The 57,671-nt window shown below is 37.8% G+C and carries 54 protein-coding genes (1 of these 54 running past the window's edge); 32 read left to right on the top strand and 22 right to left on the bottom strand.

Annotated features, from left to right (window positions below):
- On the top strand, positions 1-210 hold a 210-nt coding region (locus Q1K34_RS09405; protein ID WP_300437690.1), incomplete at its 5' end, for a hypothetical protein.
- Between the two features lie 185 nt (positions 211-395).
- Here the strand turns inward: Q1K34_RS09405 and Q1K34_RS09410 are convergent.
- The 4 genes from Q1K34_RS09410 to Q1K34_RS09425 all read right to left on the bottom strand — a co-directional run bounded on the left by Q1K34_RS09410 (position 396) and on the right by Q1K34_RS09425 (position 5,080).
- On the bottom strand, positions 396-1,622 hold the full coding sequence (locus Q1K34_RS09410) for an aminotransferase class I/II-fold pyridoxal phosphate-dependent enzyme (RefSeq protein WP_300437693.1): 1,227 nt from the start codon (positions 1,620-1,622) through the stop codon (positions 396-398).
- A gap of 8 nt (positions 1,623-1,630) precedes the next feature.
- The gene (locus tag Q1K34_RS09415; RefSeq protein WP_300437695.1) at positions 1,631-2,704 is read right to left on the bottom strand and encodes an aspartate kinase; all 1,074 of its coding nucleotides are present in this window, start codon (positions 2,702-2,704) and stop codon (positions 1,631-1,633) included.
- On the bottom strand, positions 2,667-3,680 hold the full coding sequence (locus tag Q1K34_RS09420; RefSeq protein ID WP_300437698.1) for an alpha/beta fold hydrolase: 1,014 nt from the start codon (positions 3,678-3,680) through the stop codon (positions 2,667-2,669). Before Q1K34_RS09420 ends, Q1K34_RS09415 begins: the two co-directional genes overlap by 38 nt.
- A 107-nt stretch (positions 3,681-3,787) precedes the next feature.
- The gene (locus Q1K34_RS09425) at positions 3,788-5,080 is read right to left on the bottom strand and encodes an O-acetylhomoserine aminocarboxypropyltransferase/cysteine synthase (protein ID WP_300437701.1); all 1,293 of its coding nucleotides are present in this window, start codon (positions 5,078-5,080) and stop codon (positions 3,788-3,790) included.
- Positions 5,081-6,311: 1,231 nt separating this feature from the next.
- Between Q1K34_RS09425 and metK the strand changes: the two genes are divergently transcribed.
- The 9 genes from metK (at position 6,312) to Q1K34_RS09470 (ending at position 17,472) form a co-directional block, all read left to right on the top strand.
- The gene (gene metK, locus Q1K34_RS09430; protein WP_300437704.1) at positions 6,312-7,571 is read left to right on the top strand and encodes a methionine adenosyltransferase; all 1,260 of its coding nucleotides are present in this window, start codon (positions 6,312-6,314) and stop codon (positions 7,569-7,571) included.
- 128 nt (positions 7,572-7,699) lie between these two features.
- A complete protein-coding gene (locus Q1K34_RS09435; RefSeq protein ID WP_300437707.1) occupies positions 7,700-9,064 on the top strand; it encodes an acyl-CoA dehydrogenase family protein in 1,365 nt (454 codons plus the stop codon).
- An 18-nt stretch (positions 9,065-9,082) separates the two neighbouring features.
- Entirely contained in the window at positions 9,083-10,012 is a 930-nt protein-coding gene (locus tag Q1K34_RS09440) for a glyoxylate/hydroxypyruvate reductase A (protein ID WP_300437709.1), read from the top strand.
- Between the two features lie 19 nt (positions 10,013-10,031).
- Positions 10,032-10,478 carry a universal stress protein gene (locus Q1K34_RS09445; RefSeq protein WP_300437711.1) on the top strand — a complete coding sequence of 149 codons (447 nt, stop codon included), beginning with the start codon at positions 10,032-10,034 and terminating at the stop codon, positions 10,476-10,478.
- A gap of 139 nt (positions 10,479-10,617) precedes the next feature.
- Positions 10,618-11,553, top strand: coding sequence for a threonine/serine dehydratase (locus tag Q1K34_RS09450; protein ID WP_300437861.1), 936 nt, complete (start codon positions 10,618-10,620; stop codon positions 11,551-11,553).
- 90 nt (positions 11,554-11,643) lie between these two features.
- A complete protein-coding gene (locus Q1K34_RS09455; RefSeq protein WP_300437713.1) occupies positions 11,644-14,943 on the top strand; it encodes an amidohydrolase family protein in 3,300 nt (1,099 codons plus the stop codon).
- A gap of 28 nt (positions 14,944-14,971) precedes the next feature.
- Positions 14,972-16,777: an SLC13 family permease gene (locus tag Q1K34_RS09460; RefSeq protein WP_300437715.1), complete on the top strand. Its 1,806-nt coding sequence runs from the start codon at positions 14,972-14,974 to the stop codon at positions 16,775-16,777.
- Between the two features lie 2 nt (positions 16,778-16,779).
- Positions 16,780-17,112 carry a DUF202 domain-containing protein gene (locus tag Q1K34_RS09465; RefSeq protein ID WP_300437717.1) on the top strand — a complete coding sequence of 111 codons (333 nt, stop codon included), beginning with the start codon at positions 16,780-16,782 and terminating at the stop codon, positions 17,110-17,112.
- A gap of 6 nt (positions 17,113-17,118) precedes the next feature.
- The gene (locus tag Q1K34_RS09470; RefSeq protein WP_300437720.1) at positions 17,119-17,472 is read left to right on the top strand and encodes a DUF6122 family protein; all 354 of its coding nucleotides are present in this window, start codon (positions 17,119-17,121) and stop codon (positions 17,470-17,472) included.
- Here the strand turns inward: Q1K34_RS09470 and Q1K34_RS09475 are convergent.
- Positions 17,469-18,416, bottom strand: coding sequence for a DUF302 domain-containing protein (locus Q1K34_RS09475; RefSeq protein ID WP_300437723.1), 948 nt, complete (start codon positions 18,414-18,416; stop codon positions 17,469-17,471). The genes Q1K34_RS09470 and Q1K34_RS09475 overlap by 4 nt on opposite strands.
- Positions 18,417-18,594: 178 nt before the next feature.
- Between Q1K34_RS09475 and Q1K34_RS09480 the strand changes: the two genes are divergently transcribed.
- Both Q1K34_RS09480 and Q1K34_RS09485 read left to right on the top strand, forming a co-directional pair.
- The gene (locus Q1K34_RS09480; protein WP_300437726.1) at positions 18,595-19,209 is read left to right on the top strand and encodes a deoxynucleoside kinase; all 615 of its coding nucleotides are present in this window, start codon (positions 18,595-18,597) and stop codon (positions 19,207-19,209) included.
- Positions 19,210-19,222: 13 nt separating this feature from the next.
- Positions 19,223-19,891 carry a sterol desaturase family protein gene (locus Q1K34_RS09485; protein WP_300437727.1) on the top strand — a complete coding sequence of 223 codons (669 nt, stop codon included), beginning with the start codon at positions 19,223-19,225 and terminating at the stop codon, positions 19,889-19,891.
- 63 nt (positions 19,892-19,954) lie between these two features.
- Here the strand turns inward: Q1K34_RS09485 and Q1K34_RS09490 are convergent, their stop codons facing one another.
- The 4 genes from Q1K34_RS09490 to Q1K34_RS09505 form a co-directional block, all read right to left on the bottom strand.
- The gene (locus Q1K34_RS09490; protein ID WP_300437730.1) at positions 19,955-20,992 is read right to left on the bottom strand and encodes an App1 family protein; all 1,038 of its coding nucleotides are present in this window, start codon (positions 20,990-20,992) and stop codon (positions 19,955-19,957) included.
- Positions 20,993-21,075: 83 nt separating this feature from the next.
- A complete protein-coding gene (gene ligD / locus Q1K34_RS09495) occupies positions 21,076-23,484 on the bottom strand; it encodes a DNA ligase D (protein WP_300437732.1) in 2,409 nt (802 codons plus the stop codon).
- Positions 23,485-23,487: 3 nt separating this feature from the next.
- Positions 23,488-24,264 carry a Ku protein gene (locus Q1K34_RS09500; RefSeq protein ID WP_300437735.1) on the bottom strand — a complete coding sequence of 259 codons (777 nt, stop codon included), beginning with the start codon at positions 24,262-24,264 and terminating at the stop codon, positions 23,488-23,490.
- A complete protein-coding gene (locus tag Q1K34_RS09505; RefSeq protein ID WP_300437737.1) occupies positions 24,265-24,513 on the bottom strand; it encodes a Rho termination factor N-terminal domain-containing protein in 249 nt (82 codons plus the stop codon).
- A gap of 313 nt (positions 24,514-24,826) precedes the next feature.
- On the opposite strand from Q1K34_RS09505, the gene Q1K34_RS09510 reads away from it, so the two are divergent.
- On the top strand, positions 24,827-25,294 hold the full coding sequence (locus Q1K34_RS09510) for a hypothetical protein (protein WP_300437739.1): 468 nt from the start codon (positions 24,827-24,829) through the stop codon (positions 25,292-25,294).
- A 146-nt stretch (positions 25,295-25,440) separates the two neighbouring features.
- Here Q1K34_RS09510 and Q1K34_RS09515 read toward each other — a convergent pair whose 3' ends face one another.
- The 4 genes from Q1K34_RS09515 to Q1K34_RS09530 all read right to left on the bottom strand — a co-directional run bounded on the left by Q1K34_RS09515 (position 25,441) and on the right by Q1K34_RS09530 (position 32,103).
- Positions 25,441-27,858, bottom strand: coding sequence for a sodium-translocating pyrophosphatase (locus tag Q1K34_RS09515; RefSeq protein WP_300437742.1), 2,418 nt, complete (start codon positions 27,856-27,858; stop codon positions 25,441-25,443).
- 134 nt (positions 27,859-27,992) lie between these two features.
- Positions 27,993-28,505, bottom strand: a complete 513-nt coding sequence (locus Q1K34_RS09520; RefSeq protein ID WP_300437745.1) for an inorganic diphosphatase — start codon at positions 28,503-28,505, stop codon at positions 27,993-27,995.
- Between the two features lie 68 nt (positions 28,506-28,573).
- The gene (locus Q1K34_RS09525; protein ID WP_300437863.1) at positions 28,574-31,066 is read right to left on the bottom strand and encodes a DUF5686 and carboxypeptidase-like regulatory domain-containing protein; all 2,493 of its coding nucleotides are present in this window, start codon (positions 31,064-31,066) and stop codon (positions 28,574-28,576) included.
- Between the two features lie 59 nt (positions 31,067-31,125).
- Positions 31,126-32,103, bottom strand: coding sequence for a pyruvate dehydrogenase complex E1 component subunit beta (locus Q1K34_RS09530; protein WP_300437748.1), 978 nt, complete (start codon positions 32,101-32,103; stop codon positions 31,126-31,128).
- 308 nt (positions 32,104-32,411) lie between these two features.
- On the opposite strand from Q1K34_RS09530, the gene Q1K34_RS09535 reads away from it, so the two are divergent.
- The 5 genes from Q1K34_RS09535 to Q1K34_RS09555 all read left to right on the top strand — a co-directional run bounded on the left by Q1K34_RS09535 (position 32,412) and on the right by Q1K34_RS09555 (position 37,678).
- Positions 32,412-33,158 (top strand): electron transfer flavoprotein subunit beta/FixA family protein, encoded by a 747-nt coding sequence (locus Q1K34_RS09535; RefSeq protein WP_300437750.1) that lies wholly within the window; start codon positions 32,412-32,414, stop codon positions 33,156-33,158.
- Between the two features lie 51 nt (positions 33,159-33,209).
- Positions 33,210-34,178, top strand: a complete 969-nt coding sequence (locus Q1K34_RS09540; RefSeq protein ID WP_300437752.1) for an electron transfer flavoprotein subunit alpha/FixB family protein — start codon at positions 33,210-33,212, stop codon at positions 34,176-34,178.
- Positions 34,179-34,263: 85 nt separating this feature from the next.
- Positions 34,264-34,887 carry a bifunctional nuclease family protein gene (locus tag Q1K34_RS09545; protein WP_300437755.1) on the top strand — a complete coding sequence of 208 codons (624 nt, stop codon included), beginning with the start codon at positions 34,264-34,266 and terminating at the stop codon, positions 34,885-34,887.
- 6 nt (positions 34,888-34,893) lie between these two features.
- Positions 34,894-36,600 (top strand): nucleoside transporter C-terminal domain-containing protein, encoded by a 1,707-nt coding sequence (locus Q1K34_RS09550; protein WP_300437758.1) that lies wholly within the window; start codon positions 34,894-34,896, stop codon positions 36,598-36,600.
- A gap of 100 nt (positions 36,601-36,700) precedes the next feature.
- Positions 36,701-37,678: a YihY/virulence factor BrkB family protein gene (locus tag Q1K34_RS09555; protein WP_300437761.1), complete on the top strand. Its 978-nt coding sequence runs from the start codon at positions 36,701-36,703 to the stop codon at positions 37,676-37,678.
- A gap of 69 nt (positions 37,679-37,747) precedes the next feature.
- Here Q1K34_RS09555 and Q1K34_RS09560 read toward each other — a convergent pair whose 3' ends face one another.
- Positions 37,748-39,493: a hypothetical protein gene (locus Q1K34_RS09560; RefSeq protein WP_300437764.1), complete on the bottom strand. Its 1,746-nt coding sequence runs from the start codon at positions 39,491-39,493 to the stop codon at positions 37,748-37,750.
- Between the two features lie 210 nt (positions 39,494-39,703).
- On the opposite strand from Q1K34_RS09560, the gene Q1K34_RS09565 reads away from it, so the two are divergent.
- From Q1K34_RS09565 to Q1K34_RS09590, 6 genes are all read left to right on the top strand, one after another.
- On the top strand, positions 39,704-40,528 hold the full coding sequence (locus Q1K34_RS09565; RefSeq protein WP_300437766.1) for a thymidylate synthase: 825 nt from the start codon (positions 39,704-39,706) through the stop codon (positions 40,526-40,528).
- A gap of 27 nt (positions 40,529-40,555) precedes the next feature.
- Positions 40,556-40,933, top strand: a complete 378-nt coding sequence (locus tag Q1K34_RS09570) for an energy transducer TonB (RefSeq protein WP_300437769.1) — start codon at positions 40,556-40,558, stop codon at positions 40,931-40,933.
- Positions 40,934-40,957: 24 nt separating this feature from the next.
- Positions 40,958-41,368: an energy transducer TonB gene (locus Q1K34_RS09575; RefSeq protein WP_300437771.1), complete on the top strand. Its 411-nt coding sequence runs from the start codon at positions 40,958-40,960 to the stop codon at positions 41,366-41,368.
- A gap of 90 nt (positions 41,369-41,458) precedes the next feature.
- Positions 41,459-42,622: an ergothioneine biosynthesis protein EgtB gene (gene egtB / locus Q1K34_RS09580; RefSeq protein WP_300437866.1), complete on the top strand. Its 1,164-nt coding sequence runs from the start codon at positions 41,459-41,461 to the stop codon at positions 42,620-42,622.
- A 13-nt stretch (positions 42,623-42,635) separates the two neighbouring features.
- Positions 42,636-43,604: an L-histidine N(alpha)-methyltransferase gene (locus tag Q1K34_RS09585; RefSeq protein WP_300437774.1), complete on the top strand. Its 969-nt coding sequence runs from the start codon at positions 42,636-42,638 to the stop codon at positions 43,602-43,604.
- 18 nt (positions 43,605-43,622) lie between these two features.
- Positions 43,623-43,904, top strand: a complete 282-nt coding sequence (locus Q1K34_RS09590; RefSeq protein ID WP_300437776.1) for a DUF427 domain-containing protein — start codon at positions 43,623-43,625, stop codon at positions 43,902-43,904.
- Between the two features lie 12 nt (positions 43,905-43,916).
- On the opposite strand, the gene Q1K34_RS09595 is transcribed toward Q1K34_RS09590, so the two are convergent.
- Both Q1K34_RS09595 and Q1K34_RS09600 read right to left on the bottom strand, forming a co-directional pair.
- Positions 43,917-44,207: an isoamylase early set domain-containing protein gene (locus Q1K34_RS09595; protein ID WP_300437778.1), complete on the bottom strand. Its 291-nt coding sequence runs from the start codon at positions 44,205-44,207 to the stop codon at positions 43,917-43,919.
- A gap of 199 nt (positions 44,208-44,406) precedes the next feature.
- Positions 44,407-45,483 (bottom strand): aminotransferase class V-fold PLP-dependent enzyme, encoded by a 1,077-nt coding sequence (locus Q1K34_RS09600; RefSeq protein WP_300437780.1) that lies wholly within the window; start codon positions 45,481-45,483, stop codon positions 44,407-44,409.
- Between the two features lie 62 nt (positions 45,484-45,545).
- Between Q1K34_RS09600 and Q1K34_RS09605 the strand changes: the two genes are divergently transcribed.
- From Q1K34_RS09605 to fabD, 5 genes are all read left to right on the top strand, one after another.
- The gene (locus Q1K34_RS09605) at positions 45,546-46,004 is read left to right on the top strand and encodes a 2TM domain-containing protein (RefSeq protein WP_300437782.1); all 459 of its coding nucleotides are present in this window, start codon (positions 45,546-45,548) and stop codon (positions 46,002-46,004) included.
- Between the two features lie 6 nt (positions 46,005-46,010).
- Positions 46,011-46,493 carry a dihydrofolate reductase gene (locus tag Q1K34_RS09610; RefSeq protein WP_300437785.1) on the top strand — a complete coding sequence of 161 codons (483 nt, stop codon included), beginning with the start codon at positions 46,011-46,013 and terminating at the stop codon, positions 46,491-46,493.
- Positions 46,480-47,340: a fructosamine kinase family protein gene (locus Q1K34_RS09615; RefSeq protein ID WP_300437788.1), complete on the top strand. Its 861-nt coding sequence runs from the start codon at positions 46,480-46,482 to the stop codon at positions 47,338-47,340. Before Q1K34_RS09610 ends, Q1K34_RS09615 begins: the two co-directional genes overlap by 14 nt.
- A gap of 96 nt (positions 47,341-47,436) precedes the next feature.
- Positions 47,437-47,937, top strand: a complete 501-nt coding sequence (locus Q1K34_RS09620) for a pyridoxamine 5'-phosphate oxidase family protein (RefSeq protein WP_300437790.1) — start codon at positions 47,437-47,439, stop codon at positions 47,935-47,937.
- 92 nt (positions 47,938-48,029) lie between these two features.
- Positions 48,030-48,914 carry an ACP S-malonyltransferase gene (fabD, locus tag Q1K34_RS09625; RefSeq protein ID WP_300437792.1) on the top strand — a complete coding sequence of 295 codons (885 nt, stop codon included), beginning with the start codon at positions 48,030-48,032 and terminating at the stop codon, positions 48,912-48,914.
- A gap of 177 nt (positions 48,915-49,091) precedes the next feature.
- Here the strand turns inward: fabD and Q1K34_RS09630 are convergent, their stop codons facing one another.
- Together Q1K34_RS09630 and Q1K34_RS09635 are read right to left on the bottom strand one after the other, a co-directional pair.
- Positions 49,092-50,375: an amidohydrolase family protein gene (locus Q1K34_RS09630; RefSeq protein ID WP_300437795.1), complete on the bottom strand. Its 1,284-nt coding sequence runs from the start codon at positions 50,373-50,375 to the stop codon at positions 49,092-49,094.
- 130 nt (positions 50,376-50,505) lie between these two features.
- Positions 50,506-51,636, bottom strand: coding sequence for a DegT/DnrJ/EryC1/StrS family aminotransferase (locus Q1K34_RS09635; protein WP_300437798.1), 1,131 nt, complete (start codon positions 51,634-51,636; stop codon positions 50,506-50,508).
- Between the two features lie 99 nt (positions 51,637-51,735).
- Here Q1K34_RS09635 and Q1K34_RS09640 point away from each other — a divergent pair, with 99 nt between their 5' ends.
- From Q1K34_RS09640 to Q1K34_RS09650, 3 genes are all read left to right on the top strand, one after another.
- Positions 51,736-52,965, top strand: coding sequence for a glycosyltransferase N-terminal domain-containing protein (locus Q1K34_RS09640; RefSeq protein ID WP_300437800.1), 1,230 nt, complete (start codon positions 51,736-51,738; stop codon positions 52,963-52,965).
- Positions 52,966-53,068: 103 nt separating this feature from the next.
- Positions 53,069-53,290, top strand: coding sequence for a hypothetical protein (locus tag Q1K34_RS09645; RefSeq protein ID WP_300437803.1), 222 nt, complete (start codon positions 53,069-53,071; stop codon positions 53,288-53,290).
- 71 nt (positions 53,291-53,361) lie between these two features.
- The gene (locus tag Q1K34_RS09650) at positions 53,362-53,619 is read left to right on the top strand and encodes a hypothetical protein (protein WP_300437806.1); all 258 of its coding nucleotides are present in this window, start codon (positions 53,362-53,364) and stop codon (positions 53,617-53,619) included.
- Between the two features lie 51 nt (positions 53,620-53,670).
- On the opposite strand, the gene Q1K34_RS09655 is transcribed toward Q1K34_RS09650, so the two are convergent.
- The 4 genes from Q1K34_RS09655 to Q1K34_RS09670 all read right to left on the bottom strand — a co-directional run.
- Entirely contained in the window at positions 53,671-54,438 is a 768-nt protein-coding gene (locus Q1K34_RS09655) for a LexA family transcriptional regulator (protein ID WP_300437809.1), read from the bottom strand.
- Positions 54,439-54,529: 91 nt separating this feature from the next.
- The gene (locus tag Q1K34_RS09660) at positions 54,530-56,506 is read right to left on the bottom strand and encodes a heavy metal translocating P-type ATPase (RefSeq protein ID WP_300437811.1); all 1,977 of its coding nucleotides are present in this window, start codon (positions 56,504-56,506) and stop codon (positions 54,530-54,532) included.
- A gap of 82 nt (positions 56,507-56,588) precedes the next feature.
- Positions 56,589-57,005, bottom strand: coding sequence for a Fur family transcriptional regulator (locus tag Q1K34_RS09665; RefSeq protein ID WP_300437814.1), 417 nt, complete (start codon positions 57,003-57,005; stop codon positions 56,589-56,591).
- 159 nt (positions 57,006-57,164) lie between these two features.
- Positions 57,165-57,671: the 3' portion of a zinc-dependent metalloprotease gene (locus tag Q1K34_RS09670; RefSeq protein WP_300437817.1), read on the bottom strand. 1,932 nt of this gene lie beyond the right edge of the window; the window shows 507 of its 2,439 coding nt (coding positions 1,933-2,439); its start codon lies beyond the right edge, outside the window — the gene reads right to left on this strand; the stop codon is at positions 57,165-57,167.

Here is a 57,671-nt window from a genome sequence, read left to right on the forward strand (position 1 = left end):
ATCAGTTATCAGTTATCAGTTATCAGTTATCAGTTATCAGTTATCAGTTATCAGTTATCAGAAATTAAAATTTATAGTGTTCTCAAAAAAGCAATGTCGAAAACTTCTCACATCTCCCTGTCATTGCGAGCGGAGTGTAACGAAGCAACGCAATCTTTTGTTAGCATTCCAATTAGACTGCCGCGCTGCTCTGGTTTACGCCCGCATTAGCCTGACTTAATTTTTCCTTTTCACATTTCACTCTTGACTTTTCACTTCTCACTTCTCCCTGTCATTGCGAGCGGAGTGAAACGAAGCGACGCAATCTTTTGTTAGCATTCGAATTAGACTGTCGCGCTGCTCTGGGTTACGCCCGCATTAGCCTGACTTAATTTCCCCTTTCCACTTTTCACTCTTCACTCTTCACTTCCCCGCATCGCCTGTTTCAAATCCTCAATGATATCATCTACATGTTCCAGACCAACAGAAATCCTAACCAAACCTTCAGAAATCCCTGCCGCTTCCAGTTCCTCCTTAGACAATTTGCTATGGGTCGTGGAAGCAGGATGCGTCACTATAGTCCTGGTATCTCCAAGATTTGCAGATCTCGAACAAAAATTAAGCTTATCTATAAACCTTCTCCCTGCTTCAATCCCTCCTTTTATTTCAAAAGCCACCACATTTCCGCCCAGTCTCATTTGCTTTTTCGCGATTTCATATTGTGGATGCGACTTTAAAAAGGGATATTTTACATTTTGAGTATCCTTTTTTTCTTCTAGAAATTCAGCTACTTTTAAAGCATTCTCACAATGCTTTTCCAGCCGGACCGATAAGGTTTCCAAACTCTTTGACAGTACCCAGGCATTGAATGGTGATAGGGCCGGCCCGGTATTTCTGCTAAAAAGATAAATTTCCCTTACCAGATCTTCCCGGCCTACCGTTACACCTCCAAGTACTCTTCCCTGCCCGTCTATCAATTTTGTAGCAGAATGTATCACCAGATCAGCTCCAAATTTTATGGGATTCTGAAGATAGGGTGTGGCAAAACAATTATCGATGATCAAAATCAGATTATGTATTTTAGCAATTTTACCAAGATGCTCCAAATCCAAAATATCTACTCCCGGATTGGTGGGAGACTCCGCGAAAAGAATCTTCGTTTCGGGCTTAATGAGACTTTCAATCGTTTCCGGCTTATTTACATCAAAATAGGAATGTGAAATATTCCATTTCGGGAAATATTTAGTAAGCAACCCATGGGTTGATCCAAATACTGACCTTGCAGAAACTATATGATCGCCACTATTTAATAAAGAAGCAAGCGTGGAAAAAACCGCAGCCATCCCCGTGGCAAAAGCATAACCTGCTTCTGCACCCTCCATTTTTACCATTTTCTCTACAAACTCTGAAGTATTGGGATTTGTAAAGCGACTATAGATATTTCGCTCTTTCTCCTCCGCAAAGCTCGCCCTCATATCTTCAGAATCTTCAAAGACATAACTTGAAGTTAGATATAAAGGAACCGAATGCTCCTGAAACTGAGTCCGCTCACTTTGAGTTCGCACCGCGATAGTCTCAAAATTTTCGTGAAAATGACCATTAGAATCACTTTTCTCTTTTCCTGTAGCTTCTGGATTTTTCATTTCAAATTTTAGTTTAAACGTTCAGATACTTTCAAAATATCTCCAAATACACCTCTGGCTGTCACCTCAGCTCCTGCTCCTGCTCCCCGAATTACCAGGGGCTGATCTTTATAAGATTCCGTATAAATCTCGAAAATATTATCAGCGCCTTCTATCTGCCCAAGGACAGATGTTCTGGGTTCATGGATTAGTTTTGCTTCCAGGTCTCCACTTACCGCATTTAATTCCCCAACATATCTTAAAACCTCATCTTTAGACTTCTCTTTTTTATAATTTCCAAAGTGCAGATCCAGTTCCTCTATCCTTTTATTGAATTCTTCAAGACTGGTCTCTCCGTTTAATTGCGTTGGTATTAAAGACTGAATATTTACTTCTTCAAATTCCTTTTTCAACTGAAGCTCCCTGGCAAGGATCAATAATTTTCTACCTACATCCTTTCCGCTTAGGTCAATTCGCGCATCGGGCTCGGTATAACCCAATATTCCCGCTTCTTTTAAGACTTCTGAAAATTCTTTCTCGCTATCTGAATATTTGTTGAAAATATAGCTCAGGGATCCTGAAAAAACACCTCTGATTTTTGTTACTTTTTCTCCTGAAAGATGCAGATTTTTTAGTGTTTCAATAATGGGCAAACCTGCCCCCACATTTGTTTCGTAAATGAAATTTTTGTTGTTATTCTTTAATTCTTTTCTCAGCTCATCATAAAATTCAGAAGACAGGGTATTGGCGACTTTATTTGCCGCGATAATATGACTTCCGGAATTTACCAGGGCAAAATATTTCTGCGGAAATTCATTACTGGCCGTAGTGTCTATAGAAATAAGGTTCTCAAATTCATTCTTTTTAAAATATTCTTCAATATCATCAAATGAATACCGCTGCGAACTTTCTTTAAATAAATTATCCCAGTCAGATTTTATTCCTTTCCGATTTAAAAGAGCATGTGAAGAATCTGCAATAAGGATCAGTTTAATTCTGATTCTCGAAGAATTCTTTAAATGCTCTTCAGAATGGGCCAGCTGTTCCAGCAACTTGCTTCCTACTTTACCCGGCCCAAACAGAGCGAGATGAATTGTTTTCATAATTTTGTTTCGTTGGTTGAAAAATTGGTTTTAAAAATCTGTTCAATTGATCTGTTTCTATCAGGAATGCATCGTGGCCATGGATAGATCTAATTTCATGAATGTTAATATTATTTTTGAGCAGGGAAATTTCTACATAGGAATTCCAGTTTTCTTCCGCCAGAAAAAACAAATCTGAATTCACCGTAACGATATGAATATCTCCCTTGATCTTTCTTGCCGCTTCCAGGTAATTTCCATCGCCATTACTAATATCGATGGTGGTAAGTAAATGGTTCATCAGTTTATAAGATTTCAGGGTGAACCTGCTCTTCAACTTTTCCCCATGATACAACAGCCAGTTTTCGACTTCAAATAACTGATCTTGCGAATTTCTTTTCCCTGCAAATTTCTGAGCCAGCGACTGCGGAGTTCTGTAAAAAGTCATTGCATGCATCCTCGCATCATGTACCGGGTTTGACGAATTATTCAAAATATGATCCTGTATCCTGCAGTTTGCAATAAGCCAGTCTGTAGACTTATAATCGGAGGCAATAGGAATAATATTCTCGGCCAGATTTGGCTTTAAAACTGCCAGTTCCCAGGCTAAAGCACCACCAATACTTCCCCCTATGATGGCAAAAAGTTTAGTGATATTCAGTTTTTCCAGTGCCTGTGCCTGTATTTTAGCTATATCCTTTAACCTAAATTCCTTATAATTTTCAAAAAATTGATCTTCATGTCCTTTAAATCCATTGCCGGGAATATTAAAAGCAAGGACACAGAATTTATCGATATCGATACACTTATTTTTTCCAATAAGGTCTTTCCACCAGCCTTCACTACCCGTAACCAGGGAGTTACCCGTGAGAGCATGATTTACCAATATAATGGGAGCCTCTGCCGGTTTTCTTCCGAAGAACTGATAACACAGGTGAATATCCTGAACACTTCCTGCGGAATTTTTAAAGTTCTCTATTTTAATCTCTTCAAGCATCTTTCTATAAAACTCAATTTATCCATTGTTTTGTCCGGCTGAGCCTGTCGAAGCCTTCTTAAATCTTAGTATTAGGTACGTCGCCAAGCTCAGCGAAACAAGTTGCATTAAACCAATGATTTCTTTTTTATTTTTAAAAAAGCCTCTTTTAGATCTGCTTTAAGGTCTTCCACATCTTCCAGGCCTACGGAAAGCCGTATTAAGTCTTGTGTTACTCCTGTGGTAGCCTGCTCATCTTCTGTTAATTGCTGGTGAGTGGTACTTGCAGGATGTATGATCAGGGATTTAGTATCCCCGATATTTGCAAGTAGGGAAAATACTTTCGACTCATCTACCACTGTTTTTGCCGCTTCATATCCGCCCTGCACCCCAAAAGTCACTAATCCGCTTTGACCCTCAGGCAGGTATTCTTTTGCCAGATCATAGTATTTGCTGCTTTCGAGTCCGGGGTAATTCACCCATTTTACTTCTTCCTGTTCCTGTAGCCATTTAGCGAGTTCTAATGCATTTTTACTATGCTCCTTAATACGGATCTTTAAAGTTTCCAATCCCTGAATAATCTGAAATGCATTAAACGGACTCAGTGCCGCACCATGATCCCTTAAACCTTCAATTCTAACTTTGGCAATAAAAGCAGCTTCTTCTAAAGCTTCGTGATAAACAAGCCCATGATAGCCAGGAGATGGCTCGGTGAACTCAGGGAATTTACCATTGGCCCAGTCAAATCTACCAGCATCTATAATGACCCCTCCCAGGGAAGTGCCATTCCCGTTAATATATTTAGTAAGGGAATGAATTACGATATCGGCGCCATGCTCGATTGGGTTTAGCAAATATGGCGTTGCGACGGTATTATCTACAATAAACGGAACTTTAAAAGCTCTGGCTTCTTTAGATATTCCTTTAAGATCCAGCACATCCAGTTTTGGATTCCCCAGCGACTCTACAAAAAATACCCGTGTATTTTCTTTGGCTGCTTTTTTAAAATTTACTGGATCCTGAGGATCCACAAAAGTGGTGGTGATCCCCAACCTCGGCAGGGTGTTTTTGAGCAGATTATAAGTTCCTCCATAAAGGCTGCTGGAAGCTACAATATGATCGCCCGCTTTAAGCAAAGTAAGTAGTGTGGTATTAATAGCTGCCGTTCCAGAAGCTGTTACTACTGCTCCAATCCCCCCTTCTATCGCCGCCAACCGCTGCTCTAAAATGTCATTAGTGGGATTATTTAATCTGGTATAGATAAATCCTGGTTTAGCCAGGGAAAATAGGTCGGCAGCATGTTGGCTATCGTTAAATACGTATGAACTTGTTTGATAAATGGGCACGGCCCTGGTTCCACCATTTTGGGTAGTATCGTGACCTGCGTGCAATGCTTTTGTTGAAAAATTTTGAGTACTCATAATTATAATTTTTAAAGGTTTATTTAATAAATCGCACTAATAAAAAAGTCCCCCTGATTTGCTATTACCAGGGGGACTTTATGAATTGAACATTATAACTAATTAAATTCTCAAGTTTTGGCAATAGCATTCCATGCGACACATACACATCATTTCCATACACATACTCATCATTTGGTTACAAGTAGTTCTCATTAGTTCTCTAAACATTTAAAACTCAATTTTGGAGCTTTGGTTCTTATCTAAACACTTCGACTCCGCTCAGAGTGACAAAAATCAGGATATAAAAAAAGCCGCTGCGGTTGGCAGCGGCTTTTTGCATTTATATATTTTCAATTTATGCAATAATGTGCGCTGCGGAAGTTTCCGGCATCATACACATCATATTGCAAATTGTTCTGATCATTATTTACGATTTGTTCGTGTACAAAGATAACGACAGACTTTTTTAATATCCAAGCAAAAGAAGAAGAATTATGAAAATTTAAATTTTGAAGCCTGTTTTTGTTTATATAAAATTTTATTGTGGTGCCTGTTGGTTTTTTCGGAATATTTTTCCTGAAAACAAATCAATAGTGTCCGATAAAAATTATAAAGAACAAACCTGAATCCATAATTTTCAGTAGTTCAAAGCATTTTACCATTATCTATACCCTGCTTTTACAAATTTTTGAATCCTGGCATTCATTGAAAAACACAATTTCAAACTTTTTTGTTTATCAGTTAGTTAGTTCAAGTCTAACTTCTTATATCTAAAAGCGAAGCGGTCTAGTTTCTTTAACCGGCCATGAATAAAAACAAATCAGGCAGGTTTATAAAATCTCAGAGGTTTTGCCTGCGTTAGGGATTGAGCGGGTTGTTTGAGCTCTCCCCCCACCCTCCCGGAATTCCTAAATAGAAATTCCGACATCCCAAAAAATTGGGAGGTAAGGGGGGAAGCGAGCCGCGAAAGCCCGGCGCAAGCCTTTTTTGGCGAAGCGCAACGCCCTAATTATCGAAATAATTTAGGTGAAATATCCAAGAAGGATAAAATGACGTTAAATACATTTAGTATGATATGAATTTTTATACATTTGTAGCCAACATATTAAAAGGGATAGATTTGACTGATTGCAACCCTATTATGCTTTGAAAAAAGTGTATTAAAATGCTAAAGCAGAATGTTTATCACACTCCACTTAGCCCTTCACGTCAAATTTTTCTATTCTTATAAATTAAAAAACAGAATTGAATGGCTTATTTATTTACTTCAGAAAGTGTTTCTGAAGGCCACCCGGATAAAATTGCAGACCAGATTAGTGATACTTTATTAGATAATTTCCTTGCTTTTGACGGGGAATCCAAAGTTGCCTGCGAAACCCTCGTAACTACAGGACAGGTAGTACTTGCAGGTGAAGTGAGGAGCAATACCTATTTAGATGTACAAAATATCGCCAGGGATGTGATTAATGATATTGGCTATACTAAAGGCGCCTATAAATTTAGCGGTGATTCCTGTGGCGTAATTTCTTTAATACACGAGCAGTCCCAGGATATTTACCAGGGTGTGGATCGTGGGAATAAGGAAGAACAGGGAGCTGGTGACCAGGGGATGATGTTTGGCTATGCAACCAATGAGACCGAAAATTATATGCCCCTCGCCCTTGATATATCTCACAAGATCCTAATTGAACTGGCAAAATTAAGAAGAGAAGGGAAGGATATTGAATATTTGAGACCTGATTCCAAAAGTCAGGTAACGATTGAATACAGCGACGAGAATGTTCCGCAAAGGATTGTGGCTATAGTGGTGTCTACCCAGCATGACGATTTCGACGAGGACGATGAAAAAATGCTTTCTAAGATCAAGAAAGATATTATTGAAATCCTTATTCCAAGAGTAAAGGAGCAATTACCGGATTACGTTCAGGAATTGTTCAATGATGATATCGTTTATCACATCAACCCAACCGGTAAATTTGTGATTGGTGGGCCTCATGGTGATGCCGGACTTACCGGAAGAAAGATCATTGTGGATACCTACGGTGGAAAAGGAGCTCATGGTGGTGGTGCTTTTTCAGGAAAAGATCCTTCAAAAGTAGACCGCTCTGCTGCTTATGCCTCCAGACATATTGCTAAAAATCTTGTTGCTGCCGGGGTAGCTCCGGAAATTCTGGTTCAGGTGTCTTATGCGATTGGTGTGGTGGAACCTACTTCAATCTCTGTCTATACCTATGGAAAGAAAAATACGGAGCTGAGCGACGGACAGATTGCCGAAAAAGTCAAGGAAATTTTTGATATGCGACCCGCAGCTATTGAAGAGCGGTTAAAACTTAGAAATCCTATTTACCGAGAAACGGCCGCTTATGGCCATATGGGAAAAGAACCTCGAGTAGAAACAAAGGTTTTTGAAAGTCCCTATAACGGAAAAATCACCAAAAAGGTGGAATTATTCACCTGGGAGAAACTGGATTATGTAGATAAGGTGAAGGAAGAATTTGGAATGAATTAATTTTTTTCAAAATAATAGAAAGAAACAGGCCGCTGAGAAGCGGCTTTTTTTTATCATTTCTTCGGAAAACCTTAACAGCGGCGAGCTTCTATAATCCCTATTTTTAAAATTCACCAACTGGTTTTCCTATGTCATTATTTAAAAAAGTACGAAACACGATCAACCTTCTAAAGTCGGTCGATATGGATCAATTAGCTAAAATCAATCAAAAGATCGATTTGGCTGAAGCGATGAAAACCTTAGGAAAATTAGACGACCGTCAATTGGCCGGATTGATGAAAATGTTAAAAACAAAACGCAAAAAAGGCCAGCATGACCTTCCTCCCATCGATGGTGATTTTTACAATCTTGACCTGAAATTAACCGATGAACAAAGAGAGATCCAACTCAAAGTGCGAAATTTCATGGAAGATGAAATTAGGCCTTTGGTAAATGAATACTGGAAAAAAGACCAGTTTCCGTTTGAAGTAATTGAAAAATTCAGGGATCTAAATATCGTGGGTGTTCCTTACGAAGGTTATGGCTGCCCTAACCTGCCTTTCCTTATGGAAGGGATCATAGCCCAGGAAATTGCCAGGGTTGATGTTTCCATTTCTACATTTTTCGGAGTTCATAGTGGCCTGGCCATGGGTTCTATTTATTTATGCGGAAGTGAGGAACAAAAACAGGAGTGGCTTCCGAAGATGCAAAGGATGGAAAAGATCGGTGCCTTTGGTCTCACCGAGCCAAATGTAGGATCGGGTGTTGCTGGTGGTTTAGAAACTACCTGTAAATTCGATGGAGAGAACTGGATTTTAAATGGTCAGAAAAAATGGATTGGAAATGCCACTTTTGCTGATGTTACCATTATCTGGGCAAGGGATCTGGATTCTAATCAGGTGAAAGGATTTTTGGTAAAAAAAGAAAATCCTGGTTTTAAAACCGAAAAAATTCAGAATAAAATGGCGCTGAGGATCGTTCAGAATGCCATTATCACCTTAACTAATTGTAAAATTCCAGAAAGCGACCGACTTCAAAATGCGAATTCCTTTAAAGACACGGCCAATGTTTTAAGAATGACCAGAGCTGGTGTAGCTTGGCAGGCAGTTGGTTGTGCCCGAGGAGCCTATGAAAGCGCCTTAAAATACACTAAAAAAAGAGAGCAATTTGGAAGACCTATTGCAAGCTTCCAGTTGATCCAGAACCATCTGGTGGAAATGCTTTCTAATTTAACTTCAATGCAAACTCTATGTTTTCGTTTATCTGAATTACAGGATCAGGATCTTCTAAAAGACGAACATGCGAGTTTGGCCAAAGTGTATTGCAGTATGCGTATGAGGGATGTGGTGAGTCAGGCCCGGGAAGTGCTGGGCGGCAATGGAATTTTATTAGAATATGATGTAGCCCGTTTCGTAGCAGATGCTGAGGCTATTTATAGTTATGAAGGAACCAAAGAAATTAACTCGCTTATCGTAGGCCGGGCCATTACCGGTTACAGTGCTTTCGTGAGCTAAAAAGAAAAAGAAAAATTTATGTCTGTATTGATTGTATGTCCGGGGAGAGATCCGGAAAATTGGGTAAAAGAATTAAAAAATCAACATCCTGGGATGAATATATACGTGTATCCTGAAGATCACGATAACGAGGATGTAGAATTTGCCATTACCTGGAATCATCCCAGAGGTTTATTCAAAAATTATCCAAACCTTAAAGTAATCGCAAGTATGGGAGCAGGAGTAGACCATATTTTTAGCGATAATGCTTTACCCGAGGAGATTGAAGTTACAAAGGTAGTAGATGACACCCTTACCGAAGATATGGGAGATTTTGTACTTAGCCAGGTGATGAACCATATTAGAGGTTTACACCATTATGTAAAGTGTCAGAAAGAAAAGGAATGGGATAAATTTCAGTATAAAAGACCTCAGAATACTAAAGTGGGGATAATGGGACTTGGAGTGCTTGGTAATGCGGTTGCCGATAAACTTCATAAAAACTTTTTTAAGGTATACGGGTGGTCCAAAACAGAGAAGAATTGTGATAATGTAAACAGTTTTCATGGTAAAGACCAGCTGGAAGAATTTCTTGAAAATTCCGAAATACTGGTTTGTTTATTACCTTTAACTAAGGATACAGAAAATATCCTGAATGCCGATCTTTTTGATATGCTACCGGAAGGAGCTTATGTGATCAATGTAGCCAGAGGTGAACACCTGGTAGAACACGACCTGATGGAAATGATAGACAAAGGTCATCTTGCTGGAGCTTCCCTGGACGTTTTCAGAGAAGAACCATTACCAGAGGAACATCCATTCTGGGAGCATTCAAAAATTAATATCACCCCTCATATTGCCAGTGTAACAAAAGCAGAATCTGTAGTTCCGCAAATAGTAGAAAATTACGAAAGGATGAAAGAAGGAGAACCGCTTAAAAATAAGGTTGAAAGGGAAAAAGGATATTAATAATTTAAATTTTTAACAGATGGATGCTTTTAAAAATATCATGGTTGCAGTAGATTTTAATGACAGTATAGGGGAGTTAATGGTTTATGCCGACAGTCTTGCACAGAAATTCCAATCGAAAGTTTGGGTACTACATGTAGCAGAACCTGAACCGGATTTTGTGGGTTATGAACCGGGACCACAATATATTCGTGATGTTAAGGCTGAGGAATACAGGGAAGAGCATCGAAACCTTCAGGAAATTTGCAAGAATTTCTTAAGTGAAGACATCAAAGCCGAAGCATTGTTAATTCAGGGATCAACCGTAGAGACGGTAATGAATGAGGCCAAAAAACTCCATATTGAACTTCTAATTGTTGGTACCCACAAACATAGTTTTTTACATAATCTTTTACAGGAAAGTGTCTCTATGGAACTTATTAAAAAAGCTGAAATCCCCATGCTCACGATTCCTATAGATGAATAAAGAATAAATAAGAAGTATTTGAATAACCAACTGAACCTAAAGAAACGCACGATTAAGACCGAAAATAAATTCAGCATAAGCTTTCTTCTACTTCTGAAATAGATTCTTTATTTTTCCTTCAAATTATTTCATTTTGAAAATATCAAAGTCGCAATTACATAAAGTTTTAGAAAGAATTCAACCCCACATTCACCGTACCCCGGTTTTAGGTTCTACGCTTATCAATGAAATTACTGGATCAAACTTGTGGTTCAAATGCGAAAACTTTCAAAAAATGGGTGCTTTTAAAATGCGCGGTGCTACCAATGCGATTTTAAATCTTTCCGAAGAGAAGAAAGCAAGAGGAGTGGTTACCCATTCTTCCGGAAATTTTGCCCAGGCACTTTCACTTGCCGCAAAAAGCCTGGATGTCCCGGCTTATATCGTTATGCCAGATACTGCTCCGGAAGTTAAAAAAGCAGCCGTTAGAACTTATGAAGGTAAGATCACAGAATGTCCTTCCACTTTAAAAGATCGGGAAGAAACAGCGAATAAAATCCTGAAAGATACAGGCGCAACTTTTGTACATCCCTCCAACGACCTGGATGTTATTTTAGGACAGGGTACTGCGGCGATGGAGCTACTTGAAGATTATCCCGATCTGGACTATATCTTTTGCCCCGTTGGTGGCGGCGGACTCATAGCTGGTACGGCTCTCGCAGTTAAACACTTCGGAACGAATTGTAAATGTATCGGCGGGGAACCCCTGGAAGCAGATGACGCCTGGCGCTCACTTAAAAGTGGCAAAATTGAAACCAACGAAACAGTCAACACCATAGCCGATGGATTAAAAACTCAACTTGGAGATCAAAATTTCCCCATTATCCTTGAAAATGTAGAAGAAATCATAAGAGTTTCTGAGGAAGAGATAAAATCTACACTAAGGCTTATTTGGGAACGGATGAAGATCATCGTGGAGCCTTCCAGCGCAGTCCCCCTGGCAGCTGTGATAAAAGAAAAGGAAAGGTTTAAAAATAAGAAAATTGGTGTTATTATTTCCGGAGGCAACGTAGATCTCAATCAATTACCATTTTAAATAGTTAGAGTAGTTAAATAAATTAAAAACAGTGCAACTTTCAACAAATAGAAAGATGCTGTATATTTAAATATTAAAAACTACTCAATCATGCAAAGACTTCTAAGGGTTTGTACCCTTTTATTCATTATTACCAATTTTAATTCAGTTTTAGCTCAAAATGAGGAAAAAAAGGAAGATACCTGGGATGTATCCAATCCATATCCCGAAGCCTGGAAATTCCAAACTTTAGATTTGAATACTTCCGAAGGCACCTGGATGAACCTGGATGTGAGTCCAGATGGTAAAACCATTGTTTTTGACCTTTTAGGAGATATTTATAAAATGCCGATAAGCGGTGGTAAAGCAACTATCCTCAGGTCTGGAATTCCCTATGAAATCCAGCCCAGGTTTAGTCCTGATGGAACCAAAATATCATTTACCAGTGACGCTGGAGGTGGCGATAATATTTGGGTGATGGATATTAGCGGGGAAAATCCCAAACAAATTACCGAAGAAAAATTCCGCCTACTGAATAATGCTGTGTGGACTCCAGATGGAAATTCATTTATTGCCAGAAAGCATTTTACTTCGGGCCGTTCCCTTGGCGCCGGTGAAATGTGGCAGTATCATATTGCTGGAAAAGAAGGTTTGCAATTAACCGAGCGTAAAAACGACCAGCAGGATGTGAATGAGCCAAGCATTACTTCAGACGGGAAATATCTTTTTTACAGCGAAGACATGTATCCCGGGGGAAGTTTTCAGTACAACAAAGATCCCAACAAGCAGATCTATGTAATAAAGCGATATAATTTTGAAACCGGCGAAACTATTACCGTTACAGGTGGTCCCGGTGGGGCTGCAAGACCTGAAGTATCTCCCGACGGAACAAAACTCGCTTTTGTTAAACGAATCAGAACAAATTCTGTACTTTATATTCATGATCTGGAAACAGGGGAAGAGTGGCCTGTTTTTGACAAGTTAAGTAAAGATCAGCAGGAAGCCTGGGCCATTTTTGGGGTATATCCCAATTTTAGTTGGATGCCCAATAACAAAGAATTGGTTTTCTGGGCGAATGGAAAGATAAATAAAGTGAATATTGAGAGTTATGAAGTTTCTGAAATCCCCTTCCAGGTTTCTACAAAAATCAAGATTGCAGAAACCCTGCAAACAGATCACGAGGTATTCTCAGAAAAATTCAATCCAAAAGTAATAAGGCATGCGGTTACTTCTCCAGATGGAAAAACACTGGTTTTTAATGCTGTTGGTTATTTATGGAAAAAATCACTTCCCAATGGAAAACCTCAGCGGATTACAGATTCTGAAGATTTTGAGTTTGAACCTTCCTTTTCTCCTGATGGAAAACATATTATTTACGTTAGCTGGGACGATTCAGAATTGGGAAGTATAAAAAGGATTTCTTTATCTGGTGGCTCTCCCGAGGATTTAACTTCAGAAAAAGGAATTTATAGAAACCCAGCCTATTCCGGCGATGGAAAAATGATCGTTTTTACGAAAGAATCCGGTAACAGCGACCTGGGACAAACCTTTACTAAAGAGCCAGGAATTTATACCATGACCGCATCCGGGAACAACGAAAAAAGACTGGTGAATGAAGGTATTTTCCCTTCTTTCAGTGCTGATGATTCCAGAATTTTATTTCAGACAGGTGGCTATTTTTTTGGAAATATTACAAAAAGCCTAAAAAGTGTAGACCTCAACGGGGAAGATGAAAGAACGCATATCAATTCAAAATATGCCAACAGGATTCTTCCTAGCCCCGATAACAAATGGATACTTTTTAGCAATTTACATAAAGCCTATGTAGCTCCATTTGTAAAGACCGGGCAGGCCATTGACCTTACGCCAGATTCCAAAACCCTTCCTGTTACTCAGGTTACCAAGGATGCGGGGATCAATTTGCACTGGTCTAATAACAGTAAAAAAATTCACTGGACTTTAGGCGATGAATATTTCACCAATGATATTGCGAAAAAATTCACTTATTTAAAGAATTCGCCAGATTCCATTGCTCCTATTACTGAAAAAGGAACAAAAATAGGACTTGAAATTAAAACAGATGTTCCTGAGGGAATCATCGCCTTTACCAATGCCCGCATCATTACCATGAAAGGTGACGAAGTGATTGAAAATGGGAGCATTGTTATTAAAAAGAATAAAATTGAGGCTATTGGCAATTCCGGGGAAGTGAATATTCCTTCTTCTGCAAAGGTCTATGATATGGCAGGAAAAACTATTATGCCGGGAATCGTTGATGCCCACGCCCATATTGGAGCTTTTCGATATGGCCTTACCCCTAAAAAACACTGGCCATCTTACGCAAATCTTGCTTTTGGTGTCACTACCGCTCACGACCCTTCTGCTCTAAGTGAAACCGTTTTTGGAATTTCAGAATTGATAAAGAGTGGTGATATGGTAGGTCCCAGATTATATTCCACCGGTATTATTCTGTATGGTGCCGATGGGGATTTTAAAGCTGAAATAAACAGCCTGGAGGATGCAAGATCGGCTCTTCGAAGAACAAAGGCTTTCGGGGCTACTTCAGTTAAAAGTTATAACCAGCCAAGGCGGGAACAACGACAGCAAATTCTCCTGGCGGCCAGGGAATTAAATATGAATGTAGTGCCTGAAGGAGGTTCTACATTCTTTTATAATATGAACATGATCGTTGATGGGCATACGGGGATTGAACATAATATTCCTATTGCCCCTGTTTATAAAGATGTCCTGAGTCTTTGGGGCACTTCCAATACCGGCTACACTCCTACCCTAATTGTGAATTACGGTGGAATTAACGGGGAATATATTTTTTATGACAAAACCAATGTATGGGAAAATGAGCGACTCTTAACTTTTACCCCCCGGGAATTAGTTGATTCCAGATCCAGGCACAGAACAAAATTGCCTGAAGAAGAATATAAAAATGGACCCATCCTGGTTTCTGAAACAGCCAAAGTACTTTCAGACGAAGGTGTAAAAGTTAATTTAGGTGCACATGGCCAACTTCAGGGACTTGGAGCTCACTGGGAATTATGGTTATTGCAAATGGGAGGCATGACTAATATGGAAGCACTCCAGGCAGCAACTATTAACGGTGCTGAATATATCGGGATGGATAAAGAAATTGGCTCTCTCCAGAAGGGAAAACTGGCAGACCTCATTGTTCTGGAGAAAAATCCTCTGGAAGATATTAGAAATTCAGAATCGATCATCTATACCATGGTGAACGGGAGATTATTTGATGCCAAAACCATGAACCAGGTTGGAAATGAACCGGAAGAAAGAACTAACTTTTATTGGGAAAATAATAGATATAATTCGGCTTTTCAGTGGCATGAGAGTACACAAAGCTTTATGAGACCTAATTGTGTTTGCCACGGAACAAACTAAATTTTAGCATGACTCAAAAAGCAGTATAATGGAATTATATCTAACCGTTGCGATAATCATCATAGGGATCATTCTCTTTGTGCGCGATTATTTCTCGATAGATACTACTTCCATTATCATAATGGCTCTTTTTATCGTTTCCGGCGTTTTAAGTCCAGAAGAGGGATTTTCAGGATTCAATCATCCTGCAACTATTACTCTGGGCTGTATGTTTGTGGTGAGTGCCGCCGTTTTCAAATCTGGACTTATAGATGGGCTGAGTGCAAAACTCATTAAAATTGCCCGCATCAATTATTTCTTCGCACTGGTTTCGCTGTGTATTACCTCCGCGGTATTATCAGCATTTATAAATGATTCCGCGGTTGTAGCTATCTTAATACCGGTTGCTTTACTGGTATGTCGTGAAGCAAACATTAGTCCTGCAAGGTTACTTATTCCCATTTCCTTTTCGGCTTTATTCGGCGGCACCTGTACCCTTATAGGCACTTCCACCAATATCCTCGTTAGCAGTTATGCGGAAAAACTTGGTTCGGAAGCTTTTGGAATGTTTGAATTTTCTCTTGCAGCATTGTGCCTACTTGGTATTGGACTAACCTATATTTTCATTGCAGGACCTATTTTGTTACCGAAAAGAGATCTTCCTGAAGACACCGGCTTGAAAAAGGAAGCTGAAAAATACATGGCAGAGATTGAGCTTCTTACCGAAAGTGATGATGTAGATATGCCTATTTCAGAATCTAAACTGGTAACCGATTATAAAGTTCAAATTCTCAGAATAAAAAGAAAACATTACAGGGTTTATGAAATTAATGGAGAAACGGTGTTAAGGGAAAATGACCTCATTAGAATACTGGTAGATCCTGTAAACCTGGCGAAACTTAAACTTAAGAAGGGGTTGAAAGTAATTGGTGACAAAGAAAATATACTCAATGTAAAACCAAATGATAAAATTGCTCCAAAAAGTGCTCCACAAAATGAGGAGAAAAAGATTTATGAAGTGATGATCCCTTATGGTTCTGAACTTGCCGGGAGATCCATAACTCAGCTTAATTTCAGAAGCACTTATTACGCTTCGGTTTTAGCGATTAGACATCGAAAAGAAACTATTACCGAAGATGTTTCAAAAGTTACTATAAGGGAAGGTGATATGATGTTATTATTCGCTTCAGAAAAAGCAATTTCGTTGCTTACTTCTGAAAAGCTTATTGTCACCCTTTCAGAATACCAGGGAAGAAGGGTGGATTATAAAAAGGCAATACCGGCACTGCTTATTGTAATTGGGGTAGTAAGCGCAGCCGCCTTCAATATTACTTCAATCTTAATAAGCGCTATGGTGGGAAGCCTTTTACTCGTTACCCTTACCATTTTAAAACCCCAGGAGGCTTATGAAGCAATTGAATGGAAAGTAATATTCATGATTGCGGGAGTACTTTCCATGGGTAAGGCGCTGGAAAAAACGGGGGGATCTGACATTATCTCCCAATATATCTATGAATCCCTCGGAAATATGGATCCCAGATATACCCTCAGCTTAATTTTCCTTTTTACATTTTTATCCACTAATGTATTATCCAGCAAAGCTGCTGCTGCTTTAATGACGCCTATTGTTATTAGTCTCGCCGCTGCAATGCAGGTTAGTGAAAAACCATTTTTAATTGGCGTTATGTTTGCCTGCTCCTTAACTTTTATGACTCCAGTGAGTTATCCAGTGAATACTATGGTGTATGCTCCGGGAAATTATACCTTCAGGGATTTTCTAAAGTTCGGGACACCGCTTAACTTTATCATCTGGATCGCCGCATCTTTTGTAATACCCATATTTTTTCCTTTTTAATTATGAGAAGAGTAAAACTGCATAATCCTTTTAAAACAAGAATCATTGATGAGAAACTCGTGAGAGAACATCTGGCACTGGAAAGAACAAAACTCGCTAATGAAAGAACTCTTTTGTCTTACATCAGGGCTTCCATCTATCTTTTAATTAGTGGATTAGCTCTACTTCAGATAAAAGAATATCAGGGGATCAGTTTAATGTGGGTAGGTTATCTTGCTTTATTTATTTGTATACTCTTCCTATTAGTTGGAATTTCAAGGTATATTGCCCTGGAAAGAAAACTTAATAACCTGCTTAGAGACGACGATTCGGAAGAATCTGAACACTCCAAATAACCAGAAGTGATTCAGCAAATAGTCCACTATTCCCTGCATTTTTTAGCGATAGGTGCCATCGCTTATTTCTACGATCGCGAGAAGTGGTTAAAATACTGGCTTACTCTTGCAGCTACGATGCTCGTAGACCTGGATCATCTTGTAGCCAATCCCATTTTTGATCCTGAACGCTGTGGTATAGGTTTTCATCCCCTTCATTCTGAACTGGCGATTACCGCCTATGTTCTTGGAATGGTTTTTATAAAACATAAAATAATCCGACTTATCTGCATCGGATTATTCTTTCATATGTTCACAGATTTTATTGACTGTATCTGGACGTATGCCAGCTGCGCTCCCTGTCTTCAGGATATATTTTAATTCCCGGTTGCTGTATTAGACAAATTATCCAGGGCATTAGCAATGGTTTCCAAAACTTCTTCCGGTCCTTCTATATCATGCCTTCCTGCAATGAAATATGGATCGTTATAGGAAACAAATACCTCTTCTTCTTCATTTTCCCAAACCAACATTTTTTGTGGCAGATCTAAACCAATACTTTGACCCTGTTGCATTAATGGAGTACCTAAGTTAGGATTACCAAAAATGATAATTTTTGTCGGATTCAATTCCAGGCCAACGCTTGCCGCATTTTTCTGGTGATCTAATTCTGCAATAATTAAAATATTTGGATTGGAACTTAAAGCGCTTCTCAAACTACTATATGTTTCTTCTAAACTTTTAGAACTATTTTTTGTTATAATCCCTGCCCCCGAAGCGACTTCCTGATCGGCCGAAGCCATTATAGTAGATTTTGTAGCACCAGAAATCAAATTTTCCAGGGATCCCGAAATTTTATCCAAAGTGGAAACACCTTCCAGATCATGACGGGATTCAAGATAATTCACACTATTATAAAGTGCTATATTATTTTTATTTTCGTCTCTATAAAACAAAACTTTCTGTGGCAAATCCAGTCCGGCTAGCTGATTTCGTTGCATAAGTGGAGTACCTAATTGTGGATTTCCAAAAAATATAATTTTAGTATAATTCAATTTTTCGCCAATGGAATTTGCATTTTTTGAGTGATCTACTTCTGCAACAATTCCAATAGCATCATTCTTTTTTAGATCTTGCTTTAATTGATTATAAGCTCCGGGTGCAGCCACTTGACTGTTAGAATATTTTGTGCCTACAGGAAATTGTGTTTCGTCTAAATTAGCTTCAGCAGAAGCATCTGCACTAACTAAAGATTCTCTGGTATCATTCTGAGAACAGGAGGAAAATCCCATTACCAGGCTCAACATTAATAGTATCTTTCTCATATTATTTATTTTCTCATGAAATTAAAACATAACAAATTGTATTTCAATTAATTAGTATTTTTTAACGGCTAATTGTTAAGTATGCTAAAAAAATATACCTAGTCTGACTTCTATTACTGCCTTTTTAAATCAATTATTTTATATTTACACTCCTTAATTCAGCCTAAGAAATCAAATTATGCATGTAGCCATCGCCGGAAACATTGGTGCAGGAAAGACCACTCTAACCAGATTACTCGCAAAACATTATAAATGGGAAGCACAATTTGAAGATGTACTGGAGAACCCTTACCTGGAAGATTTTTACAACAAAATGGAACGCTGGTCGTTTAATCTCCAGATCTATTTTTTAAATAGCAGGTTTCGGCAAATTTTGCAAATTAGAGAAAGTGGAAAGAAGATAATTCAAGATAGAACGATCTATGAAGACGCTTATATCTTTGCGCCCAATCTTCATGCGATGGGTTTGATGACTAATCGGGATTTTGAGAATTATAAATCTTTATTTGATCTTATGGAAAGTGTGGTGCAGGGTCCGGATCTCCTTATTTATTTGAGAAGTAGTATTCCTAATCTGGTAGCCCAAATCCATAGCCGTGGAAGGGATTATGAGAATTCAATCTCAATTGATTATTTAAGCAGGCTAAATGAACGTTATGAGGCCTGGATTCATGACTATGATAAAGGAAACTTATTGATAATTGATGTAGATAATATTAACTTTGTAAATAATCCTGAAGATCTTGGTGATATCATAAACCGTATTGACGGAGAGTTACACGGACTTTTTTAAAATGAAAATGAATATGGAATCGACTAAATTAAAAAGACCAAAGCACAAAGGTTCACCTAAATTATTCAATAATCCCATTCTTGAAAAACTTACCCACACACATATTTCTATCCCATTAATTATTTTTGGGGTGATCGCTGCGGCTCTGGTTTATTATGGTCTTATAGAAAAAGGATTTGAGGCACCAGCTATGATAGGGCTATTTTTGGCGGGATTATTTTTCTTCACCTTTATTGAATATGTGATGCACAGATACCTATATCATATTCCTGCTACCACTCCCAGAAAACAGAAAATTTCCTATACCATGCATGGAGTACACCATGATTATCCAAAAGATAAATCTCGACTTGCCATGCCTCCATTATTAAGTCTTATTATAGCCACTGTACTTTTTATAATATACAGGGCGGTCCTAGGGGATTATGTCTTTGGATTTCTTGCAGGATTCTTAATTGGCTATGCGGGATATTTAGCAGTACATTATTCTGTACACGCGTTTAAAGTACCTAACAACTTTTTAAAGATATTATGGCATCATCATAGTATTCATCATTACAGGGAACCAGATCGCGCCTTTGGAGTTTCATCTCCGCTCTGGGACCAAATTTTTAGAACAATGCCGAGAAAGGCTCCCAATAGTAAGAAAGCCGCTGTAGGAACCAGTATTGATCCAAGTTAGAAATACTTAAACTTTAGAGAAATTATTAAAATCGGTAAGCTAATTTTAGATTACCGATTTTTTTTATTGGATAAATCCGTTTTCGCGGGCATGTTTCTCCGCTTCGTTGGAATTTTCAGCCAGTAATACAGGCACGGTATCAAATTCATCAATTAAACTACGTACCCGCTGCATTTGCTTTTTATGTTTAACGCTACGCAAATAAATAGCCATAATCCTGTCTGAATATTGCGCAGCGATTTCCGTATAAATACTTGCATCATGCTCCCCGCTATCACCAATTAAAATGAATTTCATATCAGGATAGGTCTTAAGAATATTGGTAATCTCCTTCTGTTTATGCGGTTTTTCAGGTTTTAGAGATCTGTCAAATGGTGTTACGAAATCTCTCAGTAAAATAGGCCCTTTAGGAAAACCATTATGATCCAGAAATAATTTTAAATATTCATATAAATTCCACGGACTGTTACTCAGATAGAAAATTGGGTTTTTTGATTCGCCAGATACTCCTTCATGAAGTTTTTGATATAAATCTGGTGCTCCCTTAAAAGAAATTCTCGCATAGGCGTTGGTAAGTAGTGAATTTTTTAAAAGACGTAGCTTTAAAAAGGAGGTGACACCAGTTTGCAAAATAGTGTCATCTATATCACTAATCACTCCATATTCAGCCTCTACGTGAGGTACTAAAAATTCTCCTTGTGCCGGATTGTTGATTAATTCTGTTTTTGAAGCCAGCTCATTTCTATAATAAACTTCATATTCCAGCCAACCTTCTTTATCGGCATGCTCGGCAAGGTTTTCGTTTATGGTTTTATCAAAAATAAAATACCCCTCATCGTTGGTTGTGCCGGTTAAGTTCACTTTATCACGAAGAATCAATCGCATCTCTGCATCCGGGATCTCAAAACTGTCAAATTGTTTCCAGGTATTTTTTATCGTTTTCCATATAGACTGGTCTTTAACAATATGAAGTGGTTCGTTATCCAGGACCCGACCTTTAATATATAAGTGAGAATAAGTACCATAACTTCTATAGGGCAAAATAAAAACCTGATCCAGATTTTTGTATCTGCCCAAAACTTTTTTGAAACGTTTACGCATTAAGGCTGGTAGTTTTTTTTCAATTTAACTTATATTCTCAAAAGCCTCATAAATAGTAGGAATTTTTATAAATTATTTAATATTTATAATTTATTAAGATGAGATAAAGCTTCTTCCATATCTATTTTTTCATGAAGCACTGACTGAAAAATGTCTTGATTTTCCTGAAGTCTGTCCGGCATATTCTGAATATTGAAATCTGTGATTTTTAATCCTTTCTTGAGTTCTTTCCAATCTAAAGGAGCCGAAACCGGAGCTCCCGGTTTTGGTCTTACGCAATATGCTGAAGCAAGGGTTTGTCCGCGGCGATTTTGCAAATAATCCAGATAGATTTTTCCTTTCCTGCTTTTCACCGCCCGCTGCATACTGGTAAGGCCTTTGGTTCTTTCCTGTATAAAATAACAGATCAATTTGGTAAAATCACGGGCTTCTTCATAGGTGTAAGCGGCTTGAAGTGGAAGATAAATATGAAGTCCGCTGGAACCTGAAGTTTTTAAATATGCTTTAATCTTAGCTTTGTCCAGGATTTCTTTTGCCACCTGGGCTACTTCTATGACCTCATCAAAACTATTCTTATCTGAAGGATCCAGATCGATCACCGAATAATCCGGTTTATCCAGATTGGAAATTCTTGAATTCCAGGGATTTATTTCAATACATCCCAAATTGGCCATGTATAATAAAGTCGCTTCATTCTGGCAAAGAAGATATTTTATCTCTTTATCGGCAGATTTTGAGAATATCTGTTCTGTTTCTACCCAGGATTCTAAAAGTCCCTCATTATCTTTCTGATAAAATCCTTTTTTATCGATTCCGTTGGGATGTCTATGTAAATTCTGAGGTCTATCCTTAAGATATGGTAATATATAATCTGAAATTTTTATATAATAATCGATAAGATCATATTTCCGAAGCCCAGAATCTGGCCAATAGATTTTTTCCAGATTGGTGAGTTTTACTTCTTTGCCGTTTATCTCTAGAGCATTTGAAGAAGATGTTCTTTTCTGCTTTTTCGGTTCCTGAGGCAATTCGCTATTGATATCCTCCGAAGATTTATCCTTCCGTAAACCTTTAAATACCGGGTGTCTCATCCTACCGGCTGAAGTCCATTCAGAAAAAATCACTTCGCATACCAGCTCCGGTTTGATCCAATTCGCTTTTCTACCTTTTAAATTAGGTTTCATATTAAAAGGAATAGCAGGAGTTTCAAGCTCCTTCATTTTTTTCAGTAATTCTACCTGAGTTTTATTTGAAAAACCTGTCCCACAGTTTCCTACATACACAAGTTTATCTTCTTTTAAAATTCCAAGAATTAGAGAACCAAAAACAGATCCTTCTGAATCAGTATATCCACAAATAAGTGCTTCCAGGCTCTCATTCGCTTTAACTTTTAACCATTTTTCAGTTCTATAACCCGGTGTGTAGGTAGAATCGGCTTTTTTAGCCATTACACCTTCCATCCCCGCATCGATCGCTTTCTGATAGAAAGCTGTGCCCATTCCCTCTATATGATCACAATAGACAGCTATGTTGGTTTCTTCAAGCGCGTTCGGGATTAGGCTCTTGCGCTCCAGTAATTTTAAATCCAGCATACTATGCCCATTAAGGTAGAGCATATCGAAAACATAAAATTTTAAAGTTCCTTTAGTCTGCGGACTATAATTCTGTAATTTTTGAAAATCGGGAATACCATTTTTATCTACCACCACCACCTCACCATCCAGAATGGCTTCATGGGGAATATTTTCCAGGTCCTCTACCAGATTCGGAAATTTGGTATTATAAGAAATACCATTTCGGGAATGAAGAGTGACTTCTCCATTATCAACATGGGCAATAAGCCGGTAGCCATCCCATTTTAGCTCATAGATCCAATTGGGATCGTTGAAAATCTTTTTCGTGGTAGAAGCTAGCATTGGTTTTACTGTATCCCTAAACTCCAGCTCCACTACTTTGCCTGGTTTTTTAGCGGCTATTTCTATTAGTTCTTCTGCATCATAATCAAATTCTGTAGAACTTTCATCTTTTTTCTTAATTAGCAGCCATTGATTTTTCTTCTCTCCCCGGTTTGTTCTTACCAGAGCAAACTCCCCTTTTAGCTTTTTTCCGAAGAATTTAATTTTAAGATTTCCTGCATGAAACTGCTTGGAAAAATCTTTTGAAGTTGCCGACTGGAAAGTCCCTTCATCCCAAATTTGCATTTCCCCTGCTCCATAATTTCCTTTAGGAATGCTGCCCTGAAAAGTCAAATATTTTATCGGGTGATCCTCTGTTTGAATGGCCAGTCTTTTATCTTTTGGATTCATCGAAGGACCTTTGGGAACTGCCCAACTTTTAAGAACTCCACCTATTTCCAGTCTTAGATCGTAATGCAGCCTACTGGCCTGGTGGCGCTGAATTACAAATCTCTGCTTATCTTCCGTAGAAATTTCGGCTTCGGGCTCCGGTGTGTTTTTAAAATCCCTTTTCTGAATATAATCCTCGAGGCTCATTTTCTATGAGGCTTTACCTTTTTTCTTTTTGTCCAGACTGGCTTTCAATTGCGCCATAAGATCTTTAGCCGGGGTTGGGTCACTTTTAAATTCTTTTACTTCAGTCTTTTTACCGGTAGCTTTAGATTCGATAATTTTTAGTAACTGATCGTTGTAAACATCTTTATACTTTTTGAAATCGAATTTAGTGGTATACTGTTCAATTAAGGAAACCGCCATATCCACTTCTTTCTTTTTTACCGTTGCTTTGGACATTTTAAGTTCAGAGGGATTTCTTATCTCATCCATAAATCGAATCACATGTAAGACGAGAACCTTTTTATAAACTCCAATAAGGCTAAGATGTTCTTTTTGCCTCATCACAAAAGTAGCCACCCCAAGCTTACCGGTCTCCTTGAGTGAATCCCTTAGAAGATTATAAGACTTCCCTCCTTCTTTTTGTGGTTCCAGAAAATAAGGTTTTTTGAAGAGCACATCGGCGACTTCGCTCTCCTCTATAAATTCCTCGATATCTATGGTTTTGCTTTTTTTAAGGTTTGCTTTTTCAAAATCTTCTTTCTCCAAAATAACATAACCCTCGTCTTTCTTAAAACCTTTGACGATATCTTTCCACTCCACTTCCTTGCCGGTGTCTTCGTTCACCCTTTTATAACGGATCTTACCATTATCGCGTCTATCCAGCATATCCAGATCGAGTTTACGATCTTCAGATCCGGAGTACAGTTTTACCGGGATAGAAACCAGTCCAAAGCTTATAGAGCCATTCCAGATTGATCTCATCTAATGATTTCTTAAAGCATTGATCAATTCTTCTTTAGACATATCGCTTCTTCCTACAATTCCTACTTCTTTAGCTTTTTGATATAGCTCGTCTTTTGTTCGCTCCTCATACTTTTCCGCTTTACCACCTTTTTTCCCCGAATTAGGATCATTAGCTATGCGTGCCGCTTTCTCCTTGCTCAATCCCTGATCCCTTAATTTTTCGTACTGCTCGTCGTTTTTAATGTGTGGTCCATGATCTTTAGCCATAATTATATTTTTTTGATTTATTTAAAATTACGATTTCGTCCCTTTAAATCGAATTATAAAAAACTGATTAACCAGAGTTTAACTTCCAGTATTTATATTCTCAAGTTTCATTAAAAGTATGTTAAACGCTCTCTGCTAAGGAAATACCCGATCGCTTCCTTTTCTATTTTCGGAACTTCGAAGAGTAAAAAATTATGATAAAAAGGAGTTAATTTGGTTAAATATCTGGGTAAAAATCAGGCTGAATTTTAATTTTATACCTCGAAATTAAATTAAATTTTTGGGTATAAATCGTATGTAAGGGGGACGAGCTATGCGAATTAAGGAGAAGCAGGAAACAATAGAACTTTTAGAAGAATTAAGAATTTTAAACTACAAAAGCGCCTATATGTATAAGATTATGTGTGAGGCCGAAAACAGGTTAATGCTCAAAAATTTTTACATGCTCCTACACCAGCAAAAAATTGAATTTCGACAAGATATAGAGGAAAAAATTGAACAGTTAAAAACAGAAATTTCCCCTACCAGAGATCCCAGGATGCTTTCTTTTTACAAAAGAAAGAAGTGCAAACTCGCCCAATACTATTTAAAATATAAATTAAGGAGTTCCTATGCTGATATTCATAAACGGGAATGGAAAAGTTATAAAAAATATAATAAATTCCTATCTAGAATAAACCATGCCTGCGTAAGAGAAATTCTTTTGGAACATAAACATCAGATCAAGATCAACCTTACAAATATGAACAATACAGGAATTATCAAGTATCCTGTAAAATAAAAAGACCATCTAAAAAGTAGAGGATTCTTACCGCTGAGCTTGTTTTCAGCTTCTAATTTTCTCCTGATCTTAATTGTTTCAGATAAGAAAAAATAGCGAATAAATCTCCTGACTTTTGAGACAGCCTTTTTATGAATAAAATTCTTTTATTTGATACTTTCTACTTCTTCCCTTACTTCTGCTTCGGTTCCTTCAAATTCAAATGTTTCAGTCACTTCTTCTTTATTTTTCATTTTAGTAACCACCACATAAGCTGTGACAAAATCTTCTTCGGAATTTTTCTCTAGTTTCACTTCTTTCGAAATCAGTTTGTCCATAGCTTCAGCTTTATATATTTCTGAAGTCTCATCCTGGTTTGGTATATCTCCCTCTGTATGTCCTCCTAGTATCGGGGCAATTACCAGCCCAATTAAACAGGTAAGTTTAATCAAAATGTTCATGGATGGCCCAGAAGTATCTTTAAAGGGATCTCCCACTGTATCACCGGTCACCGCCGCTTTATGAGCATCAGACCCTTTATAGGTCATTTCCCCGTTTATCATTACTCCTGCTTCAAAAGATTTCTTGGCATTGTCCCATGCTCCGCCGGCATTATTTTGAAAAATCGCCCATAAAACACCGCTCACCGTTACCCCGGCCATATAACCTCCAAGCATTTCGGCTATAAGTACATTTTCGTAACCAAATAGCATAGGAAGAAAGGCAATCGCTATTGGGAATCCGATAGTTATAACTCCTGGCAATAGCATTTCTTTAAGCGCAGCTTCCGTTGAAATCGCCACACATTTATCGTATTCTGGTTTTCCCGTTCCTTCCATGATCCCGGGAATTTCTTTAAATTGTCTTCTTACTTCCCTTACCATTTGCATGGCCGCTTTACCTACTGAACTCATGGCAAGTGCAGAAAACACTACCGGTACCATACCACCAACAAATAACATTGCCAAAACTGGAGCTTTAAAAATATTAATTCCGTCAATCCCGGTAAAAGTTACATACGCTGCAAAAAGGGCCAGGGAGGTCAATGCTGCGGAAGCGATCGCAAAACCTTTTCCAGTTGCCGCTGTGGTATTTCCTACAGAATCAAGAATATCGGTTCTTTCACGAACTTCAGAAGGTAATTCACTCATTTCAGCAATCCCACCAGCATTATCGGCAATTGGCCCAAAAGCATCAATAGCCAGCTGCATAGCCGTAGTAGCCATCATAGCTGAAGCAGCCAAAGCCACCCCATAGAAACCTGCAAAAGCATAAGATGCCCAGATCGCTACGGCAAATAATAATATTGAAAAGAAAGTAGAGATCATCCCGGTAGAAAGTCCGGCGATTATATTGGTAGCCGCACCGGTACTTGAATTCTGAACGATGCTCATCACCGGTTTTTTACCAAGCCCGGTATAATATTCAGTAACTGCAGATATTACTCCGCCCACTATAATCCCTACCAGGGAAGCGTAAAATACATTTAGTGAACTAATAGATTTCATTTCAAATCCTTCCTGACCACCTACAAAGAATCCCATAGTCATAGAATCTGAAGGTAGCATCCAGGTTACCAGAAAGTAACTTGCGATGGCCACAAGTACTATAGAAACCCAGTTTCCTATATTTAATGCTTTTTGTACTTCAACTTCCTTGGCATCATTAGATTTTATTCTTACCAGTAAAGTTCCTATTATTGAAATGATAATCCCTGCACCGGCAATAGCCATTGGCAGTAAAATAGGTCCTATTCCTCCAAAGCCTTCAGAAGTAATATCACCGCCCATATCTTCAATGATATAATTCCCAAGCACCATTGCAGCGAGTACTGTAGCTACATAAGATCCAAAAAGGTCGGCTCCCATTCCAGCAACATCTCCAACATTATCTCCTACATTATCTGCGATGGTAGCAGGGTTACGGGGATCATCTTCCGGGATCCCGGCTTCTACTTTCCCAACAAGATCGGCTCCAACATCTGCAGCTTTAGTATAGATTCCGCCTCCAACACGCGCAAAGAGTGCAATAGATTCAGCACCTAAAGAGAATCCTGCAAGTGTTTCCAGTACGATGGTCATTTGCTGGGTATTGGTCCATTCTCCTCCCATAAAATAATGAAAAAACAAAATAAAGAATCCTGTAAGTCCCAGTACTGCCAGGCCGGCAACACCAAGCCCCATAACAGTTCCACCACCAAAAGAAATATTCAGGGCTTTTGGCAGACTGGTTCTTGCCGCTTGTGTGGTTCGAACATTTGTCTGGGTAGCGATCTTCATTCCCATATTTCCCGCAAGGGCAGAAAAGAAGGCTCCGAAAATAAATGCTATAATAATTAAATAATGGGTAGTGGGAACAAAGTAAGCGATGGCGGCCAGGGCTATACTGGCACCAATTACAAAAAGAGTCAATAATTTATATTCTGCTTTTAAAAAGGCGAGTGCGCCTTCATAGATATGAGCTGAAATTTCTTTCATTTTCCCGTCTCCGGAGTCCTGTTTCATTACCCAGGATCTTTTGACCCACATATAAATGAGTCCGATTATTGCCAGCACGGCAGGCATATAAATCATTATTGCTTCCATATTGATAGCGAGGTTAATTTGTTAATTATTTATTAATGCCCGCTAATGTAGTAAATTCAGCAATAATTAAAAAAGCAATAACTTTTTAAGGCTATTGCTTTTAATATTTTAATATAAAGGAGAATTATTTGAGATTATATGCCAAAGCGGGATTTATCACCTTCATAATTCTCAAATCGCTCCACACATTGCCTGATGATCTCTCTTGCTTCTGAAGCATCTCCAAAATCACCGGTATCGACTTTTTTCTTTTCAAGATCTTTATATACTTTAAAGAAATGTTCGATCTCCTTGATCATATGTCCATTTAATTCTTTAAGATCGTTCAATCTGTTCCAGATAGGATCTGAAACCGGTACACAGATGATTTTCTCATCCGGGCCTTTTTCATCAGCCATATGAAAAACCCCAATAGGTTTCACTTCCATTACAATTCCTGGAAAAGTAGGTTCAGACACTAATACAAGCACGTCTAAAGGATCTTCATCCAGGGCTAAAGTATTAGGAATAAATCCGTAATCTGCAGGGTACATCATCGAAGAGAAGATCATCCTGTCGTAACGAACCTTTTTTAGTTTAAAATCATATTCGTATTTGTTCCTACTCCCTTTTGGGATCTCGATCAGTACATCAAAAGTATCAGACATTTTTCTTTGTTTTCTTCATTAAAATTAAGGGCTGCAAATATAGTTATTTCTGATGTTTAAATTCTTAACTAAAAGTGAAATCCAAAATCTATTGTAAAGGCCATAGATCTGGCATCGGGATTATCAAAATAATTCCCTCTAAAATGTACATCGAAGCGCATTACTTTGAAGATATTCCCTATTCCAAGACTATATTCATAAAAGGGATCCGAATCTGGCGCCACCAGCGGCAGCCCTGAAGCATCTATATTTTTACTTTCCTGGGAAATATCACCATTTACTGCCCTAAAGCCTATTAATTCTCTTAAATCTAGTTCACGTAGAAGCGGAATTCTGGAAAATAACCTGCCATTGAAATTATGATCTATGTGAATCGCAGAATAACTGTCGGTTACAAATTCATAGAAATCCAAAGTTGGAAATGTATTATACAGAGCAAAATATGTCTGGTTACCCGGAACCACACTTAGAAGCCCTAACGGAACTCCGTCAAAAGTTTTTCCTGCCTCTATACTAACGTTAGAACGACCAATCCCGCCAATTAAAAGTGGTTGATTATAAAAGAACTGCAGTTTCTTATAATCAAAATCACTATTGAAAATATCCTTTACTCCAAGACTATAATTTAAAAACAAAGTAGGGAAATCTTCTTCGTTTACCACATTTCGTTCTACGCCATAACCCGAAACTTTCCTTCCTGGTGTCCAGGTTAAAATCGTAGATAATTCGGTTTGGTTAATTTCAGAATCTACAACTGTTCTTTCTTCATCTATATAATAATCCAGGCTGAATTGAGGCGAAGCAGGCTTTAAAATTCTATAATTAGCCCCTACCCGGACTTTAAAATTCCTTAGGGGTTCCATTTCCACCGCAAAAACACTTAAGTTAATGGAACTTAATTTATCGTTATCGCCCACATTCAGAAGAGAAGAGGATGCAAGACTCCTTCCCAGCACATCAGTAGAATTTGTAAGGCTCGTACCTAATTGTTCCACATCCCTCCTATTTCCTCCGGTAATAATTAACCGTGATTTTGGATCGATAAGAACTTTACCTGAGATTCCATATTTAAACTTATTGTCTTTAAATCCATAAGCTCCATAAGCCTCAATTCTCCAGGGATCATTTTGCCCAAAATACGTTCTGCCACCAAACCTGGTTCGTAAGCCCTCTACCTCATTAAAACCAAAGGTTGAATAAATAGGCCCATAATCCCATCCATCAAATTCCACATAACCAGATTGAGCAATAGTAGCAATATCATACAGTCTATTAAAGGCCTTAGTTTTAGTAAGACTATCCAGCATTACGTAAATACCTTTCTCGTCTTTATTTAATTCTTCCAACCTGTTTTCAGACCAGAATTCATCACTTCTATTATAGGCCTGGGATTGTGGATTATAAACCGGTTGCTGATAAAATGAAGCAGGCTTCTCCTTATTGAATTCATATTCATCATAGAGCATAGTCCTTTTTGCATAGACACCTCGTGAAGTTCTTTTCTTGTTCAAACCAAAATCGGCCATAAAGAAATCTCTTTCTATTAGAAAAATAGAATCATTTAAAACTTCAAAATCCTGCTCGATATAAACCTGCTTTATCCAGTTAATGTTTACATCCTTGGTAGTTTCAAGATTGATATTCTTAACCGCCCAGGTAGTATCGTTTACCCAAAAATCACCTTTAAAGGTTAGCTCGTTTTCCCGGCGTGGATAATACACAATATTGTAACACCATTTATTGTCTATATATGCACTGTCTGACAATACATAGTTATAGGTGTCTATCCCCGTGGTGGAAATAGGACTGACAAAACTCTTATCAAAGAATTTTATATAATTCTTATAAATATCGTAATCGTCATAAATATCCTTTACAAAATCTATCAGGTTTCTATTCTGATTAAATCCTGAATTTTTATTCCCTAATAAAACTTCTTTCTTTTCATTGAGTAGATTATCTCCATATACTTTTGTAACCGATTCATTTATGAACATTGGCAAATAGGTTTTACCAGTTACACTATTCGTATCGGCATAATCGAAAATGAATTCCATCCCATTGAATATTCTGCTTTCAATTAATGTGCTGTCTATTTTATTAATATCAAACTCCAGCTTTTCATACTCCTTATAAGAATACTGCTCAAAAGCCCTGACTCCGTTAGAACGCCTGTTAGCCCAAACTTTTTTAAGAATATCTATGGCGGGGTTATTCTTTTTGGAAGTTTTTCCGCGGTAAATTACTACTTCATCGAGGCTCGCCGCTTCTTCTTCCAGGCTAATCTCCATATTTAAATTCACTGAAGATTTTAGCGGAACTTTCAGGGTTTTATATCCAATAAAGGAAATGACAATGGTATCGAAATTTCCATCATCCTGTAAATAAAATTCACCATCCTCATTAGTAGTGGTACCAGTAGAAGAATTTGCAAATACCACATTGGCGAATGGAACAGTTTTCCCTGAACTATCATTTACAACGCCGCCAACCTTAGTTTGGGCATAGCTGAAGCTAAAACTGAAAAAAATAAAATAAAATAAGTAGGCTTTTTTGATCATTTTGGGATAAAAAAAAACTTCATCGGAAAGATGAAGTTTCAAAGATAAGTTGATTGGGTTTACTTATACATCACTTTTTTCACAGCTTTAACAACATCTTCACTATTTGGGAGCCATTCTTTAAGAAGTCCCGGTGAATATGGTGCCGGTGTATCAGCGGTATTAAGCTTTACTATGGGCGCATCCAAATAATCAAAAGCTTTGGATTGCACCTGATAAGTAATTTCTGTAGCAACATTTCCAAAAGGCCACGCCTCTTCAAGTATTACCAGTCTATTTGTTTTTTTAACAGATTCCAGGATCGCATCATGATCCATAGGACGTACCGTTCTTAGATCAATAATTTCGCAGGAGATATCTTCTTCAGCAAGTTTCTCAGCTGCCTTATATGCCTCTTTGATTATTTTACCAAAAGATACAATAGTTACATCACTACCTTCTCTTTTAATATCGGCTTTACCAATTTCAATTAAATATTCATCTTCCGGCACTTCGCCCTTATCACCGTACATTTGCTCACTTTCCATAAAAATAACCGGATCGTCATCGCGAATCGCAGCTTTCAAAAGTCCTTTAGCATCGTAAGGATTAGAAGGTACGATTACCTTTAAACCTGGGGTATTTGCAAACCAACTTTCAAAAGCCTGGGAATGGGTTGCCCCTAATTGTCCGGCTGAACCTGTTGGCCCACGAAATACGATCGGAATATTGAACTGCCCACCACTCATTTGTCTCATCTTGGCAGCATTATTAATGATTTGGTCAATTCCAACAAGAGAGAAATTAAAGGTCATGAACTCAATGATGGGCCTGTTACCATTCATGGCAGAACCTACTCCAATCCCGGCAAAACCAAGTTCTGCAATGGGAGTATCTATAACTCTTTCAGGACCAAATTCATCTAGCATCCCTTTAGAAGCTTTATAAGCTCCATTATATTCAGCAACTTCCTCTCCCATTAAATAGATGCTGTCGTCCAGACGCATTTCCTCGCTCATCGCCTCTGCAATGGCCTCTCTAAATTGAATTGTCCTCATTATTTAAAATCTTATTTTTTTATTCCTGCACAGCAAAAATAGTAATTCATAAAGGTATATACCATATTTGCCGATTAAAATTTTTGCAGCCAGATTAATGGCAGAAAACACGTTGTGCAAATCACAGTTTAATCTGTAATTCTATACGGAATTCTCATTATTTCGTTCTTTATAGAACTAAAAACCAAATATTTTCTAAAATAGTCGTACTATTTTAAACTAATTTTATTATGCATGCATAGCTTTTTTTGATTAAAAATACTTACCTTCGTCATCGAAAACGATTTATTAAAAAAATTACCTTATATATGAAAATCTTAGTATGTATTAGTCACGTACCTGACACTACATCCAAAATCAATTTCACAGATGGAGATACTAAATTTGACACTAATGGTGTTCAATTTGTAATTAATCCCAATGATGAATTTGGTCTTACCAGAGCGATGTGGTTTAAGGAAAAGCAGGGTGCAAGCGTAGATGTGATAAATGTCGGTGGTGCCGAAACTGAACCGACTCTTAGAAAAGCCCTGGCTATTGGTGCAGATACCGCAATTAGAATTAACACTCCTGCCAATGACGGATATCAGGTTGCTAAGGAACTTTCCAAAGTTGTACAGGATGGAGGTTATGACCTTGTGATCGCGGGTAGAGAATCTATAGATTATAACGGTGGAATGGTTCCAGGAATGTTAGCGCAACTTATTAAAGCTAATTTCATAAATAATTGTATCAGCCTGGAAATTGATGGTGAAAAGGCTAAGGCGATCCGTGAAATAGATGGTGGTAAAGAAACATTAACTGCCTCTCTTCCGTTAGTTATTGGTGGTCAAAAAGGACTTGTTGAAGAAAGTGATTTGCGTATCCCGAATATGAGGGGGATTATGCAGGCACGAAAAAAGCCTCTAAACGTTATGGAACCTGCAGATACATCTGTAAAAACTGAAGCTGTAAAATTTGAAAAACCAGCTCCAAAAGGAGATGTTAAACTTATTGATCCTGAAAATCTGGATGAATTGATCGACCTGCTTCATAATGAAGCAAAGGCGATCTAATTTATCTGGATTAAGATCAAAAAGAATTTCAAAATTAAAAATTAGAAAAAAATGTCAGTTTTAGTATATATAGAATCAGAAGAAGGAAAATTCAAGAAAGCTTCCTATGAGGTTGCTTCTTACGCCAAAGGAATAGCAGATAAGATGGGTACCTCTGTGACCGCGATTGTCTTTGATGCGGGCGAAGTATCAGAATTAGGAAACTATGGAGTTGACAAAGTTTTAAATGTTAGGAATAATAAATTAAAGAACTTCAATGCAGAGGCTTATTCAGATGCCGTTAAACAGGCAGCAGAAAAAGAGGAAAGTAAAGTTGTCGTTCTAAGTCAGAGTGCAAACAGTAAATATCTTGCTCCCTTATTGGCAGTACAACTTGAGGCTGGTTATGCTTCCAATGTAGTTGCCCTTCCTGAAAGTACAGATCCATTTACCGTGAAAAGAACTGCCTTTACAAATAAAGCATTCAATTTCACAAAAATCACTACTGATGTAAAGGTTATTGGTTTATCTAAAAATGCTTACGGACTTAAAGAAGCCCAGGCAGACGCAGCTGAAGAAGAATTCAGCCCAAATCTTTCGGAAGAAGATTTTTCTGTAAATGTAGAATCTGTAGATAAAGCTACAGATAAAGTAACTATTGCTGATGCAGAGGTGGTGGTTTCTGGTGGACGTGGCCTGAAGGGTCCTGAAAACTGGGGAATGATAGAAGAAATGGCCGAAATTCTTGGTGCTGCAACAGCATGTTCCAAGCCGGTGAGTGACATGGGCTGGAGACCGCATAGCGAACATGTGGGACAAACAGGAAAACCCGTTGCTTCCAACCTGTATATAGCTGTTGGAATTTCAGGAGCAATTCAGCATTTAGCTGGGATCAACGCTGCAAAAACCAAGGTGGTCATTAATAACGATCCGGAAGCGCCATTCTTTAAGGCGGCAGATTATGGAGTTGTAGGAGATGCCTTTGAAATTGTCCCTAAGCTGAACGAAAAATTGAAGGAATTTAAAGAGAAAAACGCATAATTTTCATAAATTGCGAGCCGTAAAGGGGCTGTCTAAATTTGGTAAATGTCCTAATTTTAGACAGCCTTTTTAATTTTACTGAAGTATGAGTTTAGTGCGACTGAATATAAAGGGAATATCTTATAGTCAAACACAAAACGGAGCTTACGCATTGATCCTCAATGAAGTTGGGGGTGAACGCAAGTTGCCTATTGTGATCGGAGCATTTGAAGCACAATCAATTGCTATTGCTCTGGAGAAGGAAATAAAACCTCCAAGGCCTCTTACCCATGATCTTTTCAAGAATTTTTCAGATAGATTCGAAATTGTGGTAAAGCAGGTTATTATCCATAAACTGGTAGATGGAGTTTTCTATTCCAGTCTCATTTGTGAAAGGGATGGGATTGAAGAAATTGTGGATGCCCGGACTAGTGACGCCATTGCACTGGCGCTAAGATTTGATGCCCCAATATTTACTTACAAGAATATTCTCGACAAAGCCGGTATTTATCTGAAGGCCGAAGAAAAGCAGCGAAAAAAAGAGGAAAAAGAAGAGGAAATTATTGAAGAAGAACTTCTCAAAGAGGAAATTGAATTACAATCTGAAGATTCTACAGATTATAAAAAAATGTCCCTGGAAGAATTAAATGAATTACTTTCCCAGGCTGTAAACCACGAAGATTACGAAAAAGCAGCCCGCATTAGGGACGAGATCTCCAAAAGAAAATAACCCCAAATGAATAAAATCTGGTGTTGCCTGTTTCTGATTGTATTTACTATTACATCAGCTTCCTCTCAAACAATCTCTAAATCCTGGGAATTAGAACCATCTAAAGACAGCCTGAATCAACAGGCGTTTTTTAAAGGAGCACAACAAATAAATTTTAGAGAAGGAAGGTTTAGCTTTCTCAACAAAACAGGAGGAGACACCATAGCTTCTGGTGATTATCTATACCAGAACAAACTACTGGTTTTATTTTATAATACTCCTAAAGACACTATTCAAAATTTACGAGTAGCAACACTCACAGATTCCAATATCGTGCTTTCTTCCTCAGGTTTCACCTATAGTTTGAAAGTTAAAGACCAGCCAGCTTCCGAAGTAATTCCTGCAAAAACAGCAAAAGAGATGATTTCCAGTGAAGGGATAAGCACTTCAAGCCTTATCCGGGGGATCATTGGAATGCTCTCGCTAATATTTATAGCTTTTCTTTTTAGTAGTAACCGAAAAGGGGTAAACTGGAAAACAGTTGGGATAGGACTTGCCGCGCAATTGTTACTGGCCATTGGAGTTTTGAAAATTACCATAGTTCAGAAAATATTTGAATTTGTAGGAAATATTTTTGTGCTCATTCTTGATTTTACTGCCGCAGGTAGTGAATTTCTCCTCGGTGGTATGATGGATGTGGATAGTTTTGGGTTTATATTTCTATTTCAGGTTTTACCAACTATTATCTTCTTTTCAGCTTTAACCTCTGTCCTGTTTTATTTAGGAGTCATTCAGGTTGTTGTAAAAGGAATGGCCTGGGTGCTCACCAAATTATTAGGTATTTCAGGTCCTGAAAGCCTGAGTGTAGCAGGAAATATTTTCCTTGGACAGACGGAAGCTCCCCTTATGATCAAAGCTTACCTGGAAAGGATGACCAGATCTGAAATGCTTCTGGTGATGGTAGGTGGAATGGCCACCGTTGCGGGTGGTGTGCTTGCTGCTTACATTGGATTCCTTGGGGGTGATGATCCCGAGCTTAGATTGCAATTTGCAAAACACCTGCTTGCGGCTTCTGTAATGGCTGCACCGGGAGCCATTGTGATCTCAAAAATTCTCTATCCTCAACAGGAAGCTGTAAATACAGATGTGGAAGTTTCTTCTGAAAAAATTGGCTCTAATATTCTGGATGCCATTGCCAACGGAACTACGGAAGGTTTAAAACTTGCGGCGAATGTAGCTGCGATGCTCCTTGTTTTTATCGCTTTTATCGCCATGATAAACTATATTCTGGGGTATATTGGAGGCCTTACCACCTTAAACAGTTTGATGGCCGAATATACGCCCTATTCCAAATTTTCTTTGGAATCTATTCTTGGGATTATTTTCGCTCCTTTAATGTGGCTCATTGGCGTAGCTAAAGAAGACATGATGCTTATGGGACAGTTGCTGGGAATTAAGCTGGCAGCAAGTGAATTTGTAGGATATGTTCAACTGGCAGACCTTAAGAACCCGGCAAATGCTTTGAGTCTTAACTATGAAAAATCAGTAATCATGGCTACCTATATGCTATGTGGTTTTGCAAATTTCGCTTCTATCGGAATTCAAATTGGAGGAATTGGCTCGTTAGCTCCAGGCCAGCGAAAGATACTTTCAGAATTTGGAATGAAAGCTTTAATTGGAGGTACTCTTGCTTCTTTACTCTCTGCCACTATTGCCGGTATGATTATAGGATAAACTATCTTCTGAAATTAAAATTTTTAGAAAATTTTGTAATCTCATATTCTTCAGTACTCTGAAAATATTCTAATTTGCCATGTTCAGTAAAATTTTTAATATGGGGAAAAAGAAAGCAAAATCAGACTACCGCGGCCAGGATGCACAATGGCCCCATCAAATTCCTTTTAAAGGTTGGATAGATATTGGGAAACGTGTTTTTAAGGAAATGCAGGCAGATCATGTACAAATCGTTTCGGCAGGAGTTGCGTTTTATTTTTTTCTATCTATTTTTCCTACCATTGTCGTAGCCATTTCAATATATAGCCTGGTTTTGGAGCCGGCCCAAATTCAGGAACAATTATCACGGCTTACCCTTATTTTGCCGCAACAGGCTTACGGCATGATTACCGATATTCTAAATCCGGTTATAAATCAGGACAGGGAAGAAATTGGATGGGGATTGGCAATAAGTATCCTTGTAAGTATTTGGAGTGCCAATAAGGGCACCAGCGCATTATTTCAGGGAATAAATATAGCTTACGACGAAATTGATACCCGCGGACTCATCAAAAAGAACCTGATCACCTTATTATTTACGCTGGCTGGAGTAGTTATTGGGCTCATAAGCCTTCTAATTGTAATCTTCTTCCCGCTACTGGTAAAAAATATTGGGCTCAATTCTGGTCTGGAAAATATACTCACCTGGTTAAGATGGGTAATTTTAGGAATAATCCTTATTCTCACTCTTAGTATGGTGTATAAAATAGCTCCAAACCGCACCAATCCAAAGTTCCGATGGGTAAGCTGGGGGGCTATCCTTGGCACAATCTTCTGGCTTGCAGGCTCTATGGCATTTTCATGGTATGTAAGCAACTTTGGAAGTTATGATGATCTCTATGGAAGTTTCGCCGCCGTTGCTATTTTAATGCTTTGGTTATTCCTAACTGCATTTATTGTATTAATAGGTGCTGAAATAAATTCTGAAATGGAACACCAAACTGCTTTCGATACCACCATAGGTGCTGAAAAACCTCTGGGAGAGCGTAATGCCTGGCATGCAGATCATTGTGCTTCAATGAAGGAAGAGGAAAAATAGTGAATAAAAGCAAAATAAAAAGGCTATGTATTCAAACACATAGCCTTTTTATTTATAGCCATTATAAAATTAGAATAAGGTAAGCAGACTACCTCCAATTGCAGCACATGCTGAAAATACTGCACTAACCACCAGCCACCAGGCAGCAGAAGCTGCAGTTTCCCTGGCGTGCTCCGCCTGGATCACCGCTTTTCTTTCTAACATTTTCAATCGTCCTTTAGCAGTATCTTCAATTTTCTGAATCCTGTCTAACACCTTATTACGTGCATCTTCAACAGAATCAGCAACTTTATCAATATCCTTGCGATCTATTTTAGTATTATTAGTGATTAAAGCGATCACATCATCTTTATCAGCCTTTTGCAATCTGTTTTTTATTACTTCCAGACTATCTTTTTGATTATTCATTTTATTTTGAATAATCTGGCTTAATTTGGAAAAATCCATACTAGAATTACCCTTACCGGTTAAACTCTGAAGAACCGATTCAACCTGTTCTTTTATATCACTCACTACTCCATCCTCTGCATTTCCACTTAGTTCCAGTTGAATGCGACGGATTGCCTTTTCCGCTTTATCGGCATATTTCTCTACCTGAAGACGGTCCATGGAAGTATTTTCAGAAAGCCATTTCACAATAGTATCTCTATCTATTTCATTGATTTTACTACCAAGCTTTTTTGCTTCCACTTTTGGGTTTTGGAAGATTTCTCTCAATCGTTTCTCCATTGTTTGACTATCCAGATCGCTAGAACCCTTATTAGAGAGAAAATCTTTGACCTTATTTAAATAAGTTTCTACCTGTTCTTCTTCAGCGGGAGTTAATTTAGCAATCACTTTTTCAGTTTTTTCCTGGCCAGTATCTCCTTCCTCATAAGCTTCCTTCAACTCTTTCTGAAGCCTTTTTAATTGTTCTGTTTTACTTTTTCCTTCTCCAGAATCATCATTTGAAGATTCACTTATGGCATTATTAAGCACGCTTTGAACAGCCATCCACTTTGCGGGACTACTGCCTCCATCGTTTGAACTACTTTGCTTATTGGATTTTTCAACAGAATCGCCAACAATTTGTTCAATATCCTTTTTCACTTTCTCGTAATCTGGCACCTCTTTATTGAATTTGGTAAAGAACTCGTCAATAGCATTATCCAACATATTGGAATCAAAAGTATCCTGAAATTCTTTCCGGACCTTCTCTATTGTATGATCTGCCACATTTTCAATTTTTGATGCTTCAGAAGGTGAAAAGATTTCTTTCACCGCACCGGCAGAAGAACGTAAACCTGAAGTTGCTGCATTTATAAGACCTCCTACAAATGTGTTCACCACCTTAGTCTCTAAATAAAAAAGCAGTATAAAAACGGTAGCCCAAATAACCAGTGCGAGTGTAATAGCGATGAGAGGACTTGCTACCAGGCTTAGGTTCATTGCGAAAGCGGTTGCTCCAAATAAAGAAATTGCCACAGTTAAGGTACTCCAAATACCAAAAGCAGTTGTTACCATAGTTCCTGAAGAACCTGAATTTTCTTCATCGGTTTCATGATCATTGTCCTTAAAGTCATGTTTACCAGCTGTATGATTCTTACCTTTAACATAAGATTTTTTTACATCACCAATAGCACTAATGCCCGCTGCGACAGAAAGCGAGGTTAAGATAAACTGGAATCCAAGTGCTAGCAGGACACCTGCAATTACGGTTATAAAAAATTGCGGACTAATTACAGCCTCAGTGAACCCTTTAGTATACACCTCCTGTGCATTTAAATTACTAATTGATAAGACAGCAGAACTGATTAATAAATAGTTTTTCATCATCTATATTTTTTTGGTTTAATTTGAATTTACAGCAGGATTTCCGTAGATTTTATTTAAGCTTCGTTAATTAACAAAATATTTTATGCCTAAAAACCTATAGTATCAAGAGCCAGGTGATTCGAGTTAATAATCGTTAATAAAACCGGATAAAATGTTAACTTCAGAATCCTTCTTATTTATTATTTTAGACATTTTGAAGCCACATTTATTATGAAACAATACCATGACCTTCTTAAACACGTATTAGAAAACGGAGCCCAAAAAGGTGATCGCACAGGAACCGGCACCAAAAGTGTGTTTGGTTACCAGATGAAATTTAATCTCAGCGAAGGTTTCCCTATGGTGACCACTAAAAAATTACATCTCAAATCGATAATTTATGAGCTTTTATGGTTCCTTAAAGGCGATACTAACATCCATTATTTAAAGGAGCATGGGGTTCGCATCTGGAATGAGTGGGCAGATGAAAATGGCGATCTGGGTCCGGTTTATGGCCACCAGTGGAGAAACTGGAATAGCGAAGAAATAGATCAGATTAAGGAGATTGTTGAAACTTTAAAGAACAATCCGAATAGCAGAAGAATGCTGGTATCTGCCTGGAACCCATCGGTTTTACCAGATACTTCAGATTCATTTTCAGAAAATGTTGCTAATGGGAAAGCGGCACTTCCGCCCTGCCATGCATTTTTCCAGTTCTATGTAGCCGATGGAAAACTATCCTGCCAGCTTTATCAAAGAAGTGCAGATATTTTTTTGGGAGTTCCTTTCAATATTGCTTCCTATGCGCTGCTTACTATGATGATGGCCCAGGTTTGTGGATACGAGCCCGGTGATTTTGTACATACTTTTGGGGATGCCCATATTTATAGTAATCACATGGATCAGGTTGAACTTCAGTTAAGCAGGGAACCAAGACCGCTTCCCACTATGAAGATCAATCCCGAAGTGAAAAATATTTTTGATTTTAAATTTGAAGATTTTATATTGGAAAATTATGATCCGCACCCAGGAATTAAAGCCAAAGTTGCGGTCTAGTTTAACCTTTAAAATCTTTATTTTATTATGAAAAAATTAGTAGTTATTGCATGTTTTTTATTTGGAGGAATGGCGTTTTCCACTGCTCAGCAAACTTCTCCGGTATGGCCAGGATGTGAAAATAGCGAAGACGTGAAGAAATGCTTTAACCAGAAACTTTCGCAACACGTAAGTAAAAATTATGAGTACCCTCAAAATGAGGCGGGAGAATATATTAGGGGAAAAGTAACAATTTCTTTCGCCATCGATGAAAATGGAGAGGTTGTTGTAAACTCTATTAAAGGAAATAAACCGGCTGTTAATGAAGCTGCAAAAGAAATGATCCTTAAAATACCCGAAATGGAACCTGGAACATTAAATGGAGAACCAGATTCAAGAAACTTTACGGTGCCCTTCAATTTCTAATCAAATACTTAAAACAAAATTGCTATGAAAAAATTCTTGTTGATCGTGCTCATGTTTTCCGGCCTGGCTTCCTTTGCACAGGAAGATGTAACAGTAAAAGGAAATAAAGTGACCATGAAAGAAACTGCTCCGGTATGGCCCGGCTGTGAAAAAGAAACAGATAAAAAAACATGTTTCAACAAAATGCTGATGCAACATATTCGTGAGAATATTAAATATTCCAAAAATGACAAAGGTGAATATATTCGCGGTAAGGCCACTGTTTCTATGAAGGTGAACGAAGAAGGAAATGTAGAGGTAAGTTCTGTGGAGAGTAAATATCCGGAATTGAAAAAAGAAGCTAAAAGATTGATGGAATCCATTCCTAATATGACACCAGGAATGTTAGCGGGAAAGCCTAAGAGCATTAAATATACGATCCCGCTTACGTTCTAACTACTTTTAACTCCACATTAACGACTGATTAGGAATGTCGTTTTTAAAATATTGTAAATTTGAGTGGTACAAAACGTATCACTCTTTTTTATGCTTTCACAACAGGAAATAATTCAACTTTTTATAGAAACCCGGGAAGATTCAGAAAAGATATGTTCTTTTCTGGAAACAGAAGATTATGTGGTGCAACCGGTTGAGAATGTTTCGCCACCAAAATGGCATCTTGGTCATACTACCTGGTTTTTTGAAGAATTCGTCCTGAAGAAATATGCAGGCTCCCATCAACTTTTTGATAAAAACACAGCCTATGTTTTCAACAGTTATTATGAAAGCGTTGGAGAAAAAGTGGTAAGAACCAATAGGGGTAATTTATCACGCCCCACCGTTTCCTGGATCTATGATTTCAGAAAATATGTTACCGAAGCAATGCTTGAATTTTTGAAATCTAACGATCTGAGCGAGGAAGTACTTGGAGTAATTGAAATTGGATGCCATCACGAAAAACAACACCAGGAACTTCTTTATACCGATATTAAATATATTCTTGGGAATAATCCGCTTCTACCTAAATATAATGATGTATTTCAGGAGAATATTATTCAGAATTTTGAACAGGAATGGATTGAATTTTCAGAAGGGGTTTACGAGATAGGGCATAAAACTGATGATTTTTGTTACGATAATGAAAAAGGAGTTCATAAGAAATACCTTTGTGATTTTAGCATTTCCAATAAACTGGTAACAAATGCCGAATTTATAGAATTTCTTAATGCCGGCGGATATAATAACGTGCTGTTATGGCATGCAGAAGCCTGGGATTGGATTAATAAAAATGACATCAACTCACCGGCCTATTGGCATAATATTGACGAAGAATGGCATCAATATACTTTAAACGGACTTAAAAAACTTGATCCGGAAGCACCGGTGACGCATATTTCCTATTTTGAAGCTTTTGCTTTTTCCCAATGGAAAGGTATGAGACTTCCAACGGAAGAAGAATGGGAAACAGCACAGGAAAAATTCGAATGGGGAAGCAGATGGGAATGGACAGAAAGTGCTTATTCCCCCTATCCACACTACCAAAAACCTGAAGGAGCTCTTGGAGAATACAATGGCAAATTCATGGTAAACCAAAAAGTATTAAGGGGCGGCTCTGTTGCAACCTCAAGAAATCATACCAGACCGACATACAGGAACTTTTTCCATCCGGAATTAAGATGGCAATTTACAGGCTTCAGACTGGTAAAATAATATTATATTCTAAATGAAAAATCCACCAGAACTTATGTTTGAGTCTGCCTTTGCCGAGGATACTTATAAAGGATTAACCAGTTCTCCCAAGTATTTGCTTTCCAAATATATTTATGACCGTAAAGGGGATAAACTTTTTCAGCAAATCATGGATATGCCGGAATACTATCTAACTTCTTCAGAATTTGATATTCTTAAAAATAATGCTGAAGCAATCACAAGCTATTTTAGCAATGAAAGCGGGTTTGATCTTATTGAACTTGGTGCCGGGGATGGAAAAAAGACAAAAATTCTATTAAAGGAACTGATAGAAAAAGAGGCTAAATTCAATTATTTACCAATAGATATCAGCGAGAATGTATTGAAAGAACTTGAGACTTCCCTACAAAAAGAAATTCCGGAGGTTAATGTAAAAATCCAGCAGGGTACTTATTTCAAGACACTCGAAAAGCTTTCAGAATATAACACTAGAAAAAAGGTAATAATTGTTTTAGGAAGCAATATTGGCAATCTTTCTCATAAGGAAGCCGTTGATTTTTTAAGGAATATCGCACAGGCCATGAGTGAAGAAGATATGCTTTTTATGGGTTTTGATCAGAAAAAGAATCCGCAGACCATTTTAGATGCCTATAATGATGCTCAGGGAATCACCGAAGAATTCAATAAAAATCTTTTAGTCAGAATCAATCGGGAACTTGAGGGTGATTTTAAGTCGGATGATTTTTTACATTGGGAAACCTATAACCCGGAAACGGGCACTGCAAAAAGTTTCCTGGTGAGCAAGAAACAGCAAAAAGTAAATATCAGGAAGCTTGGGCTGGAAATTAATTTTGAAGCCTGGGAAAGCATTCATACCGAAATTTCCCAGAAATATGATGATTCCATTGTAAACTGGCTGGCAGATGAAGCTGGGCTGCATATGGAAAAATCCTTTAGTGATAATGAGAACCATTACAAAAATTATATCTTTAGGAGAAAGTAATTTCTAAAATCCTTACTCATGAAAGCTATTTGGAATGATACCATAATTGCTGAAAGTTCCAACACCAAAATCGTGGAAAACAATCATTATTTTCCACGAGAAGATATAAAAGAAACATATTTTAAAGCCAGTGATACCCATACCCGATGCCCATGGAAGGGTAAAGCCTCATATTTTGATATAGAGGTAGACGGCCGATTAAATAAGGATGCCGCCTGGTATTATCCAGATCCCAGCCATGCAGCAAAACCAATTGAAAATTACGTCGCCTTCTGGAACGGCGTAAAAGTTACTGAGTAAAATATCTCTAATTTAAACTACCACCACACTGTTTTCTGAAGCGGCATAATCATTCCATTTATAGGCGTCGGCTTCAGAATCGTTCCTCCATTCCCCGTCCACGAGATATTTAAATTGATATTCCTTATCTACTGGAATATTTAGTTGTGCTTTAAAATTTCCGTTCTTGTATTTTTTAAGCTCTACTGGCCTCCACTCATTAAAGTCCCCCGCAACGGCTACGCTTTGAGCCTCTGCTGCTGGCACGCAAAAAGTGATCTTACATTCCGGCTTTGATTTTAAATATTGTTTTGTGATAGACATAATCTTAATTTTTTTCCTGATTCAAGTTCCAAATTAAAATAATATTAAAGTATAAAACAATAAAAATCAGTTCATTAGAATATTTTTTCGAATTCAGAAAATAATCTCACTATTTTTCGTGAACTTGAGAATACGCAAACGATATCTTTGAGTATTCCTCTAAAATTTTATGAAAAAGTAGTTTCTGGAATATTCAATTTTAGATCTTTAAAACCTGGAAAAGATGATCCAGATCTTTTTCTGAATTAAAATAATGCATGCTTATCCTTATTCCATCACCACGTTGTGAGGTAATAATTCCTTCCCCTTTTAATTGATTGAAAAGTTTTTCATCTCCTTTAATATTGAAAATTGATGAAAAATCTTCCCGCTCTACCGTCCAATCCTCAATCATACCAGCCCCGGCTAACCTATCTCTAGCTATTTTCTTTAGGGTTGATATTTTGTTTTGAATAATCTCTATCCCAATCTCCTGAAGTAGATCTATAGCTACTTTTAAACTCCCAAAGTTAAGGGTGTCGTAATGTCCCGGTTCGAATTTTCCGATGAAATTACCTTCATGAGCTTTGTATTTTCCCTGTAAAGAGCCAAAACCGAGATGTTTTGGGGATAATTTTCCCTCTACACTTTTATTAAAAAGCATAAATCCGTTTCCATAACCGGCATTCATCCATTTATAACAACTACTAATCACCACGTCTATTCCTGAATCATCAAAATTAAAATCTTCAGTTCCAAAATACTGGGTGCCATCGGCAATTAGAATTAGGTCTGGAAACTGCTCTTTAATTTTTTTCAGAAAATCAATATTTAGTTTTACTCCGTTGAGATACTGAACGATGCTGAATGCAAAGAAATAAGGCTTTTCTTTTTCTATCTGTTTCAGAATATTCTCTTCCAGGCTTTCATTAATTGCGGCATAAACCACTTCAAAATTTCTAGATTCAACCGGCCAATTGATGGAGGGATAATCATTTTTTAGCAATAAAGCTTTTTTTGGAGATTCAAGACTTTCCAGAACACTGTTAAATCCGTAAGAAAAATTAGGAATCAGAGCCACTTTATTGGGAGCACAATGCAAAAACTTTCCCAGGATTTCTCTTACCTCTGTAAGCATCTCCCCCATTTTTTCCTTTAAAATACTGGCTTTGAGAAAAAAATCCATATCGTGATCCTGGCGAAATTCCCACACTTTTTCAGGAAGTAAACCGGAAGCGGCGGTATTTAAATAAGTATACTGTTCCAGTACCGGAAAGTCTTTTCTTAAATTATCCATAAGCCTTTAGAAGTTCTTTTTTTAAAATGTAAATTTGATACTACACTAATGTAACTTTTATTATGTTTTCTAAAAAGAAAAACACTTCCGAAGTCGATTCTGAACAACGTGAATTATATGAGAATGCCCGAAAAAGGGCCAAACAAAAGAAAAGGTTATTTCAGCATTTTGTAGTTTTCCTTATAGGAGCGGTTTTCCTTATTGTTCTCAATGTAGTTATAGGCTACCAGGAGAATTTTAAACCATTGGGATATAACTGGTTTGTTTGGGCAGTGCTACTTTGGACATTACTTTTTTTGATCCACTTTTTCAATGTTTTCATAGTCAACAGTTTTATGGGAAAAGAATGGGAAAACAAACAAATTGATAAACTGGTTAAGAAACAGAAAGAGAAAATTTCCAGATTAAAAGAAAAGGTGGAAAATGAACATCCTACCCCACTGAAAAAAGATCCTGTAGATACGACAAAACCACTAAAAAGAATTAGCCCGGAAGACCCGGAAAGACCAATAAATAGTTAAGAATAGATGCTTACAATGATTGCTGCTGCGGCAGAAAATAATGCCTTAGGAAAAGACAATGACCTCGTTTGGCATTTGCCAGATGATTTTAAACGCTTTAAGAGACTCACCTCCGGTCACTATATTATTATGGGAAGAAAAACCTTCGATTCCTTTCCAAAACTATTACCAGACCGCACCCATGTGATTATTACAAGGCAAAAAGATTTTAAGCCGGAAGGAACTATTGTTGTAAATTCTTTGGAAGAGGCTATCAGGGTGTCTAAACTCGATGAACAAGCCTATATTATTGGCGGTGGTGAAATATATAAACTGGGAATGCATGTTGCCGACAGGATTGAACTCACCCGTGTGCATGGAGCATTTGATGCAGATACTTATTTCCCGGAAATCGATGAGGAAAAGTGGGAGCTTGTAAAAGAACAATTTCATGAAAAAGATGAAAAGCATAAGTATTCTTTCACCTATCTAACCTATGAACGCAGGTAATTTTCCTCCCGTTTTAAATCAAATTGCAGAGGATTTTGGAATTCAGTTAAAAGATATTTCGGCATTAACAGGCGGTGATATTAATGAAGTTTTCCTATTGGAATCAAGGAATGATAAATTTGTGGTGAAACTAAATGATTCTGCCAGGTTCCCGGGAATGTTCGAAGCTGAAAAATCAGGTTTGGAAGAATTATTGGCTTCTTCAGTAATTGATGTCCCAAAGCCATTAAAAACGGGACAGGCTACATCTCAATCTTATCTTATTCTCGAATATAAAAGTTCGGCACCAAAAGCTTCAGATTTCTGGGAAAAATTTGGAGAACAACTGGCGCAGCTGCATCAGGAAACTTCAGAAAAATTCGGTTTTAAAGAAGATAATTATATAGGGAGTCTTCCACAGTATAACAGTCAGAAAAAATCTACAGCTGAATTTTTCATTGAAATGCGTTTAAAGCCTCAAATTGAAATGGCAGAAGAAAATGGCTTCAATCTAAATGTAAAAACCTCATTCTATAGGAATTGCCATGATATTATTCCTTCTGAACCTCCTTCCTTAATTCATGGGGATTTATGGAATGGTAATTATCTGGTGAATGCTCAAGGCAATGCCTGTCTTATAGATCCCGCAGTTTCATATGCTCCTCGAGAAATGGATCTGGGAATGATGAAATTATTTGGAGGCTTTAATGAAACTTTATTTCACACCTATAACGAAATCTATCCTCTTCAGAAGGATTGGGAAGAAAGGATCCCGCTCTGGCAATTATATTATCTACTGGTACATCTTAATATTTTTGGAGCCGGTTATAGGTCGCAGGTGACCTCTATTCTGCAAAAATTCAGCTGATTTTACAATTCTTAACATGGCGCATTTTTTTTTAGGACTTCATTAGCGCATAAACCAGCTTATCTAAAGTATCTTCATATCAAATAAAAAACGACTATGAGCACTAAAAATTTATATGACGATAAGGCACGTGAAAAGATCAAGGATATTGCAGAAGATGTAGATTTCTGTATGCTGGTGACCAACATGGATCAAAAACCATTAAATGCCGTTCCTATGTCTACCAAGCAGGTAGATGATCATGGAGCTGTTTGGTTCTTAAGCAAAAACGATAGCGAACACAACAGAAATATCGAAAAAGACAGTGACGTTCAATTGCTCTATAGCGGAACTTCAGAAATGGAGTTTTTAAGTGTATATGGCGAGGCATTTATCGAAACTAATCGTGATGTAATACATAAATTATATTCCAAAGCAGACAATGCATGGTTTGATGGAAAGGATGATCCAAATATCACGGCAATAAAAATTAATCCGAAAGAAGCTTATTACTGGGATAACAAAGACAATAAAATGGTAACCTTATTTAAATTGGGTATGGCTGCAGTAAGTGGCAATAACCAGGATATTGGAGAAAAAGGAAAATTAAAGCTTTAAAAGACTGTATTTGTCTGAAGAGACCTCATAACGAATCTTTGTTGTGAGGTCTTTTTATTTATACCTATTTTTGTTTAACTAAACCAACATTTATGAAAGCATATGTATTTCCCGGTCAGGGAGCCCAGTTTTCGGGAATGGGATTAGATCTTTACGAAAAGTCTCCCGAAGCACAGGAACTGTTCAATCAGGCCAATGACATCCTTGGATTTTCCATCACAGATATAATGTTCGAGGGCTCTGCTGAAGACCTTAAACAAACAAAAGTTACTCAACCCGCCATATTTTTACATTCGGTAATATTAAGTAAGGTACTTGGTGAGAGTTTTAAGCCAGACATGGTAGCGGGCCATTCGCTTGGAGAATTTTCAGCTTTGGTAGCCAACGGAGTCCTTAGCTTTGAAGATGGTTTAAAACTAGTTTCTCAAAGAGCTCAGGCGATGCAGAAAGCCTGTGAACTGGAACCATCTACCATGGCGGCGGTACTAGGTCTTGAAGATGAGATGGTAGAAGCTGTCTGTTCAGAAACTGACGGGATTGTCGTTGCGGCAAATTATAACTGCCCGGGACAACTGGTAATTTCCGGAGCTTATGAAGCCGTGGAAAAAGCCTGCGAAAATCTAAAAGAAAGAGGTGCCAGGAGAGCAATGATATTACCCGTTGGCGGAGCTTTTCACTCCCCATTAATGGAACCGGCCAGGAAAGATCTTGCTGAGGCTATTGAAAATACTCAATTCAACGAGGCGCTTTGCCCGGTTTATCAGAATGTTAGCACTTTTGCGGTAAAAAATCCGGAAGAGATCAAGAAAAATTTGGTATTTCAGCTCACTGCTCCCGTAAAGTGGACGCAGTCGGTCCAGAATATGATCAAAGATGGGGCTACGCAATTTATAGAAGTAGGCCCTGGAAAAGTTCTGCAGGGATTAGTCAAAAAAATTGAGAGAAGTATGGAAACCTCTTCTGCAGAAATTAAATAATTATCAAATGCTATTTACTTAATAGAGGCTGTCTAAAAAGTCCTTTTTTCGTCAAGCTGAACTTGATTCAACTTCTAACCGATTTTGATTTTCAATTAGTTAAGATCCTGAAAGTAAATTAGGATGACGTTTTCTCGAGTTTCTAGACAGCCTCTTTTTTATTCAATCAATACCGGATTATTCATTTTTAAATACTTTCCCTTCTTTCATCACAAACTTCACATCTTCAAGGGTTTTAATATTTTGAGTAGGGTCTTCATCTACTGCAATAATATCGGCATAAAAACCTGAGGCTATTTGTCCGCTCTCCTTCTCCATGTTTAATATTTTTGCTGGCACTATAGTTGCCACCTGAATAGCTTCCATCTCGGGCATTCCCGCTTCTACCATAAACCAAAATTCTTTCCCGTTTTCTCCATGTTTAAATACCCCTGCATCAGTTCCAAAAGCAATAGGTACGCCCCTTTTATAAGCTTTTGAGAAAGTATTCTGAATTTTAGGCCCTATTTCCTTTGCCTTAGGAACCACGAGTTCAGGATAATAATTTTCGATCTGTGCCTTTTCTGTAACTTCCTTTCCTGCGGTTATCGTAGGAACAAGATAAGCACCATTTTTCTTCATTAAATCCATGGTTTCCTCGCTCATCAAAGTTCCATGCTCAATTGTAGTTACACCTGCTTTGACGGCTCTTTGCATTCCCTCATCCCCGTGGGCATGTGCGGCAACATGAAAACCGTAATCTTTTGCAGTTTTAACGATCTCTTCTATTTCTTCATCGAAAAACTGAGGATTGGAACTACTTTTAGCAACACTTAGAACTCCACCTGTCGCGGTAATCTTAATAAGATCTGCTCCGTTTTTATATCGCTGCCTCACCGCTTTTCTCGCGTCTTCCACGCTGTTTACAACTCCTTCTTTTGGCCCCGGATCTCCTATCATCTCATTGTTCATACCATTAGTTGGATCTGCATGACCGCCTGTGGTGGCTAAAGATTTTCCGGCAGTAAAGATCCTGGGGCCATTTATATTGCCTTTATTTATTGCATCCCTTAAAGCGATATTAACTCCGGAACCACCAAGATCCCGAACAGTAGTAAATCCTGCCATCAATGTTTTCTTTGCAAATCCCACGGAACTTAGCGCATCGTCTGCAGGATTATTGGTAAACCTTTGCATATACTTACTGGGGTTTGTTTCACTTTCCAGATGTACATGCATATCGGTTAGGCCAGGCAGGACAGTTTTATTTTTTAGATCTATCAAACTATCTTCTGCTGAAGAGGGATCCAAAAAACCGTTTTGGACACTTTTGATTTTGTTGCCGGAAATAATAATCGTCTGGTCATTAAGAATCTTTCCATTTTTAGTATCTACCAATTTACCGGCATGTATATAAATTTCCTGAGCAGAAATAGTTAAACAGAATATTAGTGCGGAAATAAGAGTAAAAAGTCTTTTCATATAATTTAAATTAAATAAGAATTAAGCACCGGGCAATATACAGAATTTGATTTTCATTTTTTTCGACATTATGAATAACAAAAAAACCCGACAGGTTGCCGGGTTTAAAACTCATTATCGTAATATTATTTTAATCCAGAAACTCGATAATAGTATCGGTAATGTATTTTATCTGATCATCCTCCAGTTCAGTATGCATGGGCAATGAAATGACTTCTTTTACCAACTGATTTGTTATCGTAAAATCATTTTCATTATATCTTTCATCTGCGTAAGCTTTTTGGCGATGTAACGGGATGGGATAATAAATACCAAAAGGAATTCCTTTCTCCTGTAGATGTTTCGCCAAGGCATCCCTTTTACCTCCACCAATTTTCAAGGTATACTGGTGATATACATGAGTGTCGCAGTCACCTCTTCGAACTGGCGTTACAATATTTTGGTGTCCATCAAATGCATTAGAATATTTTAAAGCTGCTTCCTTCCTGGCTTCATTGTAAACATCCAGTTTCTTAAGCTTTGCCCTAAGTACCGCAGCCTGAAAACTATCCAGCCTTGAATTTACTCCAACCACATCATGGTGGTAACGTTCATACATACCATGATTTACGATACCACGAATAGTGTGTGCCAATTCATCGTTATCAGTAAAGATAGCACCACCGTCACCATAGCATCCAAGATTTTTAGACGGAAAGAAAGAGGTGGCCGAAACATCTCCTATAGTCCCTGCTTTTTTAATCTCCCCATTTTTTGAATGGTATTCTGCTCCTATAGCCTGCGCATTATCTTCAATAACATATAGATTGTATTCTTTGGCAATTTCCATAATCGTATCCATATCGGCGGTCTGTCCGAAAAGATGAACAGGAACAATTGCTTTAGTATTCGGAGTAATTGCTTTTTTGATCTCTTCAGGATCTATATTAAAAGTTTGAGGATCTACATCTACCAATACAGGTGTTAACTGAAGAAGCGCTATCACTTCTACGGTAGCAGCAAATGTAAAATCGGCAGTGATCACTTCATCTCCCGGTTTTAAACCCAGTCCCATCATGGCTATTTGAAGGGCATCTGTTCCATTTGCACAGGGAATTACATGCTTTACACCAAGATACTCTTCCAGTTCCTTTTGAAAAGCATGAACATGAGGCCCATTTATAAAGGAAGTTTCCTCCAATATCTGTTGTATTCCTTGATTTACTTCATTTTTTATACCTTCATATTGACCTTTAAGATCAACCATTTGAATCTTTTTCATCTACACTATTTTTCAGGTTTACGAAAATACGAAATATAGCACCTACTGGCAATCCATTTATTGGGAAAGGCCTATTTTAGCAATCTCAATTTTTTTATCGTGCAGGGAATTTACAATGTATTAGTCAAACTAAGCGGAGTCTTTCTTAAATCGGCAGGAAATTTTAGCCCTAAACTAAAAGAATTTACCAAAGGCAGGGAAGGACTTTTTTCAAAATTGGAAAAAGATATTGATCCTTCCAGGAATCATTTTTGGATCCACGCTGCTTCATTGGGCGAATTTGAAATGGCTGTTCCAGTGCTAAAAATGCTAAAAAAAAACTATCCCGATGTAAAAACGGTGGTTAGTTTTTTTTCTCCTTCAGGATTTAAAAATAAACAATTTCATCCCCTTGTAGATCATTTTACCTATCTGCCTTTAGACACCCAAAAGAATGCTGAAAATTTCTTAAAAATCATTCAGCCGAAAATGGCTTTTTTTATCAAGTATGACTTCTGGCCCAATTTTCTTAATGAATTAAAAAAAAATAATACCAGGACATTTTTGGTTTCCGGAGTATTTCGAAAAGATCAGGCATTTTTTAAGATCTATGGTAAATGGATGATCCAGCCACTTAAAGCATTTGAGCACTTTTTCGTTCAGAATAAAGAGTCTGTAAAGCTATTGGATGCTATTGGTTTTAAAAACTCAACGCTAAGTGGCGACACAAGATTCGATCGTGTGGCAGCACAGATTGAAGCCGACAATGGTATAGATTTTATTGAAGAATTCAAACAGGATAAATTACTGCTGGTGTGCGGTAGTACCTGGCCAGAAGATGAAAAATTAATAATGAATTACCTCAATAATTCTAAAAATATCAAATTCATTATTGCCCCTCATGAAATTAAAGAAGAAAAAATTCAAAAACTCACCAACGAGTTAAAAATTCCGTCTGTGAAATATTCCGAAAAAGAAGGGAAGGATTTAGAGGAATTTCCTGTACTAATTCTTGATACTATTGGCCTATTGGGCAGGGCTTACAGTTATGCAGATATGGCGTATGTTGGTGGAGCAGCCGGAAACACGGGACTGCATAATATTCTGGAACCGGCCACATTTGGTATTCCCATTATTATAGGAGAAAATTATAGCAGGTTTCCTGAAGCTGAGCGATTAAGACAGTTGGCTGGACTGTTTTCTGTTAAAACTTCAGAAGAATTTTCAGCTATAATGAAAAAATTTTCTACAAATTCTGAATTCAGAAAAAAGAGCGGAATGATCGCCGGTCACTTTATTAACAGCAATACCGGAGCCACCAGATCTCTTGAAGAATATCTCAAAAAGTAATTGTCTAAGACATTAACAAACTTTGCTAAAAAAAAGTAAAATATCATTATTCAACAAGTTTTAGTTGTAATTTCGATCTAAATAACCAATAAACTATTGAACCATGAAACGTTTATCGATGTTAGCCGGTGGGCTAATAATGTTCTCTACTGTGCTTACTTCATGTAGAGATACTACTGAAAAAGAAACGGTTGTAAGAGAGGTTGAAGTAGAGAAGAAAGTAGAAGAAAGAGAAGGAATTCTTGAAAGAACTGCAAAAGAAGTAGATAAAGAAGTAAACAAAGAAATTGACGAAGAAATTGATAAAATTGGCGACGATAATTAAATCTAAGCCTTATCATTTAATAACTAAATTACTAACACCAAAATTTTAAAAAGATGAAAAAACCAATAGTAATGTTCGCATTAATGCTTTCCATGGGTGTATTTTTCACTTCATGTAGAGATACAGCAAATGAAAACGAAACTGATGATATGGAAATGTCTGATGATATGGATGATATGGACGACATGAACGAAGTTGAAAACGACATCGAGCAAGCTGCAGATGATACTGGTGATGCTATTGAAAATGCTGCCAATGAAACTGGTGGCGCTGTGGAGAAAGCTGCTAATAAAGTTGAAGACGAAGTAGAAAATAACGACGATTATTAATCGAAGAAATTCTTACATTAGAAAGCCCTTTCTTGCGAAAGGGCTTTTTTATTAGTGTTTAAATGATTTTAGTTCTCTTTTTAGCTCATTCATAGATTGCTGTAATTCCTGAAAAAGTCCACTGTTAGAGGGATTATCTAAATTAAAAGTAAGCTTAGAATTGACTTGCCATATTTCCTGTATATCGTGGAGGTTGACCTCCAGAGGCAAATATTCCTCGTTTAACGAAATAAGCAGTACTTTGGAAGGATCAGGCATTTTCTGAAGTTTCTTTACCAGTACCGAATCATACATCACAATTACATAAATCCGGTTATTACTCGCTTCTTCTATGCTTGAAACCGCTTTCCCCATTACCCATTCGCCCGGCCTATAATCTGGCAACATACTATCGCCTTCTATTTGAAAGCCTCTATAGGTAGCATTGCGAAATTCTGGCAAAGGAATATCAAACGCCGGCAATTGATTATACCATTCCACATCCTGAACATTATGAGGATAACCGGCAGCGGCCTTCTGATTTACCAGAACAATATTCTCATTATCAGCATTATCTACGGTGATCACTTTTGGGCTCACATCACCTTTAGAAATTTTGAGATATTTCTGTCCACTTTCTCCAAATAACCATAAAGGATTAATTGCGAATTGTCTCAATAATTCGGCTACCACTTTCCCTGATAGTTTGGTTCTACCCCGCTCAATATCTGCTGTGGAGTTTTTAATTCCCAATAAACTGGCAAATTCAGATTGGGTAAAATTATTTTCTTCACGCACTTCTTTAAAGTGCTTAATTTCAATAGATCCCGGTGACCCCATAAATTTAATATTAGGAATATTTCCAAAATTTACTCAAAAATATTGGATTTAATCCTATTTAGCTAAAAAAGGTGGAATTTTTTCGATATTACTAACTGTATTTATTCTTGAATGCCAGTAAACGAAGTGCGTTCAGCACTACTACAAGGGTGGAACCTTCGTGAAAAACTACGGCTATCCCGATATTAGCCCATCCAAATATGGTAGCCGGTAACAGCATGGCTACTACTCCCAGACTAATCCATAAGTTCTGTCTAACGATCTGTTGAGCTTTTCTACTTAGAGCTATAGCAAAAGGAAGAATTTCAAGTTTATCTGCCATTAGTGCAACATCGGCTGTTTCGAGTGCCACATCACTCCCGGCAGCTCCCATGGCGATTCCCACAGTACTGTTGGCCATGGCCGGAGCATCATTCACCCCATCTCCTATCATGGCAATTTTTGATTCCTCCTTTTCAAGTTTCTTTATTTGTGCTACTTTTTCCTCTGGTAACAAGCTTCCATAGGCATCGGTTACCCCAATTTCAGAAGCAACTGCGTTGGCAACCTCCTGATTATCTCCTGTTAGCATGATCATTTTCCGAATCCCGATCTTTTTGAGATTGGTTAGGGTAGATTTTGCGGCTTCCCTTGGGGTATCCATGAGTGCAATGATCCCACTAAAATGCTCACCATCCTGGACCAGCATTACTGTTTTACCCTCTTTTTCCAATTGTTGGATCTTTTGCTGAATATCGGCAGGAACTTCTTCTGTATAAAGCTCTAAATTTCCAATTTGAATAAGTTCACCATTTATGCTACCCTTAATTCCTTTTCCCTGTATTGCTTCAGAATTCTTCACGGCTGGAAATCCGTTTATAGATTCCATCCTTTTTTTCCCATCTCTAACTACTGCTTTTGCCAGAGGATGATTACTGGAACTTTCCAAAGCGATCACTTTTCGTAGAAATTCATCGGTAGACAGCCCATTTACAAGAACCACATCGGTCATTTTAGGTTTTCCTTCCGTAAGGGTTCCGGTTTTATCAAAAGCAAGCGCTCTTAAAGTACCCAGGTCTTCCAATGGCTTTCCACCTTTGATAAGCACTCCTCCTTTTGCCGCACGGGCAATTCCGCTTAAAACTGCAGAAGGGGTTGAAATTGCGAGAGCACAGGGACTTGCCGCTACTAAAGCCGCCATAGAACGATAGAAACTATCCTGCCAGGATTCATCGACGATCAGAAAAGCAAAATTTAAAAGAACTATAAGTATAAGAACGGCAGGAACATAATATTTCTCAAATTTATCGGTTAAAAGCTGTGTAGGTGATTTTTTCTCCTGAGCCTCCTGAACCATGGTAATAAGTCGGTTTAGGGTAGAATCCTGCGATTTTTTTATGACTTTAATTTCAATGCTGTTATTACCATTGATGGTTCCGGCATATACCCTGCTTTTTTCAGGTATTTCTTCTTCTGAGGTATATTCCGATTCTATATTTCCAATCGGCTCCTTATTTACAGGAATACTCTCACCTGTAATGGGCGCCTGATTAATACTAGTGTTACCGCTAATTAAAACTCCGTCTGCACTAATCGTGGAATTCGGTTTGATTTTTATAATATCACCAACCAACAGATCTTCGATTTTCACTTCCACAAAATCATCTTCTTCTTTTCTGAGGGCGATTTTTGGGGATAACTTGGTTAAAGATTCTATAGATTTTTGGGCCTTTTCCATAGCTAGATGTTCCAGTGCATGACCCAGGCTAAAAAGGAATAGTAATAAAGCGCCTTCTGCCCATTTATCTAATAGTGCCGCTCCTACTGCGGCCACTAACATTAAAAAATCAATTTCAAACTGACCTTTAGAAATTTCCTGTACAGCCTCCTTCAACGTATAATATCCTCCAAAACCATAAGAAATAAGGTATGGAATAAGAATATAAATAAAATTGAGTTGACTGAAAGTATCGAGCAAAAATCCCGTGAGAAGAAAAACCCCGCTGATCACTGCGAAAATCAGTTCGGTCTTATCTCCAAAGATTCCGTCATTATGCGGTTTACAGCAGCCGTGATTGTGTCCAGACATTAAAATTCAGTTTTATAAAAATTTTCAGTGAAATCTGAAATTAGGGTCTAAAGTAGGAGAAAATTCATGCAACTTAAGTGCATTAAACATGGCTGCACTTGTCGCAGAAACCTTTTAAAACAAGATTCATATCCCTGGTGATAAAGCCTTCTGGTAGGTTTATATGAGGAATCTTATGATCGGTAAGGCAAATGGTATCGTTACAATTTGTGCAGTGAAAATGCAAGTGTAGACTCTGCGAATTAATATCTGTTGAAGTTGGTTCATCGAGGGCATATTTAGCCACTCCCGTCCCATCATCTATTTGATGAACCAATCCGTGTTTTTCAAAAGTTTTGATGGTGCGGTATAAGGTAGTTCTATCCGATTTATCGAAACCTGATTCTATATCATTCAGTGTCACTGCAACATTCAGGTCCCTAAGAAATTTATACATAAGAAGCCTGGTTGCCGTGGGACGGACATTATGGATTTTCAAAACTTTTTCTATTTCATCCATGCCGTGAAGATATTAAACAAAGTTAGGCTGATTTAGGAAAAAATTGAAATTCAGTTTCTTTTATTCTGAAAAGAATATCACGATAAGCAAAATAAAAGGCATTAACAAAAATGGCCATCCCAAAACGGAATGGCCATTTCTAAAAATTTTTATAAAAATCTATGCTTCGGTCAATATTGCCTCATCAATTCTGGCAATAAGATCATTCCAGTGATATCTGGTAAGTTCATGACCTGCCCCATTCTTTCTACGATTAATATCATTTTTAAGTCGGTTAAGCTCCCCTCTCATCAGCGCCATAATATCAGATTTAAGCACCTCATCATTCTCACGGTTTTCCAGTTCTTTCACATAGGAAGCTGCCACATCTACAAAAGATCTTTGTAAATTCCTTCTATAAGCATCGGACTTTTCAGAATTATATAATTCCTTAAAGATACCCTTGCGTAAATCTGACATCATTTCTGTTACGGAATAAGCCTGATTCCCATTTACCTCTTCATTGGCGATCATTCTTTTTAACCTGTCTTTTTCAAGCAGATTTTCCAATGCCCTTGTTTGCAGCGACTGTATTCTCTCCCGTACTTCTGAAGCTTCTATCCTACCTAACAAATCCTGATCCAATAGCCAGGAAGGTGTACTAAAAGCCTCTTTATTCAGAAATTC

It is taken from the genome of Christiangramia sp. (genome assembly GCF_029937855.1).
In the GTDB taxonomy this organism is placed as follows: Bacteria; Bacteroidota; Bacteroidia; order Flavobacteriales; family Flavobacteriaceae; genus Christiangramia.

Bases quoted from the DNA above. Each gene is read 5' to 3' on its own strand.
- Q1K34_RS09480 (WP_300437726.1), top strand. From the start codon at position 18,595: ATGCATGTAGCCATCGCCGGAAACATTGGTGCAGGAAAGACCACTCTA.
- Q1K34_RS09475 (WP_300437723.1), bottom strand. From the start codon at position 18,416: ATGAGAAAGATACTATTAATGTTGAGCCTGGTAATGGGATTTTCCTCC.
- Q1K34_RS09460 (WP_300437715.1), top strand. From the start codon at position 14,972: ATGGAATTATATCTAACCGTTGCGATAATCATCATAGGGATCATTCTC.
- Q1K34_RS09500 (WP_300437735.1), bottom strand. From the start codon at position 24,264: ATGAGATCAATCTGGAATGGCTCTATAAGCTTTGGACTGGTTTCTATC.
- Q1K34_RS09660 (WP_300437811.1), bottom strand. From the start codon at position 56,506: ATGTCTGGACACAATCACGGCTGCTGTAAACCGCATAATGACGGAATC.
- ligD (WP_300437732.1), bottom strand. From the start codon at position 23,484: ATGAGCCTCGAGGATTATATTCAGAAAAGGGATTTTAAAAACACACCG.
- Q1K34_RS09440 (WP_300437709.1), top strand. From the start codon at position 9,083: ATGTCTGTATTGATTGTATGTCCGGGGAGAGATCCGGAAAATTGGGTA.
- Q1K34_RS09420 (WP_300437698.1), bottom strand. From the start codon at position 3,680: ATGCTTGAAGAGATTAAAATAGAGAACTTTAAAAATTCCGCAGGAAGT.
- Q1K34_RS09600 (WP_300437780.1), bottom strand. From the start codon at position 45,483: ATGGATAATTTAAGAAAAGACTTTCCGGTACTGGAACAGTATACTTAT.
- Q1K34_RS09410 (WP_300437693.1), bottom strand. From the start codon at position 1,622: ATGAAAAATCCAGAAGCTACAGGAAAAGAGAAAAGTGATTCTAATGGT.
- Q1K34_RS09535 (WP_300437750.1), top strand. From the start codon at position 32,412: ATGAAAATCTTAGTATGTATTAGTCACGTACCTGACACTACATCCAAA.
- Q1K34_RS09645 (WP_300437803.1), top strand. From the start codon at position 53,069: ATGAAACGTTTATCGATGTTAGCCGGTGGGCTAATAATGTTCTCTACT.
- Q1K34_RS09425 (WP_300437701.1), bottom strand. From the start codon at position 5,080: ATGAGTACTCAAAATTTTTCAACAAAAGCATTGCACGCAGGTCACGAT.
- Q1K34_RS09585 (WP_300437774.1), top strand. From the start codon at position 42,636: ATGAAAAATCCACCAGAACTTATGTTTGAGTCTGCCTTTGCCGAGGAT.
- Q1K34_RS09650 (WP_300437806.1), top strand. From the start codon at position 53,362: ATGTTCGCATTAATGCTTTCCATGGGTGTATTTTTCACTTCATGTAGA.
- Q1K34_RS09590 (WP_300437776.1), top strand. From the start codon at position 43,623: ATGAAAGCTATTTGGAATGATACCATAATTGCTGAAAGTTCCAACACC.
- Q1K34_RS09510 (WP_300437739.1), top strand. From the start codon at position 24,827: ATGCGAATTAAGGAGAAGCAGGAAACAATAGAACTTTTAGAAGAATTA.
- Q1K34_RS09560 (WP_300437764.1), bottom strand. From the start codon at position 39,493: ATGATGAAAAACTATTTATTAATCAGTTCTGCTGTCTTATCAATTAGT.
- Q1K34_RS09635 (WP_300437798.1), bottom strand. From the start codon at position 51,636: ATGAAAAAGATTCAAATGGTTGATCTTAAAGGTCAATATGAAGGTATA.
- Q1K34_RS09595 (WP_300437778.1), bottom strand. From the start codon at position 44,207: ATGTCTATCACAAAACAATATTTAAAATCAAAGCCGGAATGTAAGATC.
- Q1K34_RS09615 (WP_300437788.1), top strand. From the start codon at position 46,480: ATGAACGCAGGTAATTTTCCTCCCGTTTTAAATCAAATTGCAGAGGAT.
- Q1K34_RS09545 (WP_300437755.1), top strand. From the start codon at position 34,264: ATGAGTTTAGTGCGACTGAATATAAAGGGAATATCTTATAGTCAAACA.
- Q1K34_RS09550 (WP_300437758.1), top strand. From the start codon at position 34,894: ATGAATAAAATCTGGTGTTGCCTGTTTCTGATTGTATTTACTATTACA.
- Q1K34_RS09605 (WP_300437782.1), top strand. From the start codon at position 45,546: ATGTTTTCTAAAAAGAAAAACACTTCCGAAGTCGATTCTGAACAACGT.
- Q1K34_RS09485 (WP_300437727.1), top strand. From the start codon at position 19,223: ATGGAATCGACTAAATTAAAAAGACCAAAGCACAAAGGTTCACCTAAA.
- Q1K34_RS09435 (WP_300437707.1), top strand. From the start codon at position 7,700: ATGTCATTATTTAAAAAAGTACGAAACACGATCAACCTTCTAAAGTCG.
- Q1K34_RS09530 (WP_300437748.1), bottom strand. From the start codon at position 32,103: ATGAGGACAATTCAATTTAGAGAGGCCATTGCAGAGGCGATGAGCGAG.
- Q1K34_RS09565 (WP_300437766.1), top strand. From the start codon at position 39,704: ATGAAACAATACCATGACCTTCTTAAACACGTATTAGAAAACGGAGCC.
- fabD (WP_300437792.1), top strand. From the start codon at position 48,030: ATGAAAGCATATGTATTTCCCGGTCAGGGAGCCCAGTTTTCGGGAATG.
- Q1K34_RS09555 (WP_300437761.1), top strand. From the start codon at position 36,701: ATGGGGAAAAAGAAAGCAAAATCAGACTACCGCGGCCAGGATGCACAA.
- Q1K34_RS09455 (WP_300437713.1), top strand. From the start codon at position 11,644: ATGCAAAGACTTCTAAGGGTTTGTACCCTTTTATTCATTATTACCAAT.
- Q1K34_RS09520 (WP_300437745.1), bottom strand. From the start codon at position 28,505: ATGTCTGATACTTTTGATGTACTGATCGAGATCCCAAAAGGGAGTAGG.
- Q1K34_RS09445 (WP_300437711.1), top strand. From the start codon at position 10,032: ATGGATGCTTTTAAAAATATCATGGTTGCAGTAGATTTTAATGACAGT.
- Q1K34_RS09575 (WP_300437771.1), top strand. From the start codon at position 40,958: ATGAAAAAATTCTTGTTGATCGTGCTCATGTTTTCCGGCCTGGCTTCC.
- Q1K34_RS09505 (WP_300437737.1), bottom strand. From the start codon at position 24,513: ATGGCTAAAGATCATGGACCACACATTAAAAACGACGAGCAGTACGAA.
- egtB (WP_300437866.1), top strand. From the start codon at position 41,459: ATGCTTTCACAACAGGAAATAATTCAACTTTTTATAGAAACCCGGGAA.
- Q1K34_RS09465 (WP_300437717.1), top strand. From the start codon at position 16,780: ATGAGAAGAGTAAAACTGCATAATCCTTTTAAAACAAGAATCATTGAT.
- Q1K34_RS09655 (WP_300437809.1), bottom strand. From the start codon at position 54,438: ATGGGGTCACCGGGATCTATTGAAATTAAGCACTTTAAAGAAGTGCGT.
- Q1K34_RS09570 (WP_300437769.1), top strand. From the start codon at position 40,556: ATGAAAAAATTAGTAGTTATTGCATGTTTTTTATTTGGAGGAATGGCG.
- Q1K34_RS09490 (WP_300437730.1), bottom strand. From the start codon at position 20,992: ATGCGTAAACGTTTCAAAAAAGTTTTGGGCAGATACAAAAATCTGGAT.
- Q1K34_RS09525 (WP_300437863.1), bottom strand. From the start codon at position 31,066: ATGATCAAAAAAGCCTACTTATTTTATTTTATTTTTTTCAGTTTTAGC.
- Q1K34_RS09620 (WP_300437790.1), top strand. From the start codon at position 47,437: ATGAGCACTAAAAATTTATATGACGATAAGGCACGTGAAAAGATCAAG.
- Q1K34_RS09540 (WP_300437752.1), top strand. From the start codon at position 33,210: ATGTCAGTTTTAGTATATATAGAATCAGAAGAAGGAAAATTCAAGAAA.
- Q1K34_RS09665 (WP_300437814.1), bottom strand. From the start codon at position 57,005: ATGGATGAAATAGAAAAAGTTTTGAAAATCCATAATGTCCGTCCCACG.
- Q1K34_RS09415 (WP_300437695.1), bottom strand. From the start codon at position 2,704: ATGAAAACAATTCATCTCGCTCTGTTTGGGCCGGGTAAAGTAGGAAGC.
- Q1K34_RS09515 (WP_300437742.1), bottom strand. From the start codon at position 27,858: ATGGAAGCAATAATGATTTATATGCCTGCCGTGCTGGCAATAATCGGA.
- metK (WP_300437704.1), top strand. From the start codon at position 6,312: ATGGCTTATTTATTTACTTCAGAAAGTGTTTCTGAAGGCCACCCGGAT.
- Q1K34_RS09630 (WP_300437795.1), bottom strand. From the start codon at position 50,375: ATGAAAAGACTTTTTACTCTTATTTCCGCACTAATATTCTGTTTAACT.
- Q1K34_RS09610 (WP_300437785.1), top strand. From the start codon at position 46,011: ATGCTTACAATGATTGCTGCTGCGGCAGAAAATAATGCCTTAGGAAAA.